This window comes from Affinundibacterium amnicola (assembly GCF_014284275.1).
In the GTDB taxonomy this organism is placed as follows: Bacteria; Pseudomonadota; Gammaproteobacteria; order Burkholderiales; family Burkholderiaceae_D; genus Undibacterium; species Undibacterium amnicola.
This window is the reverse complement of the sequence record NZ_JACOFU010000005.1, coordinates 345,754-403,424: the sequence shown is the minus strand read 5'-3', so window position 1 is coordinate 403,424 and position 57,671 is coordinate 345,754. Positions and strand designations below refer to the sequence as shown.

Here is a 57,671-nt window from a genome sequence, read left to right as displayed (position 1 = left end):
TTCTCTGTCAGCCCAACTTATGCAAACATTTTGCTGGCGATCAAACAAAAGCTCAATCTATTGCCACCAGCCGCCGCAATGGCAGGTGTTTACACCATGGTCGACAACAATCGTGGCGTTTGGAAAGCACCAGCGAATGTGAGTTTGGCATCGGTCATTTCACCAGCCGTGAATATCACCCACGATGAGCAAGAAGATTTGAATGTGACGACCGCAGGTAAATCAATCAATGCGATTCGCAGCTTCATCGGTGAAGGCACTTTGGTTTGGGGTGCTCGTACTCTGGACGGCAATAGTCTGGATTGGCGTTACATCAACGTGCGTCGCACCATGATCATGTTGGAAGAATCTTTGCGTCTGGCAACAAAGGCGTATGTGTTTGAGCCAAATGTCAGCGGAACTTGGGTCACCATCAAGAGCATGGCAAGTAACTTCCTGACTGGTATCTGGAAACGTGGTGGTTTAGCGGGCGCCAGCCCTGAAGATGCGTTCAGCGTGCATGTCGGCTTGGGCGAGACCATGACTTCCGAAGATATTTTAGAGGGCATCTTACGTGTGACGATTTTGGTTGCACTCAGCCGCCCTGCTGAGTTCATTGAGATTACCTTCCAGCAGCAAATGCAAAAATCGTAAAGGCAACTAGTCACGCCTTCCTTGCAACGACGCTGACCTGCGTCGAATACAGCGAAGGTGGTTCAACTTTTTAAACTAATTTATTGAAGAGGTTTGTTATGGCAGATGATGGATCAAAACAATCAGCAAACGTGTGGCCTTTACCAAAATTCTATTTCCGCGTGAAATGGGATTCAAACGAGATGTCGTTTCAAGAGGTATCTGGCTTAGATATCCAATCCGAAGAGATCAAATACCGCCATGGCAATAGCCCGGTTTTCTCTGTGATCAAAATGCCGGGCATGAAAAAATACGGCAATATCACCATGAAAAAAGGGGTATTTAAAGGTGATAACAAGTTCTGGGATTGGCTCAATCAAATCAAGCTCAACACCATCAAACGTGTGCCAGTAACGATCAGTTTGTTGGATGAAGAAGGCAACGATACGATGGTATGGACATTGACGAATGCATGGCCAACCAAAATTTCCAGTACCGATCTGAAATCCGAAGGCAATGAAGTGGCGATTGAATCGATTGAAATCGTGCACGAAGGCTTAACGATCGCCAATAAGTAATCATTCTCATGACAGGTGAATATTTTGAGGGAGGCTACCCTCCTCCAGCGTTTTATTTCACAGTCACCTTTGGCAATGGTTCACAGGTGCCAGATGCTTCGTTCAGCGAAGTATCTGGCATTGCATTAGAAATGGAAACCGAAGCAGTCGTCGAAGGTGGTGAGAATCGTTTCATTCACCAGTTACCAAAAAGTATTAAGCATCCAAATTTAGAACTCAAGCGCGGCATTACCATGCTCAATTCGCCCTTGGTTAAGTGGTGCAAAGATACTTTAGAAGGTGATTTCATTAAATTGATCGTACCGCAAACCATCGTGGTCAAACTCAATGGTTCGGAAGGTGAAGTATTACGCGCTTGGGCTTTCATTAATGCGTATCCGATTAAATGGGATATCGAAGGCTTCAATGCGACCAAGAATGAAGTGGCAATCGAGAAAATGACGTTTGCCTATACCTATTCTAAACGCAGCAAATAAGTGAAACAGACCATGGCTATCGAGATTAAAGAACTGATTATCAAAACGACGATAGTGAATCGTCCTGTCGATAAGGATGACGATAGCTATCTGGACAAAAAAGTCATCAAAGAAGAAATTTTGGCAGAGTGTCGCCAACTGATGCAAAACATTCTTCGTGAACGCCGGGAGCGCTAGTCGTGTCCGGGCAAAAAACACTATTAAAGATCTCAGGCTGTAGTGTTGCCAAAAATGGCAGCATCAGTGTTGATAGCGCGCGTCCGGTGTTTCAAGCATTGATTAACCCTTCTGGCTATGGCCACGATTACAGCATTAAATATTCGAAAGCGCAGACCTTGGGGCAAGCCGGTAGCGAAGCCAAGTTTCATGCAAGTCAGCCAGAAAAACTCAGCTTAAAAGAACTGGTTCTGGATGGCACGGGTGTCGTCCCTGGCACCACCAAAACTGTCAAGCAACAAGTTGAGTCCTTACGTGATGCGGTCTACACCTATGTCGGTGACAATCACGAAGCGCCGATCGTGCAAGTGCTGTGGGGTAGTTTAATTTTTTATGGTCGGGCCGAAGGTCTCAAGTTTGACTACACCTTGTTCAAACCGAATGGCGAACCGCTACGCGCCAAGATTTCCCTGACCTTTGTTGAATACATCAGCCCGCAACAGATCGTTAAAGAAGAAGGCGACAACTCGCCAGATCTGACCCACTTGGTCGTTGTTCAGGCCGGTGACACCTTGCCTCTATTGTGTGAACGTATCTATCGCGATAGTGCCTATTACATGGAGGTAGCAAGATTTAATGGACTTAGTTCTTTTCGACATCTACAACCCGGCACCAATTTACGCTTTCCGCCCTTAGCGTAAGTTGGTTTGTGATGACGATTTTAATCACGTATTTTAGAAAAGAGCACACATGGCAATCTCTCCATTAACCGATAGTTCTGGCGTTTTGACATTAAACATCACTTGTGATGGCGCTGTCATTCCAGACATCATTCAGGTGGTGTCAGTGGAAATTAACCACAGTACAAATCGGATTCCGTCGGCGATCATTACTTTGCTTGATGGCGATATGCCGAATGCAGAATTTCCGATTGCCGATGCCGGCAATTTTAAGCCCGGCACTCTAGTGGTCATCAACGCGGGCTACGATGGCACCACCAAAATGATTTTTACCGGCATCGTCATTACACATTCGGTCAAAATTAACGGCGACAACTATGCACGCCTGATTATCGAATGCCGCGACAAAGCTTTAGCAATGACCGTCGGCAGAAAAAACGCTAACTATGTCAATAAGACCGACAATCAAATTATTTCAAGCCTGATCAGCAATTACAGCGGCTTAACGCCAACTGTCGATGCCACCTCGGTCACCTACAAAGAGCTGGTGCAATACTATGCCACCGACTGGGACTATATGATGGCGCGCGCAGAAGTCAATGGCTTTCTGGTGACTGTCGATGCCGGTAAAGTGACAGTAAAAGCGCCAGATAGTAGTGGTAGCGCGGTACTCAAAGTGACCTACGGTATGGATCTCATGGAATTTCAGGCTGAACTCGATTCACGCTCTCAGTTAAATTCCGTCACTAGTACGAGTTGGGATTTATCACAACTGGCAATCGTGCAACAAAGCGCGCAAGCCATCACACTCACTGGCCAAGGTGATATCGATGCAAAAAAACTCGCGAGTGTCTTGGGCGTCGAGGACTTCGGCTTACAAACTGCAGCGCCTTTGGAAAGTGCGGCCCTGACGGCTTGGAGTAAAGCACAGCAAACCAAAGCGGCACTTTCACGCATCAGTGGACATATGCAATTTCAAGGTAGTGCTTTAGCAAAACCTGGTGTCTTAATTGAGTTGGCGGCGGTTGGTAAACACTTCAATGGCAATGTAATCGCTAGTAACGTGATACATCGCATCAGCGATGGTAATTGGATTACGGAAGTAGAATTTGGTATGCCGAACTATTGGTTCACCGAACAGCATCAAGTACAAGCACCGGAAGCAGCGGGCTGGACCGCTGGCATCTGCGGCTTACATGTTGGTATCGTCTTAAAACTCGATGCAGATCCTGAAGGCCAATACAAAATTCAAGTATCGATGCCGTTAATGAATGCAAGCACCGTCGGTGTATGGGCACGCTTTGCCAGCTTTTATGGCTCATCTGGATTTGGTGGATTTATTATTCCTGAAATTGGTGACGAGGTCGTGCTCGGCTTTTTCAACAATGATCCATCCTGCCCGGTTATTTTAGGTAGTCTATACAGCAGTAAGCATGTGCCTCCTTACGAGCTTACCGCCGAAAATAATTTTAAAGCGCTGGTCACGCGTAGTAAATTAAAAATGGAATTTGATGACGGCAAGAAAATCATCACTTTTATCACACCGGCAAACAATAAGATTGTCATTAGCGATGATGGACAGTCGATCTTATTACAAGACCAAACCAATAATAAAGTCGAATTGAGTACCAGTGGTATCTTGCTCGATAGCCCCAAAGACATCACCATCAAGGCGCTTGGTAAAGTATCCATTTCCGCTGTACAAAATGTCGAAATTGCCGCACAGATGGATGTCACCACGACCGGGTTAAATATTAGCAGCACCGCCAATGTCAGTCTGACAGCCAAAGGTACGGCCAGCGCCGAATTATCTGCCGCTGGTCAAACCACGGTTAAAGGCGCCATGGTCATGATCAACTAATCCCAAAAAAACAAAAAAGGAAAACTATCATGCCCCCCGCTTCGAGAATTACAGATATGCACGTTTGCCCGATGGTGACACCTGGTTTACCACCGATTCCGCATGTCGGTGGTCCTATCAGTGGTCCTTGCGTACCGAACGTATTGATCGGTAGCTTACCTGCGGCAGTGTTGGGTGACATGTGCGTCTGCGTTGGGCCACCCGATACGATCGTCAAAGGCAGTGCAACGGTATTCATTAGTGGACGCCCGGCTGCTCGTATTGGCGATACGACCGCACACGGTGGCAATATCGTGCTCGGCTTTCCGACAGTCATGATTGGTGGCTAAGGAGATACCTATGAGCCAAGACAATTCTTTTCTAGGTACTGGCTGGAGTTTCCCACCTGAGTTTTCCAGACGTGGCAAGGTCAGTATGGTCAGCGCAGAAGAAGACATTAAACAAAGCTTGTTAATCTTGTTATCGACCAGTCCAGGCGAACGAGTCATGCAGCCCACATTTGGCTGCGGCTTAAAACACCATATTTACGAAAACATCGATGAAAGCACCATCACAATCTTAAAAGACCTGATTACCCGCGCGATTTTATTTTTTGAACCGCGCGTTAAATTGGAAATGATACTAAGCGATGCATCTGCCGCCTATGAAGGCAGACTAGATTTCACCATTATGTATCGGATCATTAGTACCAATACCCGACACAACATCGTCTACCCTTTCTATCTACGAGAAGGCAGCGATGTGCAACTGTAGACAATGTTGGGGGCCAGCATGAAGCCTCAATTAATGATCAGCGACGGTCGCAGTCAGGCACAGCGCCAACTCGACGCTTTACGTGGAGACTACTTTCAACTGCACGAAATGCAGTTTGAACAATTACTGAGCTTAGCCAGTGAATATGCACGGCTAGTGAAATTTCATCATTTAGATTTACGTGTTGATGGCAATTGGAATACGTTTTTTGCAGCCGATGAATGTATTTTAATGGCCAACATTTTGGCGATTGATAGCGCCAAATTATCGCAACAATTTGAAGCGAGATTGCAACGTCAACCTCAGTACCGCGATTGGTTTCGCGACGATATCGTCAAAAAAATTGACGTTTCTTATCGTGATCAACTCGATTCGCCTTTGCTGTTAGTACGATTGCTCAACCAACTATTGTTGTCGCTTAGCGTATTACAAACAAATGCCGCACTCGAAACCAGAAGGCTACTCGAAGGAATTTTGCGTGGCTTAAAATGGGAAGTTCACACGCTATGCGATAGCACTCCCAGAGTCTTAGCACCGTACAGCGCGGCTTTATGTAGTCAACAATTCAAAGATCTGGTGGAATGGCCTGCACTGCAGGTTAGTGATCGTGTCTACACCGACGAGAAGACCGTCAAAGGAAGCAAAGCGAGCGCATCTTTCAGTGACCGTCAACTTAGTCTAAGCGAGATTCAGCACAATTTTCACACTTTTAATCAAGCATTACGAATGCTACAAAGTGGTGTGCAAGAATTACTGCCTGCATCCATGCGCAGTGCAGATCACGATCCTGCACAAAGTCTGTTGATTACATTTATTCGTTTATACGAGCAGTTACAAAAACGACTAAATCGATTTGGCGACAAGCACATTGATTTCTATTATCAGCAAGTGCTTGGTATGCGCCCCAAAACGCAAGTGCCCGATAACGCACATTTGGTGTTGCAAGCGAGTCCCGGGGCGCGACAAATGTTGATCGAACAGGGTACTGAATTTATTGCCGGAATCGATGCAGATCAAAATGAAATCATCTATCGTGCTAAAACTTCGTCACAGTTAAATGATGCCAAAGTGGTAGCGCTGCATAGCATTTATTTCGACAAGCATTATGCCGAAAATCGTTTGCTTGTGACGCAATCGAGTTATCACCAAACAATTCCAGTTCCACCACAGGATTGTGATCCGCTTGATCTTGAAAAGCTGCCACCACTACCACTATTGGGTGCGCCCAAACCAGGCGAACATTTATCTGGAGGGAACCCAACGCGTTTTGGATTTGCTATCGCCAGCAAAAGCTTACAAATGCAAGAAGGCGAACGCTCGGTGCGTGTGCTATTTCATTTCCGTGACAATGCTCGCTATACAATAGAATCGAGCATGAAACAGATCGCCGAGCAAGCGCAAGAAAAGAGAAAAAGCAGGCAACAAGCGACCTCTGCAATCCGTTTAAGCGATGTGTTTATCAAGCTATTACGCAGTATGTTTCGCATCTCCTTAACCAGCCCAGAAGGTTGGTTGCAGGTGACAGAATATCGCCCCGAATATCATGAACTCAATTCAGATTTACCGCCCAATTGTTTGGCCTTAGATTTTCTACTGCCTGCCAGTGCGCCGGCGGTAAGTGCATATCAAATGGCGGTTCATGGCGAGTCATTTCAAACTAGCCTGCCAGTCATACGTTGCGAGATGACGCAGAACGAATACGCTTATCCCTACGACATTTTGACCAATTGGTTGATCGAAGATATCGAAATCGAAACCCACGTCAAAGGCTGTCGTCAATTGATCTTACATAATCAAATTGGACAGCTCAGCGCACTCGCACCATTCTTACCATTTGGTCCATTGCCGGATCTTAGTGCGTATTTGGTCGTTGGCTGCGAAGAGATCATGGAAAAGCAGTTAAAAGATATTTCACTGGATGTGGAATGGGCTGGCTTGCCCAGTAACTTAGGCGGTTTTCCCGCTCACTATCGGGCTTATCAAGTACCACTGAAAGCGGATGCTATTCGCGCGAAAATAGCCGTATTGGTTGACGGAAAATGGAATAAATCGACACAAAGCATGCCTTTATTTTCTTATGAAAAACGTGGTGATGGTAGCTTAAGCAATCAGGTCAGCCAAGAGAGTCAATGGAGCTTGCAGCAAGTTGTGCCATTTTTCAAACCCAGCCTTCCGGCAACAAGCGCAACAGGAGCACCACTCACATATACATCAGCAACCATGAACGGTATGTTCAAGATTTGTCTGGACAGCCCTGATGGTGCTTTCGGACATCAAGAATATCCGCAGCTATTAACACAGGTGTTAACGCAGAACGCGCGTCATAAAAAAATCGGCTTAATGCAGGCGATGCCCAATCCACCATATACACCGCAAATTAGCCGAATTGTGCTGAACTATAGTGCCAGTACAAAAATTAGTTTTGAACAAGGCCAGGCGATCAACGATAGTGGTCGCAACGAGCAATTTTTACATCTGCACCCGCTTGGTTGGGAAGCAATGGGAAGTACCGATATCAAACGCATTCCCTTAGTTCCGCGTTATCCAGCCGCCGGCAATCTATTCATTGGATTGAGCGCTAGCCAGCTCCGTTCTGCGCTCAGTTTGTATTTTTATTTGCGTGAAGATTCCTTGCCAATGACCCGACTTGCGCACCCCGGATTGACATGGTGGTATTTGTCATCCAATCGTTGGCGCAAAATGCAGCAAGCAAATATTCTCGATGATTCAAGCTATGGATTCATGACCAGTGGCATCGTGCAATTTCAAATCCCTGACGATATTGATCAAAACAACACCATCATGCCGACTGGATTGTATTGGCTGGCGGTTTCGGCTGAACTTGGTTTGGAAAGATTCTGCAGCTTGTATGGCGTGTTTGCACAAGCGATCAAAGTGATCTGGTCACCAGAGGATGGTAAAAAACCTGCGCCCACTTTGCCGGCATTTAGTATCCACCGAAGCCGTAGTCAAATAGCCGGTCTTGCACGCGTGCTACAAATCCGCCGCAGCTTTAGCGGACGTGCTGAAGAAACGCAACAACAGTTTCGCGTCCGTGCAAGTGAACGACTCAAGCATAAAAATCGTGCATTGACTACTGCAGATTACGAACAACTCATCTTAGAGAAATTCCCGCAGGTATTTAAGGTCAAATGCTTTCCCCATTTGTGTGTGGATCAACATCCGCAACGACGTCTTCGTCCCGGCCACATTTTAATTGTTCCGATTCCACATTTAAGTAGCGGTGGTCATGCGAATCAAAAACCTAGTTTAAGCGGACATCTGATACAGGAAATTCAAGCCTATATTCAACAATATGCGCCTGATGATGTTCGCATTAGCGTAGAAAATCCCGTCTATGAAGAGATACAGGTTCGCTGCACGGTGAAACTAAAGACAGCGTATTCCAATAGTCGCTTTGCTGGGAGTTATATCGAAGAAATCAATCAGGCAATTTGTCATTATCTGTCACCTTGGGTGCAGCAAGGTCAACTGCAACATTTTGGTTGGTCAATACAGCAGCACAACATCGTCGCGTTTTTACATGATCTGCAATATGTAGACGAAGTCACCTCGGTCTCTTTGCTACAAATTGCACCGATTGGTGATAGCAAAGATCTGCGCTATGACTTGCGCGATAACGCGAAAGCGGTACGCGGAGAAAAAGACTTGCTGCCGAATTATCCGTGGAGTATTGCGGTACCAATGAATGAACATTGGATCGTCATTAGTAATCAATTTGAACAAAAACCCGCCAAGGCGATAGGGATCAACGAACTCAAAGTCGGTTCGACTTTCATTATTCCGGCAAGGAGAGAAACATGACACGACGTACCAGACAAATGTTGCAAGAGCAGTTCCAACACGGAAAAATGCCGACGGAAGAAGACTTTGGCGATCTGATTGAATCGATGCTCAATATGCTCGACGAAGGATTTGATAAGACTCCAGAAGCAGGTTTCAAAGTCGCTCAATTGCGCGATGGGAAACTGATGAGTTTTTATAAGGACATCAATATTGGTAATCCTTTATGGTCACTTGGGCTAGAGAAGTCAAATAATAATCTCAGCATACAAGATAGTCGGAATCAAGCGCTGCTCACACTCTCTAGCAGCACGGGCCTCGATGGGATTCATCGTAATGCGATTGGCATCCGGCAAAATAATCCACAGTATGAACTTGACGTTGCCGGTTGGGTTGCGAACAACGGCCGGATTGGCCGGGCTGGCGAACTGGCCGTTCCAGCGGACGGGAACTGGTATGACATTACGGAAGCGATGACAGGTTGTCAGGCGTGGGAGGTGATGGCCGGTGTGGGCGCCAAAGACAGCGATGGTCGCTATGCGCTAACGCATGCTTTTGCACTCAACGCGTTCAATGCAAACGGTAGCATCAATTATCATCAAACGCACTTTGGCAATAAATGCAGCCGTATCGAGTTGCGTTGGATCAGTGAAGATATCAGCAAGCCTTTTGAATTCAAACTACAAATGCGTGTCGGTTGTTCATTCGGCGACGAGGTTTGGATTAAATACCATATGACCCAATTATGGCTAGACACTTTAATGCTGGAAAGTGATCAAAAGCCCTTGCGTCAGCCATCCCCGCAATACGACGCAAAAGGCAAGGTGAAGAAATAATATGACACGTCAAAACATCTCCCTTTCACTCAGTCTGGCGCAAGGCAATCTCATTTTAGAAGCACTGGCAGAACGCCCGTTCAAGCAGGTATTTGAACTTATCGGTGAATTGAATCAACAAGCGCAAATGAACTTTAGTGTTAGCGCATTGGAGCATGACTTGGGTCAATTCGTCTTGCACCCGAATCAGCTCCGCCTGATTCTCGAGGTTTTAGGTGAAATGCCGTTTAACCGCGTGCATCGTTTATTGCACAGCATGCATCAACAAATGCAGGAGGCAAAAGCCGGTGAGTAGTCAGCATTCCATTCCACGCTTACAGCCAGATCCAGACGAGCTTGACTTCGACGGCTTGCGTCGTCGCGGCATAGCCTTGTTGCAGGATTTGTCTGGACACCAGTGGACGGATTATAACTACCACGACCCCGGTGTCACGCTACTGGAATTGCTATGTTATGGCTTAGCCGATTTGGTGTATCGCACCGATTTTGATGTCGCTGATTTTTTAAGTAATGAAGATGGGGTAATCGATTATCAGGCACAAGCGCTTTATCTACCTCAACAGATTTTCCCCAATCAAGCGGTCACCGATCTGGATCTTTGTAAGTTAATCTATGATGCACTGCCCGATGTAGAAGATGTGTGGATTCGCTCGCACAAAGATCAAGAGTCAATTGCTGGTCTGTTCACCGTATTCATTAAACCGCACCAATCCCTGCTCAGTCGCAGCAAAATGGCGGTGACTGAATTGCAGCAGACTTTAAGGCAGCAAGTCATACAACTGCTGTCGGCACAACGTAACTTGGCCAGAGATCTGGACGAAATTCACATCATCAACCCAAGCATGTTCACGCTGGCTGGCGAAATCGAAATTGACGACAGCAGGCCTCGTGCAGAAATCTATGCAGATATCTATTTTCGTTGTGCCAAACTGATCTCGTCCGGCAGCCAGATTCTACGTTTTGAAGAGGCTTTGCGCACAGGAATGCGCTGGGAACAACTGTTCACTGGCCCATTAACAAATCGCGGCTATATCGACGAATCAAGTTTTTTAGATGAGAGTTATGATATTGACGTCGTCAAATTGATTACGCTGGTACGTCATATTGCCGGGGTTAAAAATGTACGCTCACTGGTATTAATCGATGAAGACGGCCAAGTTCATGAACACTTACAATTTGACCACAGTGATGCAAATTGTCCGGTGCTGCAATTCCCCAAAGATCCGCAACAAATTCATGCGCTGCATTTAGTCCATGGTAGAAGTCAGCATGCAACGCTCAATACCGACCCATTACTAGCAATCAAATCATTAAGCCATGATTCACAGCGTGAAGTACTGGCGTTTAATGAACAAGTCAGTTTATATCTGAAAAAATATGAATTTGAATACGATGCATTTCGTCGTAACCGCAGTGATTTCAACAAAATCGTGCAGCTACCAGAAGCACAGCATCGTGATTTTTCAGGCTATTGGTCGATCGGCGAAGATACGCCAGCGATCTATGGGATCAACCACTTTGGCGTTCCCAAATCAGAACCGCCAGAAGTCCATGCAAGAGCCAGACAACTAAAAGCCTATCTTTATCCATTTGAACAGCTGATGGCAAACTATTTGGCGTCGCTTCAGCACCTGCGTCAATTGTATTCCGTTGATGCGCAACTAGACCGTAGTTACTTCTCACAATATTTAAGTGAGGCGCAGGTACCGAATCTGGAAGTGCTATATAACGCAAACGCCAATCCGTATGAAGTTGCCAAAATTCTGCGTGAACAAGATCAATTCGAAGATCGTCGCAATCGTGTGCTTGATACCTTGCTCGCGATCTATGGCGAGCAATTTCCAAGTGAAGAGTTGAAACGATTTGATTACTATCATCAAGATTGTTTTGAGCATCATCTGATTCAATCAAAAATCCGTTTACTCAAACAATTATGCGAATTAAGCAGTCAACGTGGTAATGCCAGCAATCTGCAAGAAAAGTGGGATGGCAACAATCTGGCGACGCTACAGAAACGTATTCGCATCCTCAGCGGTGGCGCAATCGAACCCTTGTCACATTCCTTGATTCAACATTTACAAAGCGAACATAAGCTGATCAGCGATCTACGTTATGCCGCACTATTGCAAAAACAAATTGGCATACCACAACAGATAGATCCCGCGCAGTTGATTTCGATCGCAAAAAATCCTACGCCAGATCAACAACTGGCGTTTAAATTACCGCACGGAGCGATTTGCGAAGCTTTACTCAAATTTGGCATCTGCTGGGAAAATTATCAGGCACTTGCCAGCAGCGAACATCATGTCTGGCTATGTCTGCGAGTTGCAGGCGATCAGTATTGGCCATTGTGCTTATTACCTAAAAATGAACTGAGCGATTTTCTCGTGCAGTTGATCGCCTATCTAGCGTCGATCAGCTTACAAACTGAGGGCTTTCATTTAGTCGAGCATGTGTTGTTGCGACCACGTTCCAGCACCCATCAACGAGAGATTGAATTTGATTTTTACGCACACAGAGTCAGTATCATCCTACCCGGATTTACCGCACGCTTCACCGATATAAAGTGTCGACTCTGGATAGAAAATCTGATCGCTCAACATCTGCCCGCACACATCATGCCGGAATTTATCTGGCTAGATTTCGCCTTTCTCGCACAGTTTGAACTGCGTTATCAGCAATGGATGGATCAATTGCAAACCTATGCCAATCATGGTTATCAAGGCGACGTGACGGCATTGGATCGAAGTGCAGATCAGATCATCGCATTCTTGAAAAAGAATCGACACCCGCAAGCTAACCGATATTGGATCTAAGCATCATGCGCAGCGCCAACCGTATCCATGATTTAGTATTTGACCTGTCGTTTACCGACATACAGGCCGATGCGAGCGCGTGGGCGGACTGGATCAAAGCCACACTATTACCTGTGATTGATGAGGTGATCGAACAGCAATGCCGTGAACTCAATATCCAGGGGCATCAGATACATCGCTTAGAATCAATAGAGCTCGATCTTGGCACGGTGCTTCAGGCAGAATCAGAACGTGAACTCAGTCGTCGCTTACACGAACAGTTAAGTAATAGTTTGCGCTTGCAACTGGCAAAAGTTGCTGGACAAAGCCAGCAGCAAGAACAAGCGGAGAACGCGCATACTGAGTTTTTGCATTTTCTGAAAACCGGGCAATTAAAATGGGAACGATTAAGTGAAGCAAAATATGCACACAAACGTCTATTGCAAGAGATCGTCAAATCAAAAACAGCGCCTTTACCTCTACAAGATATCACCCGTGATAGCCGTCAGTTAGGTCGTCTATTAAAACAGTTTGATGCCAGCGATTTGTTCCAAATTACGCGCATGGCTTTGAAAGCCTGGTCGCGCGAAGAACAAGACCTCATGCTAGATTGGCTAGGCTTAGAATTTTTAAATTTACAGACCAAACATTCCGAACAAGCTGCGATAGAAAAGCTGTGGCGCTTCATTTTGCCATCAATACAAAATCGTATTAATGCCTTCTCTGAGATTGCCCAAGCATGGATGGAATCACAAGGAGCGAGCATAGCGACACTCAAACCAGAATACCAACAATTAATCGAAACGCATACCGCCATTTCAGCGCAAACTCGCCACGCCTTAATGCAAGTGATTGAACAGCTCAGCGCGAAACTCAATAGCACACAAATATTGCCATCGATAGCGCCAACATTCGACATCGCAGCACCCGCCAGCTTAATAGCAGACCACGCTTACGCACGAAGCAGAAACGACGAGATACAAAACGAAGAAATACGGAACTTGAGCCAACAATTTCGCGATGAAATCGCTGAAGCCAGAATTCCTTTTCACAGCAACGCAAATGCTGAATTTGATGCAACTTCGAAAACCAACTTTGAATTTTCCGCATTTCATCAAAGCGCATTCGAGCAAGGCGACTATGCCGCATTAGCATCAGAATGGTCAGCTCTGATGCTATTTTGTGGACCGGAAATTCGACAATTGCAAGCGAGTTGCTGGCAAGCTTGGTTAGAAAAATTCCCAGTCCAGATGAAGCTCGATCTGATTACTTTGCTGCACCCCGATACTGCCTGGTATGTAAATCGCTATATATCAAGCGCAGACCCAAGCTCAGCCCCTAGTTCAGATCCAAGTTCAGACTCAACCAGCGCCATTCGTTTGTTCTCACTCGACAAAGCGACACTCGATGTCGTGATCGTTACGGCGCTGTCTTCTCAAACAGGCACGCTCAATGCTGCTGGCATTCAAGAAATCATTCATTTATTACACAAAGCGCAATCGACAGGTACTGCGGAAGGTCTTGTAACGGCACACCACAACAAACAAATTAATCAAAGCAATCAAGACCACGAACTAATAGATACCGATGCATTATTGACGCAGGCTCTGCGCAGCGAGGACGATGTTTTACTCAGCAATGCGGTTAATCTGGCAATTGACGAACAGTTCAGCCAGTTCAACCAATTGCGCGCGCAATACTGGCGCCATTGGTGGCAGCATCTCACTAGCACATCACAAGAACACATTTTGTCGCGCTTACATCCGCAGTTGGCTAGCAGTATTCCAGCAATGAAGCGGCTTCTGCAAAAGCAGTTATCCGCTAGCGCAAAAAGTGCACAGTCAGGCCTGCTTACGACTAGCGATGCAGCGACGATAGAAGTTGAAAAACCCTTATTTGCCTATCTCTGGTCGTTCGCGCCAGGGCAGCTATCGGTCTCTCATTTCCAACAATTTTTTGTGAAATTTGGCAGTCAAAACCAATTACATCATATCGACAAAAAAAACGATGCCGCTCTGCATGTAACACAAGACAGCGGCATCATTGAACAATTAGAACATTTGGCAAACTGCGGTGAAGTACAGCAAGTCGATGCACTATGGCGACAATTGAGCACTCAACATACAACACAAGTTCGCGCGCTTTTTCCTAAACTCAAGCGTGCGCAACAGATGTTGATATTCGCCAAACTGGACCAAGAGCAAGCTTTAGCATTGGCACAAATATTACAAGCACCACTCGCCAAACTCTTAGCCGAATACTTTCACAATACGGCCGCAGTCAGAATTGCCTTAGTTGCATCTGCCACCACTACTGCAGCAACAACTATCACTGAAACAGATATCCAAATACAAGAGCATCTACGTCAGCTACTGCAAGACATTATTCTGACAGACACACAAATCAGTCCTGCCAAATTTTGGCGCATGATTAATCTGGCTCACACACTGCCTCAGCAAACGCAGGCGGACTTAGTCCTCGCAGCACACGCGAGTACAGCAAATACCATCATAGAAAATTTACCGTATTTCAAGGCATTGCAACAATTCGTAAGCATCCCACATTCAAATGTTGCGGCTGCTGAAATTACTACAGCCGCAGCAATCGCGCCGACCGCAAGTACGGCATTTTCTGCAAGGACAGAAACGCAAAACCAACAGCGTCCGCATTCGCATCTTGGAGCCAGATCACATCCCGAGGCTAGACCGCACCCACTACTTGCTAGCTTTCGCGCTTGGCAAGATGGACGACTGCGCTTGGCCGATTTAGGTTTGCAACAACACGAACTTTATCAATACCTGCATTGGTGGATTTTGCACCAAGATCAGCAAGCTGCCTCGGATTACAGCTTTATGCTAGATAGTCTGCGCACCGCAAGTCAAGCCAGTGCGGCGCCAGAAGATCTGCTGGTCTGCGCATTAGAAGCATTACGTCACGGCGAAAGTATTGATGTTGAGGTATTACAAAAACAAGCCTTGCAATTACAGTTAGAACGCTCGCTTGCCGAATCCTTCACGCCTTCGGAAGCAGAGCTCAGAAAATCACTCGCTGATTTTTATTCAGCTGACCAAGACAATGTGACAGCAGTAAATGCAGCAATATCAACTTCACCTGACAAACAAGCGGATAGGATGCACAGTGAAATTGAAGAGCAAGAATTCGTCACAGCATTTTATGCCGCACTCAATAATACGCAAGCGATGCAAGATTTTCGCCGGCAAGTCATGCAGTCTGGGATCTGGCAAGAACAGCTACCTAGTTGGATACCAACACCCCAGTTGCACACGTTCTTGATACATTATTTGGATAGCATCCACTATGCGAGTCAAACAGAAAAGGCAAGCTTTCTCGATAAATTAGAACGCCACGCGTTTCAAGTCCAGGGTTTGAATGAGTACTTTGCTGATGCCATCTACAGTTTGTTCTCAAGAGAACACCAAGAACTTGGAGCGCTTGCGCAGACATGTATTGAGCGTGCAAATGTAGCAACCCGCAACCAAGAAAACACACCAACTGCAATCATCAAACCGGTAGTTGAAACGAAACTTGCCAGCAACTTGCCTCCAGACTTGGCGCGCAAATTGTCAGCGGCTGCCCTGCACCGCTGGATTCATCAGAGTTTACAGCAGTGGATACAAGATCGGATAAAACGAGGGATCGATAACAGCTTAACGCTCAACACGGTGCCAGCCGATGCGATTTCGCGCACCCAGCACGAGCATCTTCATTCGCAATTTTTTGCACAACTGGAAAACCGTCAAGCAGAACAGATGGCTACTCTGCTAATCGCCTTGCAGACAAATTTGCCGGAAGATAAGCTACAAGAATTGAAACATATTTGCGCGAATCAATTTGAACTACAAGCAAGTGATTGGATAACACTAGCTTCTTGGGCTCAGAATGATAAGCACTTCACGCAAACGATGCAGCAATGGCAGCTAGCACTAGCGAATATCGACTGGACTGCGCAAACAGAGCTGAGAAATACATCGGCTACATCAAGTCCATCAAGCGCTAAAGTGCTTTTTTCCGACTCAGGTATCGACGCTGATAGCGAGGATGCTAACGACTTGGGTCTCGACTTAAGTGAAAATTTCGTAGACGTGGATGCTGCACCAAAGACACCATCAGAAGCCGGACTGCGCACAGGGAACAGCTCGAAGTCCACCGCTGAACTCCATAATGAACGCCACACTGCAGTCACGCCAAGCTTATCAACTTATCGGCAGCAGATACTCCCGGCGCAACTCGCAGAAGCGATGCTACAAGCGAATCTCGGCGGTTTGAGTTCAATTTGGCCACAACTGGTTACGCATCATCAAGACATACTGGTGCAGGCACAACAACGTTATTTGGCAAGACGCGAATTAAGACAACTATGCATCGCAAAAAATTCAATCCCCGTTTTGCATGATTTACTTGCTAGCCTAGCCCCCGAACTATCGCAACTATTGCCTGAAATATGGCAACAATGGGAGCGGTTCGATACGACATTAAAACAGCAGAACACACTGGCGGAATTTCAGCGACATAGTTTTCGCATCGCCTACAACGCCGTGTTTGAACAATCATTACAACAAAAAAATCCACTCACTCAAGTAACAGTATTGGTGCAAGGAATCTATTCCGTGCACGATGCAAATACATTGAACGATATCTTCAGCAGCCTATGCTATCAACTCGATCCACATCAGGCACCGAATTGGCATCGTATCCTAACAAAATTGCTTGCGTTAAATCAGTTCACGGCTTATGCCAAGCAATCAATCGAAAATCCAGCGTCTATACGGAAAAGCTCTGTAGCGACAACCTCGTTGCTGATGCCAGCGCAAGTCAGATCACGACTATTTTCAATGCTCATCACTGATTCTGAAATCGCTGCATCGCTTGTGTCGATACAAGATCTTCCACAACTCAAGCACAGCAACCACGATCATCCAGATGCATCTAGTCAGACGCTAGATTGGTCATTGCTAACCGCGACGGAGAAGAAGGCCCTCCTTCAGACATGTCTGCAACAACTCACGAAAAAGCAGCAATCGGGATTCTGGGATGCGCTGGAAAATCAATCCCCCTTGAATGCCCTAGCTTTGAACGCTGCGACTAAACTAGAGACTAGCTTAGCAACTGAACTTACAACTAAGCGGACGATTGAAAGTATCAACAGCGTACAAGCACCACGTCCAGACTCTGATCCAAATCGCGATATCGCATTGGCTGAAGCAATCAAGCTCTTTGAGGCAATTACGTCATCGGGGACGAATTTCGTACGTGGCGATATCGATTTGGTAGTCCCCACGCGTCAGGAACAAGCCCTTAGCCTGGCCGAACAAGAAACTTTGTGCACTATCATGTTACGAAGCCAGACAAGTTTCAGCACTGCTGAGCGGACATTTTTTCAGCACAGCTTACATCAACTACTGTCTGCCTCAAATTATGCATTCACAACAATTCCGCATGTGCTACAAGAAGCAAGAGGAATTGCACGCTTGTGTGAACTCGCAACAACGATACAACTAGAAGCACTGTTTAAACGTCTGCACACAACAATCCATGCGCAATTACCAGGATTGCTGTACAGATTGGGAAAAGCACTACTGATCAATCCGCGTTCGTCACCGTCTTCGCCGTCCAAACATCACCTTGTTGGTTTACATCATGCTTGTTGGCACGCCATTTATGCTGCAAGTGCCTCGATCAAGCCACCAATCCATGTGTTGCAATTCACTACCTATCTACTAGAGCAACTTCTTGGACAAGCACTAGATCAGCTAAAGCCAAAACTTGAACACAATAATCGTGCAGAAAACGTTCGACAATGTCTCGACAAACTTGCTCATTTCGATCAACAACTATCCTTACAACTCACACACAAAAATTCGCCAGAAGCAATGCCAACAGTCAATCAACAAGAGCAAGTGAATGAAAAAATTTTGCAGAGAAAAGAAAATCAGGACAACGCAGAAAATGCAACATCTAACAAATACGACAGTCACTTGCACAATGCAGGATTGGTGATCGTTGCCCCCTATTTGCAAAGATTATTTGCACTTCTAGAGCTCACTAAGGATGGGGCATTTATCGACAAGCAAGCAGCGGAACGTGCCGTACATCTGACGCAATACATCGTCACTGGAGAAGAAAATACTCCAGAATTTTCACTGGCGCTGAACAAACTTTTATGTGGAATCCCAGCAGTGGTTCCGATTCCGTCAGGTATACAAATGACAGAGCACGAGAAAGACGTGATACAGCAAATGCTGACAGGAATCATCGCGCACTGGAGCGCGATCGGTAAGACCTCAATACAAGGTCTGCGTGAAACTTTTTTAGCCCGCGAAGGCTACTTGAAATTTGCAGACGATTGTTGGCACCTAAAAATTCCGCAAGCTACTTTCGATATGTTGCTAGATCGTCTGCCATGGAGTTTTGCGATGATTAAGTTTCCATGGATGCCAGATCCCTTGCATGTGAATTGGCGCTAACCGACTACAGAAAAAGACAAAATGATGCTCAACACAGAATGTTTAGAACAAGAAATCGCGTGGTTTAGTCGGGTCTGCGACGCGCGTTTTGACGCCTATTTCAAAGATAATGAGAACAATAAAAATCTACAAGAAATCGTTCCTGCACCGGACCTTACGAATGTCGATACCGCCTATGCGAAAATTATTCGAGAGTTCAATTTTGCTTACATGGAACGCGTGGTGTTGGTATTGGCCTTAGTGCCGCATTTGCGGCCACAAACACTCGACTTTTTCTCTTTACAAAATGCCGCATTATCGCGCCCGTTTAGTGAAATCGGCGGCTGGCGTGGCAAGGCGCACTTGGGTTTCCTACCAACTTGTGAAACGGCCGCTTTCATTTTGGCAGGAAGTGATTTGGAAAAGCGCCTACAAGTTGCAATGTTATTTAAAGACGAGCATCCATTGATCAAGCAAGGAATTTTGCGTTTGGAATCACAGGCAAGCGACGAACCTTCGTTTAGTGCAAAACTACAAGTCAGTCATGACTACCTGCAACGGCTAGTCGAGGGCGAAAGCCACAAACCAGATTTTAGTACGAATTTTCCAGCAAAATTAATGCAAACCCAACTGACTTGGCAAGACTTGGTCTTAAATCAGGAAGTGATGGAGGAAGTGGATCACATCGTTGCCTGGCTTGCGCATTCCAAACGAATTCTGAATGACTGGGGATTACAAAAATCTTTAAAGCCCGGCTATCGCACTTTATTCTACGGCCCACCTGGCACGGGTAAAACACTAACCGCCAGTTTGATAGGGAAAGCCGTCGAAGCCGATGTGTATCGTATCGACTTATCGATGGTGGTATCGAAATACATAGGTGAAACCGAAAAGAATCTGGCCACTGTCTTCGATCAGGCGCAAAACAAAAATTGGATATTGTTTTTCGATGAAGCAGATTCTCTGTTTGGCAAACGGACTCAAACCAGCAATTCCAATGATCGTCATGCGAATCAAGAAATTTCTTATCTCTTACAACGCGTTGAAGATTTTCCTGGTGTCGTCATCTTGGCAACCAATTTGAAAGCAAATATTGATGCCGCGTTCTCGCGTCGTTTTCAAAGTGAAGTGTACTTTGCGATGCCAGATGCGATGCAACGTGAACGGCTGTGGAATAACTTATTCACGAATAAAGAGCGACTAAACACCGATGTGAACTTCCGTCAGCTAGCAGAACGTTATGAATTGGCTGGCGGTGCTTTACTCAATGTTGCGCGCTATGCGGCGATTCGGGCAGTTAAAAACAGTCATCAAACAATTACGCAAGACGATCTGCTGCGTGGCATCAGCAGAGAATTAATGAAGGATGGGAAAACATTGTGAAACACTTACACAACGCTCCACTATTAAGTAGCCTCTGGCACTTTTTCCAAATTCGCGATTCTCATCGCCTCTTCCAACAGCGCTGTGCGCGCGGCCTGTTGCTCAGCTTGCTTTGTTGTAGTCAAATCAGTCTGGCACAGATTGAAATCACCAGCGTATCAACGCAGGCGAATAATGACGCAAGCAAGACGAGTCCGAGTAATGCGTCCTTGAATAAGACGCCCAGTTCCGGTAGCAAAACCGTCAATATTGTTGGCTATAACAAAAATATCCGACAAGAACATTTTAAAGGTCTCAGTAAACCAGTTGTCTTGCAAATGCAAAAGCAGTTAGAAGCAATCTATCAAGATCTGCCTGATTGGAAACATGACTATGCGCTCAGAGGAAAACCTTTAGATGATGGTATCGTCGGACCGATTACGCTGTCCTGGCTTCAACGTTTCGGCTTCAGCTTCAAAGTCAGTGCGACTGGCGATTATGCTGACAGCCTGGCGAAGAACGTCGATAGAATCGCCCGCTTTGGTGAAAAGAATCGCGCTGAACTCGGGATTTTGCTTAGCCCCGAGTTCGAGGCTTGGGATTTTATGCAGGCTGAGAAAATTAAGAACCAAGATTTCCACATACGTCGTCAAGGTTCGGATAAAGATTTGATCGATCTGGTCAATCGTTTCCGCGGTATGCGTAAAGCTGCGCCGAAAGCGATTCCAAGTTATGTCGATACCAGTGCGTATTTTACCTACAACCTAAACCAAGCGGATTTGGATGTACTCGGCGGCAAAGATCAAATCGTACAAATCCTCACGACACTCAAAGACAAGGAATTCAATTCATCTGAAGCACTGCGCGCAGCCACAGCACAGGCGATGGGCGGAAGAGATTATTTGCTCAATCAAATCTGGCCTTTGATTGAGAGAAGTGCGGCAGACTTTGACGGTTTTTTGATCAATGAAGACGCACTGAAAAAGTTAAAAGACATCAGTGATTTTCCCATCGCGGTAATTGATGAGTTACGCGTGCAAGGCACAGTTTATTTTAAAACAAAAGATCTATTTGATAGCTTTCTTGAAGAAAAATTGAATACTGATGCGCTGTTTTTAACAGAAGACGAAAAGCAAGCGTTCACCGAAGCAACACGCGTTTTCGATAACGTGCATTTAACCGAACTATCATTGGCAACAATTAAAAATGAGCTAAAGGGAAACATACAAAATACCGGTGTACCTGCAATGATCGTCAAGCTATTGGAACAGATCAAAGATGTTGATTATGCCGAAGTGAGTATCTTCCGCAGTGCCGCTGTGTCAAAAATTGTGATGGGTATCGGCGCATGCAGATTGAATTCTCCAACCAACAATAGCTTTGTTGGTAGCCTGCGTATGAGTGACGATGATTTCGCTTTACTACAAAAAGAATTAGAAGGATTAAAAGCACAAGCGACCGATGGCCGCACCCGACTGACGCAAAGTCTGGATAGTATTTTTACAGAACTAAGCAAACTACGTTTGCAGGTAGGCCTTTGTGATCCCGCGACCGTGAGTCTGGCGCAAAATTTGATTCAACAACTCTATCATTCCTATTTAGCGATTGCGATTGAAAATGTTGCGAAGAAACGCATCCCCGACAAAATTTCAAACATCAATTTGAAAGGTGGCGACTGTGGTTGTGCTTTGGATGAATTTAATGGCATTGTGTATGGTTTCTATCCTTATTGGAAAAATCAACAGAAGACACAAACTGTCAACTTTAGCGTTCTCAACCGCGTCGCCTACTATGGTTTAACAGTAGACAATGTAGGCGAGCTTCGACTGGGTGCACAGACATTTGATATCAACAATGGCAGTGCGAAAGACAATGAGTTTATTCGTGTCGCTCGTCAATATAATTCGAAAGTGGATTGGTTAATTCAGAAAAATGATTGGAGCGGAGACTGGCGCAAGTTTTCTCGCGAGAATAAGCAAGCGGTGTTAAAAAAACTCATTCATAACATTACCGGCCTATTACGCGCCCCACTCGGCGATCTCGCGTCGCGCGTCAAACCTTACGCCAGTTTTGGTATTGCATCTAGACCGACCCGTGGGGATGGCGTCACGATTTACTTTCCAAACTATCCATTAGACGCAGATTCTGCACTGCTGTTTAATGAGTTTTATATGTCCCTACGCAAAGCATTAGAAGACGACGATGTGCTGGTGAATATTTTGGTATCACAAGATGTGTTCACCCATCATTTACAAAACAAAACTGGTGCGTTCAGCATCGGCAACTTGGCTAAATTACGTAAAAAAACTGAACGGCAAGGCTCCAATAACAAAATAGACAAATCAGCCATACGCGAATTAATACTGGTATTGCTCAATGAACCAAGTACCGATTCCAAAAAACAGCTACGCAACGATATCGAAAATGAGTCTAGTCTGCATGGAGCTGATCGTAGTGACTTCCTACGCCACTTGCTACCTGTGCTGCACTTCGATAACCATAACTGGCAACAGTTAGAAGACGACATTTTGTATTCGGGCGATAATTTTGGTGGTGTCGGCTTGTGGTCTCCTAACTTCGAAAATCTGGCGAAACCAGTTATCGATCTGGAGCAATCCTGCCTGCAGAGCCAACAAATCGCAGTTTGCCTACTGAAGAATTATCGCGAACAAGAAATAGCCGTAGATAATTCATCAGAAATTGAAAAATTCGTTTGTGTGAATCGTTGGTATTTACAGTTAGTGTTGACTTTCTTCGTGCTGCTCGCAATTAGCCTGGCGTATCTTTTCAAACGCTACTGTGAGATACAAAATTTAATTAAGAAATATTTCTTATGGGTTTTATGCCTGATCATCATTCCTCCATTGGCGATCTTCACGCTCTTATTACTATTTGATCCCTATCTTGCTAGTCTGTCAGAAGGCAATTTGCCATTTATTATTTCGATAGGAATCATCGTTACGGGTTTACTTGGCGGTTACCTTTACCTGAGATCTAGACGCGAGGTGCCGTTACGACAACGCGCTCTGCCACAACGGCAGGGTTTAGGATTTCCACTTATCTCGTGGAGTAAAGAAATTGATGAAGCGGGCTTCCGTATGGTAATACGCAATCGCGGCACAGGATTTGCCATCATCAAGAAGATTGAAATCTATCTGGACGGTCAAGCAGTTGCTGATGCGAAAACCGCTTTAGAAGCGGTGTTCGGTCCAGATAAGAATTTATTGTGGCGAGCAGCGCCGTTAATCGGTCAAAAGATTATGCCTGGCGAATCACTTATGGCAATCTCCATTAGTGACGCAAACTCGGCGATATCGTTTAACAAAAAGCTCGCAGAACATGAATTGAAAGTGCTGATCACCTATTACTCAGCGAATCATGAATACTGGGTCAGCGATGGTAAAGAAGTTTCTAGTATTTCTGGTGGTGCCAGTTAAGTCAAATTGATTAAGGTAATGACTGCGATTGGATCGTATCCAATCGCAGTCATTTATACTGCAGATGCAACCAACTTGCCCTGACGAAAATCATCAATCGCTTTAAAGATTTCTTCTTGCGAGTTCATCACAAACGGCCCGTATTGCGCGATTGTTTCACCGAGTGGTTTGCCTGCGATGAGGATAAATTTGGCGGCTTCATCCGCTTGGATCTTGACGCCATCCGCGCTAGGCCATTTTTTAAGAATCGCCATTCTTTGCAGCGGTACTTGTTGTTCGCCGATGCGGACATTGCCGCGATACACGTAGATAAATGCATTGAAATCCGCAGGAATTTGTTGATTAAAACTTGTTCCAGCTGGCATCTGTACATCAAGGTAAATTGGCTCGGTCGTTGCTCTTTGCATCGCACCTTGCACACCATGACTATGTCCTGCAATAACACGTACAGTGACCGCATCGGGCGTAGTAAATTCGGGAATATCCGCGCTCTTAAAATCGCGATACCAAGCTGGCGTCATTTTGTCTTTACTTGCCAAGTTAAGCCAAAGCTGAAAGCCTTCCATGCGACCATTTTCTTGCTCTGGCAATTCTGAATGGATCACACCGCGACCAGCAGTCATCCACTGCACCCCGCCGTTCTCGAGTAAACCTTCATTGCCAGCGCTATCACGATGGCGCATGCGCCCTTCTAGCATATAGGTGATGGTTTCAAAACCACGGTGTGGATGATTAGGGAAACCCGCGATGTACTCATCGGGATTGTCGCTACCAAAGGCATCCAGCATCAGAAAAGGATCTAGACGGTACTGATAAGGCTGCGTCAATACCCGCGTCAGTTTAACACCGGCACCATCAGAGGTTGCCTGGCCGACCACTAATTGCTCGATCGCGCGAGACAAGCTGACGGTTTCTAATTGGAGTTCGGTGTTCATCTGCTATTTCCTTTTCTGATTTAATTCAACGGCGACTGCAATCAGCTTAGTTTATGCCAATGCAGCTTCGATTTGGGCTTGCGCATCGCTGATTGCACGTTGTTCACCTTCAGGTCCCATCGCCAAACCTTCTGCATAAATAAATTCCACATCCGTCATGCCCAGGAAGGCAAAGAAGTTTTTCAAATATGGCATTTGCGTATCATTTGGCGTATTGCGATACAGTCCACCACGTGTCAACACAACATAGACTTTCTTATCTTTTAGCAAGCCTTCTGGGCCATTTGCAGTGTAACGGAAAGTCACTTGTGCACGGGAAATTGCATCAATCCAATTTTTCAATTGAGATGAGATACCGAAGTTATACATAGGCGCGCCAATCACCAAAATATCTGCTGCTTGCGCTTCGGCGATTAAAGCGTCATCCAAAGCAACACGCGCCGCTTGCTCTGGCGTGCGCTGATCGGCAGGTGTGAAGAGCGCTTGCAATGCCGCTTCATCCAAACTTGGTTGTGGCGTAACTGCGAGATCACGCAATACAAAGTCAGCACCTGCATGCTGATCACGTAAGCGTGCGCTTACTTGATTCGCCAGATTAGTGGAATGAGAACCTGCTACACGGGCGCTAGAATTGATTTGCAAAATGTTCATGGTATTGCTCCTTAAGATGGTAACACTGGGTTTGAACTGCACACTTGAGTGAATGTGCCGTCACTTTATATGTTCCATATTCAATGTAGAAGAGCTTAAAATGGATATGATTGTTCCACTCGTAGAACAATCCAACATTTCAGGAGAAACCATGTATCTCGACCCTAATGATCTGCTGTTATTTGCGCGAGTAGTGGCAGAAACCAGCTTTAGTCGTGCTGCGGACAAGCTCAATATGCCCAAATCAACGCTATCACGTCGCATCACCGCACTTGAAGCCCAATTAGGCGAGCGCTTACTCTTGCGTACAACCAGAAAACTCGTGGTAACTGATTTTGGGAATGCGGTTCTGGCGCATGCCCAGCAAGTGAGTTCTGAAGTCGAAGCGACACTGGCTTTAACGCAACAAAGACAGGTTCAACCAAGTGGCAGATTACGAGTTTCCATGCCGGCCGATTTTGCCAATGAAACCATGACTGCCTTAATCAGCCGTTTTCTGCGCGACTATCCTGCCATTACGTTGGAACTCGATCTATCACCACGACGAGTCGATTTGATCGGTGAAAACTTTGACTTGGCGATACGCATGGGCAGTCTGCCCGATGACGCTTCATTGGCGGCAAGACGACTGGCAAAGTTTTCTGCAGCGATTTACGCTGCCCCAAGCTATCTAGAAAAACATGGCGAGCCGCAAGAGCCTGAGGCCTTGATGGAACATCAAACCCTGCGCCTACTGGCACGCAATGGTGAACCGGCGATGTGGCGGCTAAAAAATGGACCTCAAAGTTGGGAAGGTGTGCCACCAGGAATCGCTACCGCCAACTCGCCTGAAATGCTCAAACGGCTTGCTTTAGCTGGCTTAGGCATTACTTTAATTTCTGAGCATTTCGCCCAATGCCATTTGCATGATGGCAGTCTGATTCGTGTCTTACCAGAGTGGCACTCACCAGAGTTCGATGCGTGGGCAGTGTTCCCCGGCAGGCGCTTAATGCCAGCGCGAACCCGTGTGTTTATCGACGCGATGATCAAAGAATTTCAAGACGATGGAGATTTTCGATAGTAAAATAATTATTTATTAAACAAACCATGTCAAACAATAGGAGCGCGTATGCAATCGCAAAGTCTATTTCGTCTAGTCGCGCTTTTCTGTTTGTGCAGCTTGCTGTTGGCCTGCAATCAGAGAAATAACAACCAAGATAACAAATCAAGTCAACAAACAACGCTTAGCCGAGAAACAGGAATCGATTTCCGTTTTCCAATCGAGTTTGAAATCACACTGATTACTAAAAACCTACCCAAGGTAGCCGATCTATGCAAAGTCCCAAGTTTAAAAGCCTATCAATGCTCAGTGAGTGTATCAGGAAAGGATAGTCGAATCGAACAAGGCACCATAAGCACCAAAACCAAGGGATTATTCTCGAAACAGGAACTTGATACGCTCATCTCCACAATTAAAGAACGATATCAATCCGAGGGTCAGTTGAGTTATTCGATCTCGCAAAAGAAGGACTTTGACTTTACCTCAAATTGAAGTATGAAGACAGAAATTTGCCAATACACGCAAATGTGATTCAGATCAAAGGCCTACACATATGAAATTACGAACTCAGCTTCCATACGTCTGTTTATTTGGCTTACTCAGCGTACTTTCGGCCTGCAATCAAAGAAGTGACATCGTCGACGACGGACTGATTGCAGCGATGGATTTCAAGCGTCCTGTGGAGCTTGAATTTCGACTCAAGACGAGTGATCTAGATAAAGGTGCACAGTTATGCAAAGTCGATAGCCCGCATCATTTCGACTGCACGATCAGCATTTCCAAGAACATTCTTTTTTGGAACAGCAGTGAAGTTCGTGCGAAAGCAAAGGCGGTATTCACCAAGAAAGAATTGATTGACTTAGTTACATCAACAAAACAGAAGTACGAAAAATTCGGTACATTCAGTTATACCATTGGCGGCACACTTTCGTAAGCTCAGTAAACATACAATACAAATACACAAACAAAAACGCACCGATGAGAAATTCAACGGTGCGTTTACTTTTCCTTTATCCAATATAACCGACATCTGTACAATCTTCGATCACGCTGTAAGTTGTACAGAGGTCTCTATCAAAGAATGATTTTCAAAGGCTTGGTTGTCTTCCAATCACCACGCGTGAAATCTGGGAATACTTGAGAGCTGCCATCTTCTTCCACCGACTTTTCACTCAATGGACCAACCGCTGACCAGAAGCAGCCTTCATAGACGTTTTGATCCATCGGCTCACCCAGACGCAAGCATTCAATAATGCGGAACAGCATTAAGAAATCCATACCGCCATGTCCACCCATTTTTTTCGCTAATTCACCCATACGCAGATATAAAGGATGCTCATATTTTGCGGCAATCGACTCCCATTCTTTGCCCTCTGCCCACTTGTGATAATTGCTGGTGATGCCCTCGACCGAGATTCGATTTGGGAAGCCAGCTAACACGCCATTCACACCCCAAATCGTGTTGTGGCGAGAATATGGGCGCGGCGTGGTTTCATCCCACTGCACCATAATTGTTCTGCCCAACGCAGTCTTGATAATCGACGTATTGAGATCGCCGCCTTTGAAATCGAGTTCTTTAAATTTTGGCGTAGTCAACTTTGTTGATTTCTGCGCGTACGCTGCCCGACCTTTTGCAGGTGATGAGAACGAAGTGATGCGCCCAAAATTATCTTCACCGCGCGCCAAGTTCATATATTGTGCGACCGGACCTAAACCATGCGTAGGATAGAGATTGCCGTTGCGTTTAGCGTATTCAAAGGTGCGCCATGAACCAGTCGAATCGCCATTTTCCATTTGGAAGCGCAAGGCGTGAATATACGATGCTTCTCCATGGAGCAGATCGCCCAGCACGCCTTGCCTTACCATATTCAGATACAGCAATTCTTCTCGTCCATAATTGACGTTTTCCATCATCATGCAGTGGCGGCCTGTCGCTTCAGATGCATCAACGATATCCCACATTTCTTGTAAGGTCGTGGCGATCGGCACTTCAACAAAAGCATGTGCCCCCGCATGCATGGATGCGATTGCCATCGGTGCATGTGAACTCCAAGGCGTATTGATGAAAACGGCATCTGGTTTCGTTTCGGCGAGCATCGTACGCCAGCCGTTTTCATCACCAAAATAAACTTTCGGCGTATGGCCAGATTTACCCACTACTGCCGCAGATTTTTTGGCACGTGCTTCGACCAAATCGCAAATACCAACGAACTGCACACCCTCAATCGCTGCCAATTGTGCAGCATGACCTGAACCGCGCGCACCAACACCAATAATCGCGACCTTCACTTTACTCAATTTCGGGGCGACAAAATCGCCCATATACTTTGCACCAACTGGACGTTTTGCAGTGTTGGTGCTTGCTTGTGCACCCGTTTGTGCTGCGGCTTGTAAGCTAGTTAAACTGGCGAGACCTGCAGTCAAACCACTGAAGGCTTGCAAAAAACCGCGGCGGGCAGGCTTGAGAGAAGATGTCATAGTCCAAATCCTATTTCTATGTGCAGCTGTAAATGTCAATTACATGCAGAGGTCAACAAAAGATATAAAGCAAAATAAATCGTACGCAGCAAATTCTACCGAAACCTGTGCCACATAACAGCGATTAATATTCAAGGCTACCTTTAGTTAAATTTAAGGAGCGGCACGTCCTCGGGCTTTAGCGATTGTGCTAGGCTATACCCTATCTTCAGCCCTCTTACAATTGACCATGCCACAACTCAACGTTCAACAGCTACAAGATTTTCTGCGCACAGATTTCCCACAAAGTAGCGTGGTGGTTGAATCAATTTCAGAACGAGGAGCATGTGTACGACAAACCATTAATACCAGTCATTTGCGCCCTGGTGGCACGGTTTCTGGCCCCGTATTAATGGCCGTGGCAGATATCGCGATGTATGTCGCCCTGCTGGCAGAAATTGGCATTGTGCCGCTAGCGGTGACCACCAATCTAAGCATCCATTTCTTACGCAAACCTAGCGCAGATAAAGACATTCTCGCGCATTGTCAGTTGTTGAAAATCGGTAAAAATCTGGCCGTGGGCGAAGTCACTTTGTATTCGGATGGGTACGAAGATGCAGTCGCTCATGTGGTAGCGACGTATGCAATACCGCCGCGCGCTTGAACTTACTAGCAATTGAATCGTGTGGTCTGCGCCACACAGTAACAAAGCAACTGAATGAAATATTATTCAGTTTCTAAAAATAGTCACATAATATTTTCATTGATGCTAATCATTTATATCAAGCACACAGATTGCTTTTGACAAGCTTGTGACAAGTTCGTATGCTTCGCTAGCCACGAAATTACGCATGGTGAATTTATAAATTTCTTATGACCACAGAATGACACTCCGCCGCATTACCTCCACTTGTTTGTTCAGTTTTTTAAGTATCGCAAACATCGCGATGGCCGCGGAACCACTGAAGCTTTTATACGAAATTCGCGATCCAATTTCTTACCGAGATTCGCGCGGAAAAATAACCGGCTTAGTCATCACGCCTACCGCACAAGCAATGCAAAATGCCGGCATTTCTTACGTGTGGGTAGAGACACCGTTTAAGCGACAATTAAATGTAGTCGAAGCAAATGATGAAGCTGTCTGTGCAGTCGGTATGTTTAAAAACAAAGATCGACAAAAATATGCCAAGTTTAGTCATGCAATTTTTCATGACACGGATCGCCCATCGGTCATCCTTGCGCACAAAGATTTTCAACCCGAAAAATCAATCGATCTGCTACGGACACTTAGCCTGCCGGGTATCAAGATGCTGAAGAAAGATGCAGCCTCGTACGGAACTGTGATTGATGATGCGATAGAACGCTCTCGCGTTGCCGTCGTCAGCACCACCGCAGAATCATTGAACATGGCAAAAATGCTGGTCGCCAGACGTGCAGATTTTATCTTCGTACCTGAAGATGAAGCGCTCAATATGATAAAAACCATACCCGGTGGCGAACAACTACATATTTTCAAACCACTCGGCATGCCGCAAGGTCCTGAACGCTTTTTGATGTGTAGCCAGCAGGTTCCCGATGAACTGATTCAACGATTTAATAAAGCACTCATCAAATAAACAGAAAAGGCAGGCGCAGCATGATCAGACAACGCATTAGCTCAGGTTCTAGCTTTGAAGAAAAAATCGCCTATTCGCGTGCCGTTGTTCATGGTGACTGGGTGTTCGTCGCTGGCACCACTGGTTTTGATTACAGCAGCATGACGATTGCTGATGATATTTGTACACAAACCGATCAATGCTTAAAGAATATTTGCGCAGCACTTGCACAAGCTGGCGCCAGCTTAGCCGATGTCGTGCGGGTGAATTACGTGGTGCCAGACGCAGGTGAATTTGAATTGTGCTGGCCTGTGCTACGTCAGTATTTTGGTGAGATTCGTCCAGCTGCCATGATGATTTCAGCCGGCTTAGCAGATCCCCGTATGAGAATCGAAATTGAAGTGACCGCGATTAAGCAATCAGCGAAACAGGTCGCCAACCCAGTTTCATGACATAAAAAAGTGCAGCCCGATAGTACCGGCTGCACTTCATTATTATGCGTGATCGACTAAGTGCATGATCACTTAATACTCACCTAATACAATCACTAAGCGTCCAACTCGCTCTGTTGCACGATAATCCGAGAGACTAAACCATAGTCTTGCGCCTCTACCGCACTCATCCAATAATCGCGCTCGATATCATTGGTAACGCGCTCTAAGGTCTGGCCAGATTCTTTGGCGATCAAAGCAGCGATACGTTCACGAATCTTCACGATTTCACGCGCTTGAATCGCGATATCGCTTGCTTGCCCACCAGCGCCGCCGCTAGGTTGGTGAATTAAGAAACGGGTATTTGGCAAACAGACGCGATGTTGTTTCGGCACGGCCAAAAACACATTCACCGCAGCACTACCTACCCATCCAGTACCAACTACACGCACTGGTGCATTGATAAAACGGATCATATCGTGAATTACATCACCCGATTCAACGTGGCCACCTGGCGAAGATACCAGTAAAGTAATTGGCGCATTCGATTCCGCAGACAGTGCGATCAAGCGTTTACTGACTTCGGCGGCCAACTTATCGTTAATCGTGCCAAACACCAACACGGTGCGGGATTTGAAGGCCTTTTCTTCCAAAAACGGACTTGCGGCTTCAGCTTGCTTCTCTTTTTCTTCGGACATAATTGCTTTCTTATTCAACAAATTAAACAAATTTTAGGCATTCAACAAAACTCAGGTCGCTACAGGCGTTTAGCACGCGACGGCAAGATTTGCGTAAAACCGACATGCTACTCGATTTCTTCACATTTGCGCTGCACTAAGAGGCGTAAAGCAACGCCGGCTTGAGCGACAACCACGCTCGTTCAGTTTGCCATTGCTCAGCCCACGCCATAAATTGATCGGCAGGCATAGGTCGCGCAATACCATAACCTTGTGCGAGATGACATCCCAAGGCCATCAAGGCGGCACCGTGCTCTAAAGTTTCTACCCCTTCTGCAATCACTTCTCGATGAAACGCATTGGCAAGTCGAATCACCCCTTCGACGATCCCCAAATCTTCTGCGTCATGCAGCATATCGCGCACAAAGCTTTGATCGATCTTTAAAGTATCGATCGGCAATTTACGCAAATAAGTCAATGACGAATAACCAGTGCCAAAATCATCCAAAGAGAAATGCACCCCCAAACGGCGACAACTTTCTAGAATCTCAACCGCTTGTTCAATATCAACGATCGCTGCAGTCTCCAGAACCTCAAGCTCGAAACAATCGGGCGCGATATCTGGGTGCTGAGATAAGGCAAACGCCAAATGGGCACTGAAATCTTTTTGTATTAAATGATCAGCGCTAATATTCACACTGATACATAGCGGCAAACCTTGTTGATGCCAAATCTCGCCTTGCGCTAAAGCTTCTTGTATCACCCATTCGCCCAACTTCTGGTCAAGCGGACTACCATGAATGTAGGATAAAAATTCGGCTGGCGATAACAACCCACGTTCTGGATGCTTCCAACGAATTAATGCTTCAGCACCAACGATACGCCCATCACGCAGGTCAACCTTAGGCTGATAGTACAGAACGAATTCCCGGTTGATCAGGGCGATATTTAATAGCTCAAGAAAACTACGATGTAACTGTGCTTTCCTGTCACTTTCGGGATCAAATAAATGATAGCGATTTTTTCCTGCATTCTTCGCCACATACATCGCTTGATCGGCATGCCGCATTAAACTATCTGCATCAGCATTATCATCGGGGAACAAGCTCACGCCGATACTCACCGACACTTGTAACACGATCTCATCAACGCGAACTGAATGGCTCGCTGCCAGTAAAATCCTATCTAAAACTTGCATACATTCCAGCGAGTTTTTGATATCCGAAAGCAGAATCACGAATTCATCACCACCCATGCGCGCCAAGGTATCGTTCGCGCGCAATACATTACGTAAATGTCCGGTCACACCAATCAATAATTGATCGCCAATATGATGGCCATACTGATCATTGACCGACTTAAATCCATCTAAATCCAAAAAGCAAACCGCCAACAAACTCTGCTCTCGCTGAGCGCGAATCAAGGCTTGTCCCAGACGATCGTTCAGCAAACGACGATTAGGCAAACCCGTTAAGGTGTCGTAATGCGCAATCTTATCTAACTCATCCTCATGCGCTTTCAATTGCGTGATGTCGGAAAAAACACCAATGTAATGCAGCACCGTTCCAAATTCATCGCGCACCGCAGAAATCGATAAGAGCTCAATAAATTCTTCACCAGACTTGCGTCGATTCCAAATTTCACCACGCCAAAAATCATTTTTAATTAAATCGCGCCACAGGTGTCGATAAAATTCTTCAGCATGCCGCCCTGACGACAATAACTTAGGGCTTTGGCCGACCACTTCATCTTCACGATAGCCAGTAATACGGGTGAAAGCAGGATTAACTTTGCTGATAGCACCATGCGTATCCACCATCATGATGCCTTCATAGCTACTAGAGAAAACGGTCGCGGCGTCGCGCTGTGCTTGTTCCAATACTTTCCGCTCTGCGATATCGGTATGTGTACCCGACATCCGCATTGGTGTGCCGTCAGCATCCCATTCAACCACGCGCCCCCGAGTCAAAATCCAGCGCCATTCACCCGATTTAGTCATGCAACGAAGCTCTAATTCGTGCAAAGGACTCTGCCCTGCCAAATGTCTTTGTATAGACGCTTGTGCCTTCGCATAATCGAGTGGATGAATAAACCGCTCCCATTTATCAGGCGAGACTGTCATTTCACCAGGCGCATAACCAAGCATAGTTTCCCAACGGGCGCTGACTTCAAATTCATTGGTTTTCAAATTCCAATCCCAATAACCCTGATCAGTTCCTTCCAGCACCCGCGCTAATTGTTTTTCACGTTCCAACAAAGCATTCTGTGCCAGATGTACTTCGCTTAAATCGCGGCCAAACGCCATATAACGACCATCAGGCAAACGTTTGGTAATCATTTCTACCTGCACCAGACTACCGTCTTGACGCAACAAAGGCCAATCACGACGGATGAATTTTTCTACCGCTAGCTGTTGCAGATGTGCGTCTAGTTTTAATTTAGTTTCGTCATCTAACAAATCAGGAATCTTCATCGCTTGCAATTGCGCCAGACTATGTCCGGTCAATTTACATGCCGATGGATTGGCAAAGATGAATTTACCCTCTGCGTTAGTAATCCAAATTGCGTCACCAGCCTCTTGCAAAACCAAATGCAAATCCTCTTCAATTCTTCTACTTTCGGAAATTTCGTGCGATATGCCAAAGACACCACACACTTCACCATGCTCATCCAGCAAAGGACCTTTGGTGGCCAGAAACACCAATTTTTTTCCTGTTGATGTCGTTAAATAGGCTTCATGTTTTTGCTGATGGCCATCTGTCAAAATTCTCTGATCATTACCGATGACGAATTGCGCTGAGGTCTGCTCAAATAACTCGCTATCATGCGCCCCCAGTATTTCTTCTATCGGTTTTTCTAAATAATTAGCTGTGGCTTGATTCACCATGACATAGCGGCCTTGCAAATCCTTAACATAAACAGCGTCTGAAGTTCCCGAGACAATCGCATCCAGCAAGCGCCGGTGTTTTTCATCTTTCGCAATGGCATGTTGTAATAGTTCGCTCAAGATACTGACAGCGCAACCATTAACGATGAAGATCAGTAGTCGAAATAATTCAGTCGAGTTACGAATCCGAAAACCATCTATCTGCTCTAATGCGTAAAAATAAACCCCCGCAGCAGCAAGAGTGGTCGATAGCAAACCTGGCCACAATCCACCTAACATTGAGCTCAAGACAATAGGGAAGATAAATAAGATGAGCATAGGTTCACCATGCATGCCGATCGCGACCGTCTGATGAAGGACAAACATGCCAAAAGTGAGGACTAAGGTCAAACCGTAGATTAACCAAGGTGAGCGGCGTCTGGAATGACTGCTGTCTGCCAAAATATTGAGCAAACCTGTCGTACGCTGATCATGCTGTGCGGGCACCGCATGCATCGCGACATAAAATAAAGTAGTCGTTGCCGCCACAAAAAAGGCGCCCTTAACTGTCGACAGCCAGACCATAGAACTAAGATCAGTAAACAACGCGAGCAATTGATCGGACAGAAATATCCATGCCAATGCGAACACCGCATAAATACAAGTAGCAAGTAAAATATAGCGTTGACGTGTTAAGCCAAACATAGCCTTTTATCCCGTAGAAGCCATAGCGGCATTGATGCTGCTGAAATGATGCTGAATGCTTCTAAGATTGCCTGAATTTAGACAAGTGGTCTATGATTAAATGCAAAAACTGGATAGAGAACAACTACCCTGCGCTGACAACTTATTTTGCGCTCCATCTGAACGTCTGTTTTGCCGCATAATCACCTTATTCTGACAATAAAGATCAACATGTTAATACGTCCAGCCTGCTTAGAAGATGCCGATGTTCTCAGTGCCTTGGTGCATAGCGTGGTAAGTTATCTGACTATCCATGACGATGGCCGAAACGCCGAAGCTTTTTTTGCCAGCATCACGCCCGCTGCAATGGCAGAACGTCTGCAATCACCACAGTTTCGTTACTGGATTGCCATTGACGATCATCAAGACGTTGTGGGCGCCGTGAGCATTCGAGATAATGCACATCTTTACCATTTGTTTGTCGACCCTAAGCACCATCAACAAGGCTACGGCAGCCAACTCTGGTCGCATGTTAAAGCTTACGCTTTAGCCAATGGTAATCCTGGTGTATTCACCGTCAATTCATCTCTGTTTGCCGAAAAAATGTATCGTAAGTTTGGTTTTGTCGCGACTGCCGAGAAACAAGAAATGCATGGCTTAGCCTATATTCCCATGACACTCACCTTGGCGGCTGAATGAATTCAGAATTTTTGCAATCATGGCGCAACATGTATGGATTCACTCAGATAAAAGCAGGCAAATTGTTGACATCACTTCTGCTGACTATGTTGTTTCTGCTATGCATCACCTTCGGGCCAGCCCATGCGCAAGTACTAACACAAACGACCAAAGAGCTAGGACATGGCTATCGATTTCAAGAATCGAAACAAATCAATGTATCGGGTCGCTGGCATAGTAATCAGAGTTTTAAATTTCTATACTTTGAAAAACGTTATCTTTGCCAATGCACGGAATTTAGTATTTCACCATCGGGGAAATATGCGATTTATCAGGTCAACGGTTCCACGACAATCGCCAGTTTTAATCGCCACAAGGCACAAGTCACCAGCCACAATAAACTCACTAAAGGTAAGTTGATGCAGGTCGTCTGGGGTAAGAATGAGAAACAAGTTGAGTTGCATATCTTGCCGGAAAAACCAGCCGGAGCAAACGCTGATTCGATCACAACAACAATAAAGAAACGCTTAACGCTGAAATAAATTTCTGTGCAGGTTCAAGACAGGCAACATCTAGTTTATCTGCAACTTCAGAATCATAAGGACAGGAAATGAAAACACTGGGTTTAATCGGCGGCATGAGTTGGGAATCAACCATCCCTTATTATCGTCAAATCAATGAAACTGTAAAACAGTCGCTAGGTGGTTTGCATTCAGCAAAGCTGATTCTCTTTAGCGTTGATTTTCATGAAATCGAACTATTGCAAAGACAAGCGGATTGGGATGCTGCAGGAAAAATCCTCGCGCAAGCGGCCATGTCACTGGAACTTGCAGGCGCGGACACGGTGATTTTGTGTACAAACACCATGCATAAAGTCGCCGCCACAATCGAAGCTGCGGTGAAAATCCCTTTACTCCACATCGCCGATCCCACTGCGGTTGACATCAAGAGCCAAGGCCTACAGACAATCGGTTTGCTCGGTACCCGTTTCACCATGGAGCAAGCGTTTTACAAAGACCGTCTGCGTCAACAGCATGGATTACAAGTCATCGTGCCTTCAGATGAAGATCGTGAGATCATCCATCGCATTATCTACGACGAGCTATGTCTTGGCATCATCCGCGAAGATTCGCGTCAAGAATATCTTCGCATCATGTTAAAGCTGATCGAACAAGGAGTAGAGGGTATCATTCTTGGATGTACCGAAATTTCGCTATTGGTGCGCAATGGTGATTTATCCGTGCCGCTGTTCGATACCACCAGTTTGCACGCGCGTGCTGCAGCAAACTGGGCTTTAAGTAATCACTAACTATTTCGTCAGGAGTACCCATGCATACGTCAATTCAACCAGCCATTTTCCTCGGCCACGGCAGTCCGATGAATGCAATTGAAGAGAATCAATTCACTGCAGCATGGGAGGAACTAGGCAGAAAATTTCCCAAACCAAAAGCAATCTTGGCAATATCCGCGCACTGGATGACGGCGAATGTGGCAGTCACAGCCATGTCAGAGCCCCGCACGATTCACGATTTTGGCGGTTTCCCTCCCGCCTTATTCGCCACCAATTATCCTGCACCCGGCAGTCCAGAACTCGCACAGCGCATCGTGCAATTATTAGGGCCGCTGCACGTGCATCAAGATTACACATGGGGTTTAGACCACGGCACTTGGTCGGTTTTAATCAAGATGTATCCTGAGGCTGATATCCCGATTGTTCAGCTCAGTTTGAACTTGCATGCAAATACAGAATTCCATTTTCACTTAGGCAAACAATTAGCCAGCCTCCGCGATGAGGGCGTCATGATCCTTGCCAGCGGCAATATCGTACACAATTTGCGTCGCCTAGAGTTGCACAACCAAGGCTTCGATTGGGCACAACGCTTCGATACACATATTCATGATGCGATCTTGCGCGAAGACTTCGCAGAGGTGACGAACTACGCGCAATTCGGTCAAGATGCACAATTATCTGTGCCGACCATTGAACACTACTTACCGCTGCTGTATGTCTTAGGTGCAAAACGCGAAGGTGATCAGATTTCCATCATCAATAAAGAATTAGTGATGGGTTCTATTAGCATGACTTCGGTGGTGATAGATCATCAAACATAAGTTCAATTGGGGAGAATGCTTAATCCGCCAGATGTTGATGTGCTAAGAAATAGGCGATCGCCTGATCAGCAGGCAGGGCTTTAGAAAAATAGAATCCCTGGCATAAATCGCAGCCAGCATCTCTGAGCACCATCAGTTCGTCTTGGGTTTCTACACCTTCAGCAACCACAGTTAAATTCATCGCTGAGGCAAGAGCCACGATACTATTAATGATGGGATTATCTTGCTTACTACCGCGACTCCCCTTCACAAAAGTACGATCAATTTTGATCACATCTAAGGTGAGTTGATGCAAATAATTAAGCGAGGAATAGCCGGTTCCAAAATCATCTAGTAAGACTCGCACATGATTCTTTTGCAGAACCTGGATATTATTTTGTGCAATCGCAAACTTCTCAATCACCGCGCGTTCTGTAATTTCTATGCCCAAAGTATTGGGTTCAATTTTGAATTCATGGAGCAAGGCCAACACCGTGTTAATGAAATCTGGACTGGCAAAATGGCGGCCAGAAATATTCACGCTGACCTTCGGTGAAACGCCGGTTTGCTCACGCCAAGTATTCATCTGTTGCAAAGCCTGGCGCAACACATAGCGGTCGATCTTTTCGATCAAACGATGTTTCTCGGCGTAGTCAATAAATTCGTTCGGTGGAATCCAAGATTTCAAGGGATGCAACCATCGCAATAAGGCCTCAAAACCGACCGCCAGACCGGTCGCGACATTCATCACCGGTTGATAATGCAGAACAAACTGTTGCTCGTTCAATGCGGTATGAATCTCTTCACCCAGCACCAAATCACGCACGTTCGCACGATCGAGCAAAGGGTCATACAATTGGAAATGTCCGCGACCTGCGGCTTTGGCCTGATACATGGCCGCATCGGCACGTCGGATAATTTCGCTGGCAGAGAGCGAAGTATCATGTGCAAATGCGATCCCAATACTGGTAGAACAAATGATCAAAGCCTCATTCGCCGCTATCGGTTGCTGCAATGCCTGAATAATCCGCTCGGCTAATTGAACGGCCGTCTCTTGCGTATCAATATCTTCTAGGAACAGGGCAAATTCATCGCCACCGAGTCGCGCCACCGTGTCTAACTGACGGGTTTGTTGCGTCAGTAAATGGGCAAACTTTGTTAAGAGTGCATCGCCAACCGCATGACCGTAACGATCATTAATCGTCTTAAATAAATCAACATCCATATACAAGACCGCGCATAGTCTCTGCCCCTGCCGGTCTTGTTTTTTCAAGGCATGCGAAACTCGGTCAAGAAACAAAGTACGGTTCGCTAAACCAGTCAAAGCGTCATGCAGCGCCAAATGCTGCAACTTCTTCTCGGTGACTTTGCGCTTCAATAAATTCGACACATGACGCGAGACGAAACTCAGTAGTTCCCTATCTTTTTCCAGATACTGCACCAAAGGCGAATACGTCTGTACCACCAAAGCACCTTTCAGATCATCACCAGCATGAATTGGCACCCCTAACCACGATTCCGCAATCGTTCCTAATAATTCAAAATCACCGCGCTGTATGCGTTCGGCGATCTCTTCACGATTGAGTAAAAGTGAGGTGTTATTGAAAATCACCCAAGCGGACATACCGCGCATTTCAGTGTCAATCGGACCAATATCGGCTGGAAGATCAGGATGCCTTTCATCGACAAAATACGGGAATTCGATGCGCCGGGTTTCTTCGTTATACACAGCAACGAAAAAAGATTTTGCGTAAAGTAATTCTGCGATCAGATGATGGATTCGTTCATAGACCGTAAAGAAATTCTCATCTTCATAGGTCAGCGCTGCGATATTGAATAAGACACTTTGCAACTTCTTCGCATATTCCAATTCACTAATAGATGACTCTAATTGATCAATCAGATTGGTTTGCGCTAGTTTTGCTGCGACCATGGAAGTGACTGCGGTAAGAATTTTAATCCGCTCGGCTGTATAAAAATCTCGCTCTAAATTTTCACTATCAATCACACCGATCAGTTGGTCAGAATAAATGATAGGAATCGCCAACTCAGAACCAGATTCTTGCATGTCAACGACGTATCCTGCATCCGCACTCAAATTATTGACGACGATCACTTCTCTACGCAAAGCGGCGCGCCCAACAATGCCTTCTCCCAAACGTAATTCAAGCGCATTACTCACCACACCTGGCTCAGCCATCTTATGTCCAAATGCCGATTGCTGAACTAGTAATTGCTGATGACTATCCCACAAATAAATCACACAATCTTCAAAACCCATCTGACCAACTACTTCGTTGGCGGTGTACCAAAGCACCTCTTCGCGAGTACGTAGACGCAACAAGGCAATCGCAAACTCACTCAAAATATTGAGCGAAGAATTGCGTTCACGCAGTAAGGCAATTTCTTGTTCCGTTTCAGTATGAATAGGCGGATTTGTCGGCATCGCAGTGAAGTGCTCTCTCACAAAGTCGGCGTTATTGATTTAGAAAGATCAATAATGATTCATAGAGTTTCTATGAAGTTCGTTTTTACGAGAGCAATTATGCAGGAATTTCTTTCATATTCTGAAGGAAATTAGATATCTAAGAATACAAAACAACAAAGTGCTGGTCGCGCTTTGTTTTTCTCATTCTAAGTAAGCGCTAAATAGATCAAGGCTATTGGAGAAAATGAAAAAAAGCAAAACTGAAAGTTGCCAGTTTTGCTTTTTCTATCATTCAAAAAACCTGCGATTGCAGTTATTGCGAAAATTCTTTTTCATGCAACCATGCCGCATGATGAACGGTGCGCTTACTTGCTGTCCAGTCCGCCAACATCTGTGGTGCCAATTGGTTCAAGCGCTGCAACATCTCCGGAGTTGATGTATTCGCTGCTAGTTCGATGCGATGCCCATTCGGATCATTAAAATAAATTGATTGAAACAATTCATGATTAGTTGGTCCTACTACATCTAATCCCAAACTTTCTAAATGTGCCTTTGCCTTAATCAAACTATCCATATTCTCGACTTTAAACGCCAGATGTTGCACCCAGGCCGGCGTATTTAAATCACGCCCCATAGGCGGGGAATTCGGTATCTCAAAAAATGCCAGCACATTGCCATTGCCAGCATCCAAAAATACATGCATGTAAGGATCTTCTTCTTTGGTCGATGGAACGCGATCTTCAGAAATTGCCAACATAAAATTCATACCTAAAGCGTTCTGATAAAACTCCACGGTTTCCTTGGTATCGCGACAACGATATGCGACGTGATGTACGCCCTGCAATGCCGATGCAAATGTCATGATCATGCTCCTTAAATAACGCCACGGCGTTCTTGGTCTTTCTCAATCGAACGGAATAAGGCACCGAAATTACCTTCGCCAAAACTCAGATTATTTTCGCGTTGGATGATCTCGATAAAGATAGGACCGATGATGTTTTTTGTGAATATTTGCAATAGATAGCCGTCATCATCACCATCTACCAAGACCTGATGCTGCGCAATTCGCGTGTGATCTTGACGCACATTGGGCACACGCTGGAATACATCTTGATAGTATTCATCATCAATATCCAAAGTCTCAATCTCACTGCCTTGCAATTGATCGAGAGATTGCAGAATATCTTTCGTCAAGAAGGCTAAATGTTGAACGCCTGGACCGTTGTAGTCACGCAGATATTCAGCGATTTGATCTTGTTCATTCTTCGGTTGATTGATAGGAATACAGAAACTGCCATCTGGCGAACGCAGCGCATAACTAGTTAAGCCTGTTTTAGCTCCCTGAATATCAAAGTAACGGACTTCGGTAAAGCCAAAAATATTTTTATAGAAATTGGCCCATTTTTCTTGTTCACCAAACGGTACGTTATTGGTCAGATGATCGACGCATAAAAACCCTTTGTCTGCTTGCACTAGTGGCGATGCCAACGCAACAAAATCGCGTTCGTAAATCGACAAGCCACTGACAGCTGGTTCGATGAAATAAATCAAACTATCACCAATCCCATACACCGCTGGGTAAGCGTGGTCTGTATCAGTATCAGCAGCTACGCGCGCGCCACGCTTGACCGCTTCTTGCAAAGCAAACTGCGCATTATCAACCCGCCATCCCATAGAACAAATTGATGGGCCGTGTTTCTTCGCAAATTCGGCTGAATTACCTTGGCGCTCACTGTTAATCAAGAAATGAATATCATTTTGGCGAAAGTAACTGATCGCTTTGGACGCGTGCTGACGTAATTTTGAAAAGCCGAACGCCCAAAATAGTTTTTCCAAATACTCAGCAGATGGCCCACAAAATTCAGTGAATGCTATACCGCGTAGCTGAAGTGGATTTGCTTGTGTCATGATCGGTCTCCGTTAAAATTTTCATCACCAACACCGCGTTGGTGAATTTTCTAGTCACTGTAATCAACACACTCAAACAAAAAAAGCGTAATATTTTGCATATCTCCATCAAATAAATCGATCATGTTTAGTCGATATGCTGTGCACTTATGAGTCTGGATCTGAATTTTTTACTTGCACTCGATACTGTGGTGCGCGAAGGGAGTGTCGCGAAAGCCGCACTACGCTTGCATAGAGCACAGTCGGCGATCAGCTATCAGATCAAACAACTTGAACAGCAATTAGGTTTGACACTGCTTGATCGCGATGGCTATCGCGTCAAACTGACTTCTGCTGGCGAAGTGATCTTATCGGAAGGACGTCGCTTGCTGATACAAGCGAATCAATTGGAAGTGTTGGCGCAGGAACTCAATCAAGAATGGGAAGCCAAGCTCTTGGTGATTATCGATGGAATTTTGCCACTACAATCGATCTTAAAAGCATTAAAAAATTTAGCCGATGAAGGCGCGCCGACGCGCGTGCAAGTGAAGGTGGAATTTTTACAAGGCGTGCAGCATCGCTTCGAAACAGATAAAGCTGATTTGATGATCGTCAAAGATTACATCCCTCATCCACATCTACATGCGGAAAATCTGTCAGAAATTGAATGCGTACTCTGTGTCAGTATCACCCATCCCTTGGCAGGTATGCGCAACATCAGTCTCGCACAATTGCAAGAGCACACCGAGTTATCGGTGCAAGACTCTAGCCAAAGCAGTAATGACCAACACATCTTTGGAAGTGAACGGGTATTTTACTTAGATGGCTTTTTCGCTAAAAAAGAAGCACTAATGATGGGCTTAGGCTATGGTTGGATGCCAAGCTTTTTAATTCGTGCAGAACTCAAAAAGAAGCAATTAGTCGAAGTGAAGTTTATCGAAGATTCACGCTATCGCTTCATTCCAAAAATGGTACATCATCGCGACCAAAATTTAGGTCGCGCCGGACGGCGATTGGCAGAATTATTGCGTGCAGAAACCTCGGCATAAATGGATAAAAAAACGGCAGCACGCTGGCTGCCGCAAACACATGAGCTGACTAAAACTTGAACCCAGATACTTCATATTTCATACTGATAGGACTTAATGCTTCTTTAGTGCTTATTTAGTGCTTAATCACTTTCACAGACTTATTCACTTTAGATGCATCAATATAGGCAATCGCCCCTGGCGTGCTGGCAACAAACTTCAAAATATCTTCATCGCTTGCCATTTCTTTTGGTGGCTTCGCACCACCGGTAAAAATTTGCCGCGCCCACTGAGCCTTCAACTGTGCAGGATTTTTCTTGAGTAGCTTATTACCAAATTCCTCGCGCACAGCACCTTCTTTTTGATCAATCGGTGTAGCTTCACTTCCATTGGAAAAGGTTTTGGTTTGTCCTAGAAAAATTTTCGCAATCTGCTCTTCATCAATCGCAGCCGAATTCGCAGGATTGACGATAACCACCACATCCGCCACAGCAATAGCGCTGCAACTCATCGCAGACACGATACCGACATAGCCTAATAATTTAGGAAAGGAAAAATGCATGATATTTCTCCTCTAGAAAGTGAAGTCATAAGAAACGGTTGCCAACTTGCGCGTATTGTCGGTACCGTTTAAGAAATCCCAACGACTACGATCAAGCTGGAACTTGAGGAAGCTACTATCCGACAATTGATAACGTAAAGTCACTCCGATGTTTCTATCGACCTCGATGGCTTTGCCTACACCATCAAACGAGTTAAAACGACTAATTGTTACCATCGGTAAAAAATTTCCAAGTCGATATCCTGCACCCATCAAATAGCCCGTGTAACTGCCACGTTGCGAAGACTGGTCAATTTTTGAAAACTCTGTTCTGACGACCAGATCATCTTTATCGACATTCATCGATAAAGAACTGTAAGTCTGTGGTGAATATTTTCCATAACTGATGTCTGGCGAAAACTGTACCAGACCCGTTGGCCCCATGCGCAGTCGTCTTTGCTTGGATTTATTTACCGATGCACGCACAGTGAACCAATCGCGATTCAATTCAAGATCGACACCATACATATTGTCCCACTGCACATCGACGCGCGACGGGTCGCCTAATTTAGCAATCACGACTTCTTTGGCATTTTCTTTTCCAAAATAGGCACTCGATTTCACTGCCCAGCCACCAATATCATCACGGAAAGTCAGATTCACACCGTTGTAATTCACCACCGGCCAGCCATAAACATCGGGAGGAACGCGAGTCCAATTGTAAGCGTATGCCACGTCTTGAAAATCTGAATAAAAGAAGAGTGGCAAACGTTTGCGTCCGGCCTGCACCGTCCATTTTGGACTGAGGTTGTAACTCAAGAAAGCCAGCTCTATGCCAAGCTCAGCATCACCCGCAGCGTGACGCGCCATCAGTTGGCCAGTGAAAGACAGATTGTCGGTAAAGGTCGCGGTTCCTTGCAATCCAAATCGCGATTCAGGTTTTAGTGACCAACGTGATTCGTACACGCTGCCGTGAGAATAATCTGCGATATAACAAGGACACTTCCATTTATTATTATCAGGAAAGCCGACTTCCAAACCAGAGGCACTAAATACCTTACCAGCGGTAATATTTCCAAATCCAGAGTACGTGAAATCGACAGCTTGACTGGTTCCCGCAACACCAACCAAACTCAGAGCGAGCATTGCCCTGTAAATATTGACTGCTTTCAATCTACCCATTTTCCATCCTCCTCATGTGAGAACTGCAAAATCTTGATACCTTGATCGCTGAATTGAGTGCGCTCCAAGCAAAATAAGATGGATATCGCATGGTTCTAAGTATAGGCGGACTGTTGGCAAGTGATATGCCACATAGCAAGTTTTTCTAACGCAACACACAGAAAAGCAACGCTTCGCTGGCCTTTACCTGCTGAGTTTGCCGCGCGATTTCTGTCTTATTAAGATAAAAATATAATATTATCGCGAGCACGTACAATTCTTTATGATTTAACGAAACCTGAGTTCAAGCGCAATTTGGAGAGAAGCAAACATGGTCTTTTATGAGGTAAGCGTAACAATACGCGCAGACTTAGCCGAAACCTTCATGGCATATATGCGTAAAAAACATATTCCAGAAATCTACGCGACACAATGTTTTCAACAGATTCATTTCGATCATGCAACTGAAAACACTTACAGAACCTGTTATCAAGCAGCCTCTCAAGAGGACTATAACCGCTATATAGAGCAGTATGCACATCAGATGCGTGCAGATTTTATGCAACATTTCCCTGACGGTTGTGAAGTTAGTCGTAAGGTATGGATGGGCATTCAAACATGGGGCAACTAGTTCGACCAAAGGCAAGCACACTACGCTTCAGTATGTGTGTAGGTATCTGCGTGGTTGCATTGATGAGCAATCCAAGTTTGGCGCAAAACCAAGACACATTATGGTTAAAAGTCGTCACGAAGATGAAAGCCAATCAGCAGATGGTGCCAAGAGATGTGGAGTTGACCATGTATGTGACCAAGGATGAACAGCAAAGTCAGATAAATATTCAAAAGAGAATCACGAGCTGGAATCAACATGGCGCGGTCTACACCAATTTAAAAACTACCGTGGTGCCAGCGTCTCCAGAGCCGAAAAAAGAAATGAAGGCATTCGATATGAAGAGTGTGATGAACGGTATCAGTGGCGAAATCTTCAAACCCGATGCAAACGTCAAACGAACTGACGATGTGATACTGGGTGGAAAAAAGTGGTCCTTATTTGAACTTAAAGAAGGTGGTCTAAAAAAAACCTCGATGAAAATCTGGGTGCATCCAGAAACAACCCAAATCTATCAACAAGAAATAGAAGCCTACATTCCTATGGGCTTTGATGGCAAGATGCAGACATTCTACGACTTAGAAGACGAAGGAAATAACCTTCCAGTCATGAGTAAAAGTTCAGGAGTAGTGCTGATTCCATTTAGAAAGATGACACTTTCTATCACGGAATCCTACAAGAACTGGATCAGTCGCCCGGCTAACTAATTACTTAAGCTTGCCACGATCTAGGGCGTGTTGACCTAATATTTTGGCATGCGCCCTAGGGCAACCTAGATCTGCCAAGAAAATTTGGTAAACAATTCACTTTGCTTACGCTTAGCAACGAAGCCCGGCGTGTCGGATTTTGTCACCGTCCAACCGAGGTAGATTGCACTACCGACACCGGCACGATGGGTGTACACAAATGAACTGACACTACGACTGCTTTGCGGTGCAACCGTCTGCTGATAAGCTTTAGGGTCACGCTTGGTGCTGGCATCTTGCAATATCATCCTGATCGTATCTTTAGCGCTCAAGTGCAATATGCTATTAATTTGCAAAGCAGTTTCTTTGTAGGTGCGTTCACTCGTTTGCCCACCTTGTAGGTGATCACGATCAATCCAATTCGTTGCAAAACTCGGTTCTAACTCAAGACGGTCGATTGGTCGAAGTTTCGCACTCATCGAATACGAACCGCCGCGTCCTAAACGATTTGCCATGATGTCGATTACATCACCGATGGTAAAGTCGGTGGAGATTCTGGCGATGCGTTTCCCTGGACTTGCCGCCAAGCCACCTGCGATACGACCGATGGAAAATAATTCGCCGTCTTGATTTACTCGACTACGTACCGTCGGACTCAAATTTAAATACGCAGAACTATCAAATGGTCCGGCAATCCGAACTCCTGGCGTCAAAATTTTTGACAGTACATTGCCTTCACTATCCACTTTGTATTCGGCGCTAATATAGGTATTGAATTCATTCAACACGCCAGTACGACCGAATTTCTTGGTGACTTCGGAGTTGATACTGCGAAATCCAACTTGCGAAAAAAACCCATTGTCCGCCCGAAAATCTTTACTGAAATCACGCACGTTCACTGACATGCCCCAAGCGTCATTACCACGAGACCAATCAAAATAGGCGGCATGGCCAATGGTGGTATTCGCACGCGCCAGATTACCCTGTGCATTCATCTGTGCATTCGTCGTGCTCATCAACACTTGCGCACGCATTAATTGATTGCGGTCGATCTGCCAAACGAAATCTGGACCGGCGACGCGATTGTAGCCAACGCCTTGCGCATATTGCCTGTCCGTCAAAACCGCACCCAGTGAAAGTGAACCTAGACGAAAATTCGCACGGGCATCCGTCGCTGTTGACGCAACCTGACTAGTCGCATAGCCGGTGAAATAAGTTTGTGGCACCAACACCAAGGCACCTGCTGTATCTCGACTACTCAACACACTAAAGTCTTTGTCAGCATCACGTTGGGTGTAACGCAAACCGACATCCGGATTCGCGATAGTGCGCGTACTGATTGCATTTAAAGGCGTGCGGAAAATGTCAGCGCCTTCCAAAAAGAACGGTCGCTTTTCCTGCACAAAAATACCGAAACGGGTATTCCCCGATAACTGCGGTGAATCTAATTCGATTTGTGAAAAATCCGGATTCAACGTCGCATCGATCGTGATTGCCGATGTTGGTCGTAATTTAAAATCTAAACTGACATCTTTTGATGAACTAACCACCCTAGCTTTACCATCGATCTGATCTTGCGCACGGCGCGCCACTAATTGCGGCGTGACGTTCCAACTCATACCAGATGGCAAATGTTTCATTCCCTCGATGGTGTTTGAAAAACACAAATTACAATTGGTCGCACGTGTCACAGCACCGCTATACATGCGATAACGCTGGTCGCGTGTCATATTACGTAAGACTAATAAACTCCACGGTGTCGTTGAATGCTTATCATAAGCAATCGAGGAAAAAGGGATTTTGAATTCTGCACTCCAACCGCCATCAATACGCGCCGGGCTCGCGGAATATTCATAATCTGGTGCAGTATCATCACCCGAGGTGTCGCTATAAATACCATCCATCAAAGCACCGCGTGCATTGACATAGAATACTTGCGCCGCCTTATGTCCACTGCTTGGGTCGATATAAAGTGCAAAAAAATCCTGATCGATACTGATCTTGTCTCGGCGTGCAAAAGAGTCGCGGATCTGACTTGGATCATTGTCAAAACCTGTCACGCCCACGTACAAGAAACGATCGTCATACATCACTCGCACTTCCGTACGCAAATGTGCCGCAACATTATCAAATGGTTGCGTCTGGAAGAAATTGGTATGCGGTGTCACTGATTTCCATACAGCCTCATCGAGTTTGCCATCCAATTTCACAACTTCATTTTTCTGTAACTGATGCGCTTGAAAACCAGCGTGTGCCACGGTTGAAAACATCATGGCACTGAAACACAATACGGAGAAAAATTTCATAGTTGATCTGATTAAGGCACTAAAGGCTAAATGAAAGGCAGGAAAAGTAAGGCGCTGCTTAGAAGGAAGGATTATCAAATAGTTCAAAAAAAAAGACTGCCGAAGCAGTCTTTTTTTCAGACTAAATCCAGAGGATTAGAATGAGTGCAATACACCAACTGTTGTACGCGTTGCTGTCTTGTTACCTGCGCCGATGAACAAGCCCAATTCTTGGTCTTTAGCTGCTTTAGAGTCAGCTTTAGCATAAGAGAAAGAACCGTAGAAGGCTGTGCGCTTGCTCAAAGCGTATTTAGCAACACCAACGAATTGATCTGCTTCGCCTTTTACATCGCCAGAGCGACGGTTAGCGTAGTAAGCAGCTGTCAATGTTGTTTGTGGAGAAACCATATAATCAAAACCTGCACCAAACACACTGATAGTACGACCAGTTGTGTTCAATTCGTTTTCAGCATAAGTTACTTTTACTGTGAAGTCTGAACTCACAACAAACTTCGCACCACCAGTGTATGAACGAATTGTTGAGCTGTTAGTTGCGTCTTTCAACTGAGCGTAAGAGAACACAGCTGTCAAACCATTTTGGCTGAAACCAGCAGATGCACCAGCGTAGCTGCTTGCAGATGCGTCACCAGCTTTTTCACCGAAGCCATACATTGCGCCGAAATTGATGCCGCCCAATACGGATGGGAATGCATATTTCACAGAATTGTTTTGACGTGTTGGGGAAGATGCACCAACGCTAGTACCGTGTGTACCGAACAAACCAACATTGTTCAAAGAACCCAAAGCGATATTTGGGTTAGTGCCAACGTGTGCAACGTTCAATGGATCAACTTGAATCAAAGTGTCGTATGCCAAGTTTGTTTGACGACCAACATTGACTGTACCGAAGCTGCCAGACAAGCCAACAGATGCGTTACGGTCGAACAAGTTACCTGCTGTACCAGTATCAACGTTCAAAGAGCTTTCCAAGTTGAAATTTGCTTTCAAACCGTTGCCCAAATCTTCAGTGCCTTTCAGGCCCCAACGTGAAGAAGACAAATTGCTCGCGTCCAAAGAAAACTTCTTGCCACCAGCGACTGTCTGGTTAGACATGTGGGATGTAGATGCATCGATTACACCGTACAACACAACAGAAGATTGTGCAGAAGCAGCAGATGCAAATGCACCCAATACTGCGAAAGCGATAAGTGATTTTTTCATTGAAAAACTCTCCAAAGGTTAATAAATTTTTTCGGGTCAACAATCATTACTAAGTATCGACCAAAAATTGGGTCTCTTATAAGCACCGTATTATAAAAATAGGGCGATTTTTGCCTCGTATGCTAAGTGGCATTGGAACAAATTGCACTGTTTTGGGCAAAGAGAATTGCGCTATTATAGAACATATTCAAATTTTATGTGGCATTGCAACAACAAAGCACCAAAAACGCTCAGAAAACCTGTCACGAGTATAATTTTTCTGTTAACGCACTGCCTTGTCTTAACGCAAGTTTTTGCGCTTAATTTTGCGGTGGTTTACGGCAATCCAATTACAATCCGATTTTCTAGTCTTCCTCATTGAGCCTCATGTTCACCAAAACTACCGATCACTTATTGATTAATTTTGACCGTGCCTTACGTGTGGTATCTGGACAAGCGCGCGCATCGCGTCGCAACCCTGGAGATATTTGTGCAGAGCGTGAGTTATCGGATATCCAAAAAAAACATAGCGCTGGTTTAATGCGGGTAAATCATGTTGGTGAAATCTGCGCGCAGGCTTTGTATGATTCACAAGCGGTGTTCTCTAAGTCTGAAGAGGTGAAACGACAATTTGCCCGCTCAAGTATTGAAGAAGAAGATCACTTGGCCTGGACCGCTGAGCGCTTAAAGCAGCTCAATTCCCATACCAGTGTGCTCAACCCCCTCTGGTATGTCGGCGCCTATGCCTGTGGGCTGATTGCGGGCCGCTGTGGCGATGCCATTAGTCTTGGCTTTGTGGTGGAAACTGAAAAACAGGTGGAAGCCCATCTCGCTAGTCATCTAAATGAACTGCCGGCGCAAGATGAAAAATCGCGGGCGATTGTTGAGCAAATGCGCGTCGATGAAATTGCCCATGGTGCAGCCGCTGGAGAACTCGGTGCGACAGATTTACCGGCGCCCGTCAAAGTATTGATGCAAGCAATGGCAAAAGTGATGACAACCACAGCTTATCGTATCTAATGTCATTGATGAAATCTGCAAACCGTGGCAGATTTCATGACATAAGACTTAAGATTAAAGAATCGAGACCTCTGTACAACTGTAGCGAGCGGTCGAAGTTTGGATCGAGAAGCGTACCTGTGCTAGAGCATAGCAACGTATTGGCAAAATCCCAGATTCAAAGTTCGGCCGCGCAGTAGCTTGTGCAGAAGTCTCGAATCAACATTTCTCTAACTTCGCAATACTCAAGTCGAGTAATTTCATTCCGAATTTACCAAAGTTAATGTGTGCACGTGCGTTGCTGCCGCTACCTTCGATATTCACGATCACACCTTCACCAAACTTCGCATGGGCGACGTTTTCGCCGATACGCCAAGCATTTGTGACCTGATGCCTCGTTATATTTTGCGCGATTGCATTGGCGCCTGATTCGGGTGCATCGTCCCATGCAGATTTCGGACGTGCAAACCAACTCGGCTGTATCTTCGGAGATAACCACTTGAGCGACTCTTCTGGCATTTCATCAAAGAAGCGTGAGCGCATGTTGTAACGTGTTTGTCCGTGCAACATACGCGTTTGCGAGAAGGTCATGTACAAACGTTGACGGGCACGTGTGATCGCCACATACATCAAGCGCCGTTCTTCTTCCACACCCGATTCTTCCTGACTACTATTTTCATGCGGGAATAAGCCCTCCTCCAAACCACCGATGAAAACCGCATCAAACTCCAAGCCTTTGGCCGCATGCACGGTCATCAATTGCAAAGCATCTTGTCCCACTTGCGCTTGATTGTCACCAGCTTCTAGTGATGCATGTGAGAGGAAAGCGGACAGCGGTGACATCACTGTTGGCAAGGCCGCATCGGCATCGATAATCTCTATGCCTTGATCGTTCGCAATTAAGTTACTGGCGGGTCTGGAAGCTGGTCCAGCCAACGCTGGCGCATCATGTCCGAAGCCTTCTTCAGATACAAACAGCGTTGCCGCATTCACCAATTGTTCCAAGTTTTCTATGCGATCTGCACCTTCTTTTTCGGTCTGATAATGGGTCAGCAAAGTGCTCAGATCGAGCACTACTTGCACCATTTCCGGCAGCGGTAAATTCTGCGTTTCAAAGCGTGCGCCTTCGATTAGTTTTACAAAGCCACCCAACGAAGAACCCGCTTTACCCGACACATAAGGCACCGCTGCATACAAAGAAATATTGTATTGTTTTGCCGCATCTTGTAATTGCTCTATCGAGCGCGCACCGATACCTCGCGTCGGGAAATTCACCACACGCATAAATGCCGAATCGTTGTGTGGATTGTCCATCAACTGCAAATACGCAATCGCATGTTTGACTTCGGCACGATCGAAGTAACGCTGACCACCATACACGCGATATGGCACATTTGCCGAAAATAGCGCATGTTCAATCACCCGTGATTGCGCATTCGAACGATACAAAATCGCAATTTGGCTGCGTTCGAAACCGTCGCGGATCAGGTTTTTTGCTTCTTCGGTGATCCACTGCGCTTCTTGTATATCGCTACTGGCTTCAAAGATTCTGACCAACTCACCATGTCCGGCATCGGTACGTAAATTTTTGCCCAAGCGTTTGCTATTGTGTTCGATCAGCGCATTCGCGGTATCCAGAATATGTCCATGGGAACGATAATTTTGTTCCAGCTTGATCAGATTCTCGACGCGAAATTCTTTTTCAAACGCTGCCATATTGCCGACATTTGCGCCGCGAAACGCATAAATACTTTGGTCATCATCCCCCACGGCAAACACTGCGCCATGCGTGCCCGCCATCAGTTTTAACCACTTGTATTGCAAGTCATTGGTGTCTTGAAACTCATCGACCAAGATATGTTTAAAGCGTGACTGATAATGTTCACGCAAAGGTTGATTACGGCTCAGTAATTCGTAGGTGCGTAATAAGAGTTCCGCAAAATCCAGCACACCTTCGCGCTGACATTGCAGATCGTAGAGGTCGTACAAAGCCACCATCTTACGATTGAAATCATCATAGGCATCGACTGCGGCTGCGCGCAAACCCTGATCTTTCGCGCTATTGATGAAATACATCAAAGTCTTAGGCGGATACTTTTCATCATCGATATTATTCGCCTTTAACAAACGCTTAATAAAAGAAAGCTGATCGCCGGAATCTAAAATTTGAAAGGTTTGTGGCAGACCTGCATCGCGATGATGCGCGCGTAATAAACGATTACAGAGACCGTGAAAAGTCCCTATCCACATGCCGCGTGTATTGATCGGCAGCATTGCTGACAAACGCGTCAACATTTCTTTGGCAGACTTATTGGTAAATGTCACCGCTAACACGCCATTTGGCGAGATTTGTCCGGTTTGAATCAACCAGGCAATGCGGGTTGTTAATACACGGGTTTTACCGGAGCCAGCACCTGCCAAAATTAAGGCAGATTGCGCAGGTAAGGTGACGGCAGCGAGCTGCTCAGGATTGAGGTTATGTAAGAGATTTTGCATCCCGATATTATACGGGAGTGCCTAGGTGGAAAATCGCGATCCAACAAAAAAGACTGATTTTTTATACAGTCTGTCCATTCTGCATTTTTTTTGCTTCGTCGTAAGTTCTGAGCCAAGTCAGTTGCAAAACCCTTGCGTCACTGCTGGCCCGATGTCTGGCAACACGTAGTTCTTTGACGACTTGTTCCTTGGTAGCATTCCAATTCGGCAATTGATCATCGTCGATAATTTCATACAAATCGACAAGCTTAAACTTAGGAGCAATCTGCGCAGATTCAAATAAACAGGCCAACCACACATAGTCTTGACCCCAGCCATCGGTATACACCGTGCGACCACCGAGAAAAAAGTTCAGTTGTTCAGCCACAAATTGCGCGGTATTGCCACGCTCAATCAGCACTTCACGTGGAATACCATGTACACGCGCGGCATCCAGATCCCAGTGTATCCATTCAGATTCTGGACGAATCAATGAACACCAACCTTCGCCATGACGCCCTGAAAACCCAATTTCAATAGGATAACTGCCCTGTCCGAAACCAGAGGCTTCAATATCTAGAATGATGGGCACAGTCATCATCGCCAACTCCTGTATTGGGGATCGCACACGAAGTCAATTCGATGCAATAGAGAAATTCCATTGTGCCTTAAAATTTCGGACAAACAAGAATTTACCGTCGAGTTTCAAGCAGATGACGCGGCTGACGTGGTTTTTAGTTCACGTCTGATTGTGTTATTAGCAGTGTAAATCCGCCCTTATGGAAGAAAACGCGCACCGTGCTCACGTTGACGTCGTAAGGTCTTAGTCGCAACAAAAATCTCACGTAAGAAATAGATAAAACTACCAATCAATGCTAATACGCCGCTGACGAACAAAGTCGCGACAATTTTATCCAAATGTAAATCGAGTGCATCGCCCAAAAATAATGCCGCGATGACCAAACAAATCAATAAAGCGCAAGTTGAACTGAGGGTAATCGCGCGATTAATCAAATGCGAACGCTGATACAACTCATCTAATTCGATACGCATATTCGGGCTTAAGCCTTCTGCGCCTTGCGTACTCACGATATCTTCTAACACTCTGGAGCGATCAATAATCCGCGCCAGGCGATTTGTCAGCACTGTGAGATTGGTGCCAACGCCCGTCAGCAAAAATACGGGGGCAATCGCCAGTTGAATAATTTGTCCGATATTTCCAAGATGTAAATTGATCACAGTACGTCTCTGTTTATGTGCTGGTAAAGGTAGTTTCTATTCTAGCAGGCATATGCAAAGACGACAGCAAAAGCCTCGTCAAACTTGGCGACTTTGGGATGCAAGTCACGGCAGAAAAATAGCGCCCCGTCGCAAAGCGATGGAAACAAACAAGGTCGTCAAGGCAAAGTAGCTACATTCAGTAGCGAAATCCATTCGCCAAATAAATCAAAATAACTGGGGGAAATAACAATCATGGCGCAACTCTTCACACATACCCCAACTTGGGTCTGGCTCTTATTGGCAGGTCTTTGCTTCATAGGCTATTTACAAACGAAAACGCGGCAAGTTTCGCCAATGCGTTTAATGTTATTGCCACTCGCCATGATGATCTGGTCGCTGTTCACAACGTATCAACAACTAGGTTATCAACTAAACACACTCTTGGTGTGGGGCTTAAGCTCAGCGTTCAGTTGCTACGTCTTTGGCAAATCATTTTCAACAAAACAGAGCAGTTACGACCCACAAAGTGGTCAATTCATGGTGATAGGAAGTTGGATGCCTTTGATACTCATCCTCGGCATCTTCTTTACAAAGTATTTGATGAGCGTGAGCTTAGTGATGCGCCCGCAATTACAAGAAAACCTTGGCTTCACATTAAGTTTAAGTGCATTACTTGGTGCGTTCAGCGGTGCTTTGTTAGCCCGTGCGGTAGGCATATTGCGCTTACGCCAGCGACCATCCGCTGCGCCAATCAGTGCTCATATTGCCTTGGCAGATTAACGTTTTGGTTTAGCGAATTCTGGGAATTCTTCCAACATAAAAGCTTCCAGCTCCGCGCTATCTTCTACTCTTGCCGACAAATTCACTACACGACCAAGGCGATTTGATTCCCATCGAAAATCGCCTTTGTAATGCGTGCGAATAATTTCTATCATTTTGCGAACCATCGCGAGGTCAAGATTACCGCCAACGCCCGCATCAACTTCGATGGTCTGCTTCCAACCATTGCTGTTGACCTTCCAACCACGGAAAGTAAAAGTTCCTATCCTGACGCTCTTGCTGACAATCTGAAATACCCCGTTAGTACCATCTTGTCCGCTCGCCTGTTGCATACTGCGTCGAACATTTGCCTCTGCAATTTGTTGTGCACTTAAACCGCGCTGACCTTGTTCTGCCTCACGATTCTCGGCTGCCGCGGTTGCCTCAGCTTTTTGCCGACGTTCACGTGCCGCATTTAGCATGGCTGCCATGTCTGGCACAACATCTTCATATTTTTTCGGGGGATCGATCGGTAAATTCGGATCAATAATGGCATCTGGGTTTGGCGGACTAATGATGGTCTTTTTAGCCGCACTAGTTTTCACCGCTGGTGATTTCGAGGCAGCTTTTTTGGGCTCGGCTTCGCCCTTTTTCACCTGTTTCATTTTTTCCATGATGAACACCATAGGGCCGGCGACAGGCTTGCCACTTTGAATGTCCGAACGAATTTTTAGCAACAGATAGAAAAATAGTCCGTGTAGCAATAGCACAATCACAATCGCGATCAGACGGCGTGGTCTGATCCGCAATTCGATATGAATAACACCTTGTTCTTCTAGCTCGCGCTCTCTTGATTCTGTGTACAACTTCATGCGGTCTGATTCAAATTGCTTTGCTAATTCGTGGAAGTTGGCAAGGATACCTTAATCTTGGACGAATGCTTGTATCAAAGCATTGCAAGTTGATTTATTTTTGAGCAAACACCCTAACAAGATGGCATGTCATCTTCACACCAAATGGAAGCTGTAATTGTATTTTTGCGCAAGAGATGTAACAGAAACTCGCCATCATGATCAAAATACCAGTGTCGGTGCGCTAGGAAATGCCTAAGAAATACGCAGCATCACAACTCACATTTGCTTACAAAGCCACTCTTGCCGAGTCAAGCCACGCTCACTACGCTGGGATCTCCTTTCCAGTTTCTACTTTTTCTTTTCCAGTGAGGCGCGACATGCTAATTGATGCACACACCAACAGCGAAGCTGAGGCCGAGACAATGCCTCTTGCCCCCTCTTCGCCCAAGTCAACAAGCGCTGATAGCAAATTCATCACAGGTCTGCTGGCTACCGCCACTACGACGATGGCGGTCTCCGCTTGCGGGGGTGACGGCAAAGTGGGTTCAAACGATAATGCCAGCAGCCCTGCAGCCAACGCTGGCAGCACAAGCACTTCGAATACACCCACCTCAATTGCAATTAGCAATGCAGCGGCAGCGCGCTTTTTAATGCAAGCGGGAATGGGCGCGACGCGCGCAGAGATCGCACAAGTTCAGGCCTTGGGATACAGCGGCTGGATTGATCAACAAATGGCGATGCCAGCGAGCCAAAGTCGTTGGGACTGGCTGCGATCAAAAGGTATGGATGCCAGTGAATTTCGCAACTCCCAAGCTGGTTTTGATTCTTGCGCCTGGAAGAAATTGATCAATTCCCCAGATAGCCTGCGTCAACGCATCTGTTTTGCCTTGTCCGAAATTCTAGTGGTTAGTATCGAGGGCTTGGTGAATGGCGGTGGCTGGAAAGCCTTTGCTGCAGCGAACTATCTTGATTTATTGGAAGCCAATTGCTTCGGCAATTATCGCGATCTCTTACAAAAAATTTCTACCAATACCGCGATGAGTTTATATCTGACCTATCGTGGCAATACCAAATACAATCCTGCCACAGGTGCGCTGCCAGATGAGAACTATGCGCGTGAATTAATGCAGTTGTTCAGTATTGGATTGGTGAATCTGAATCAAGACGGCAGTGTGATGACACAAAATGGCGCGCCAATCGAGAGCTATGGTTTAGATGATATTACGGGTCTTGCGCGGGTGTTTACTGGATGGGATTTTGATCTCTCGACGAGCAATACATCGACGCCAGATTATCACCGTCGTCCATTACGCCAATATCCGAATAAACATGAAAGCGGCGCGGCCAGCTTTTTAGGACAAAATATCCCTGCCGGAATCAGTGGCGAGGAAGCACTCAAGCGCAGTTTGGATATCATTTTCGCGCACCCTAACCTCGCTCCATTCATCTCCAAACAGTTGATCCAGAAGCTAGTCACGAGTAACCCAAGTGCCGCCTATGTTGCCCGTGTTTCTGCTGTCTTTAACCATAACGGCCAAGCCAGCGGGCTCAATGCCAAAGGGGATATGAAGGCGGTTATCAAAGCAATTTTGCTTGACGACGAAGCGCGCAATTTGAAC

General features: G+C 45.7%; 47 protein-coding genes (2 of these 47 only partly in view). 31 read left to right on the top strand and 16 right to left on the bottom strand.

The features are described from left to right. The 15 genes from H8K33_RS14130 to H8K33_RS14060 form a co-directional block, all read left to right on the top strand. Nucleotides 1–633 carry the 3' end of a phage tail sheath family protein gene (locus H8K33_RS14130; RefSeq protein ID WP_186891674.1) on the top strand. 891 nt of this gene lie to the left of the window's left edge, so 633 of the gene's 1,524 nt are visible here — the last part of the coding sequence; the start codon falls outside the window, past its left edge; the stop codon is at nt 631–633. Between the two features lie 98 nt (nt 634–731). Further along, the gene (locus tag H8K33_RS14125) at nt 732–1,190 is read left to right on the top strand and encodes a phage tail protein (RefSeq protein WP_186891673.1); all 459 of its coding nucleotides are present in this window, start codon (nt 732–734) and stop codon (nt 1,188–1,190) included. Nucleotides 1,191–1,198: 8 nt separating this feature from the next. Next, complete coding sequence (locus tag H8K33_RS14120; protein WP_186891672.1) at nt 1,199–1,666, top strand: phage tail protein; 468 nt, start codon at nt 1,199–1,201, stop codon at nt 1,664–1,666. A 12-nt stretch (nt 1,667–1,678) separates the two neighbouring features. Continuing rightward, nucleotides 1,679–1,843, top strand: coding sequence for a DUF5908 family protein (locus H8K33_RS14115; RefSeq protein ID WP_186891671.1), 165 nt, complete (start codon nt 1,679–1,681; stop codon nt 1,841–1,843). A gap of 2 nt (nt 1,844–1,845) precedes the next feature. Next, nucleotides 1,846–2,523, top strand: a complete 678-nt coding sequence (locus H8K33_RS14110) for a CIS tube protein (RefSeq protein ID WP_186891670.1) — start codon at nt 1,846–1,848, stop codon at nt 2,521–2,523. A 49-nt stretch (nt 2,524–2,572) separates the two neighbouring features. Then, nucleotides 2,573–4,363: a type VI secretion system tip protein VgrG gene (gene vgrG / locus H8K33_RS14105; RefSeq protein WP_186891669.1), complete on the top strand. Its 1,791-nt coding sequence runs from the start codon at nt 2,573–2,575 to the stop codon at nt 4,361–4,363. Between the two features lie 29 nt (nt 4,364–4,392). Then, entirely contained in the window at nt 4,393–4,692 is a 300-nt protein-coding gene (locus tag H8K33_RS14100) for a PAAR domain-containing protein (protein ID WP_186891668.1), read from the top strand. 10 nt (nt 4,693–4,702) lie between these two features. Beyond that, complete coding sequence (locus H8K33_RS14095; protein WP_186891667.1) at nt 4,703–5,116, top strand: GPW/gp25 family protein; 414 nt, start codon at nt 4,703–4,705, stop codon at nt 5,114–5,116. Nucleotides 5,117–5,134: 18 nt separating this feature from the next. Beyond that, nucleotides 5,135–8,941 (top strand): baseplate J/gp47 family protein, encoded by a 3,807-nt coding sequence (locus H8K33_RS14090; RefSeq protein ID WP_186891666.1) that lies wholly within the window; start codon nt 5,135–5,137, stop codon nt 8,939–8,941. After that, complete coding sequence (locus tag H8K33_RS14085) at nt 8,938–9,756, top strand: hypothetical protein (protein WP_186891665.1); 819 nt, start codon at nt 8,938–8,940, stop codon at nt 9,754–9,756. The genes H8K33_RS14090 and H8K33_RS14085 overlap by 4 nt, the downstream gene beginning before the upstream one ends. Nucleotide 9,757: 1 nt before the next feature. Beyond that, nucleotides 9,758–10,051: a hypothetical protein gene (locus H8K33_RS14080; protein ID WP_186891664.1), complete on the top strand. Its 294-nt coding sequence runs from the start codon at nt 9,758–9,760 to the stop codon at nt 10,049–10,051. Further along, a complete protein-coding gene (locus H8K33_RS14075; protein ID WP_186891663.1) occupies nt 10,044–12,572 on the top strand; it encodes a hypothetical protein in 2,529 nt (842 codons plus the stop codon). Before H8K33_RS14080 ends, H8K33_RS14075 begins: the two co-directional genes overlap by 8 nt. 5 nt (nt 12,573–12,577) lie before the next feature. Further along, the gene (locus tag H8K33_RS14070) at nt 12,578–19,036 is read left to right on the top strand and encodes a contractile injection system tape measure protein (RefSeq protein WP_186891662.1); all 6,459 of its coding nucleotides are present in this window, start codon (nt 12,578–12,580) and stop codon (nt 19,034–19,036) included. A 21-nt stretch (nt 19,037–19,057) separates the two neighbouring features. Further along, entirely contained in the window at nt 19,058–20,398 is a 1,341-nt protein-coding gene (locus tag H8K33_RS14065; protein ID WP_186891661.1) for an ATP-binding protein, read from the top strand. Beyond that, nucleotides 20,395–23,814: a hypothetical protein gene (locus tag H8K33_RS14060; protein ID WP_186891660.1), complete on the top strand. Its 3,420-nt coding sequence runs from the start codon at nt 20,395–20,397 to the stop codon at nt 23,812–23,814. Before H8K33_RS14065 ends, H8K33_RS14060 begins: the two co-directional genes overlap by 4 nt. Before the next feature lie 53 nt (nt 23,815–23,867). Here the strand turns inward: H8K33_RS14060 and H8K33_RS14055 are convergent, their stop codons facing one another. Together H8K33_RS14055 and H8K33_RS14050 are read right to left on the bottom strand one after the other, a co-directional pair. Beyond that, the gene (locus H8K33_RS14055; protein WP_186891659.1) at nt 23,868–24,749 is read right to left on the bottom strand and encodes a pirin family protein; all 882 of its coding nucleotides are present in this window, start codon (nt 24,747–24,749) and stop codon (nt 23,868–23,870) included. A gap of 51 nt (nt 24,750–24,800) precedes the next feature. Then, nucleotides 24,801–25,400 (bottom strand): FMN-dependent NADH-azoreductase, encoded by a 600-nt coding sequence (locus H8K33_RS14050; protein WP_186891658.1) that lies wholly within the window; start codon nt 25,398–25,400, stop codon nt 24,801–24,803. Between the two features lie 100 nt (nt 25,401–25,500). On the opposite strand from H8K33_RS14050, the gene H8K33_RS14045 reads away from it, so the two are divergent. The 3 genes from H8K33_RS14045 (at nt 25,501) to H8K33_RS14035 (ending at nt 27,373) form a co-directional block, all read left to right on the top strand. Continuing rightward, complete coding sequence (locus tag H8K33_RS14045; RefSeq protein ID WP_246443608.1) at nt 25,501–26,460, top strand: LysR family transcriptional regulator; 960 nt, start codon at nt 25,501–25,503, stop codon at nt 26,458–26,460. A gap of 48 nt (nt 26,461–26,508) precedes the next feature. After that, the gene (locus H8K33_RS14040; protein WP_186891657.1) at nt 26,509–26,931 is read left to right on the top strand and encodes a hypothetical protein; all 423 of its coding nucleotides are present in this window, start codon (nt 26,509–26,511) and stop codon (nt 26,929–26,931) included. Between the two features lie 61 nt (nt 26,932–26,992). After that, entirely contained in the window at nt 26,993–27,373 is a 381-nt protein-coding gene (locus tag H8K33_RS14035) for a hypothetical protein (protein WP_186891656.1), read from the top strand. A 140-nt stretch (nt 27,374–27,513) separates the two neighbouring features. Here the strand turns inward: H8K33_RS14035 and H8K33_RS14030 are convergent, their stop codons facing one another. Beyond that, the gene (locus H8K33_RS14030; RefSeq protein WP_186891655.1) at nt 27,514–28,917 is read right to left on the bottom strand and encodes a Gfo/Idh/MocA family protein; all 1,404 of its coding nucleotides are present in this window, start codon (nt 28,915–28,917) and stop codon (nt 27,514–27,516) included. A gap of 229 nt (nt 28,918–29,146) precedes the next feature. Between H8K33_RS14030 and H8K33_RS14025 the strand changes: the two genes are divergently transcribed. The 3 genes from H8K33_RS14025 (at nt 29,147) to H8K33_RS14015 (ending at nt 30,943) form a co-directional block, all read left to right on the top strand. After that, on the top strand, nt 29,147–29,560 hold the full coding sequence (locus H8K33_RS14025; protein WP_186891654.1) for a PaaI family thioesterase: 414 nt from the start codon (nt 29,147–29,149) through the stop codon (nt 29,558–29,560). Nucleotides 29,561–29,780: 220 nt separating this feature from the next. Further along, complete coding sequence (locus H8K33_RS14020) at nt 29,781–30,512, top strand: substrate-binding periplasmic protein (protein WP_186891653.1); 732 nt, start codon at nt 29,781–29,783, stop codon at nt 30,510–30,512. Nucleotides 30,513–30,532: 20 nt separating this feature from the next. Next, nucleotides 30,533–30,943: a RidA family protein gene (locus H8K33_RS14015; RefSeq protein WP_186891652.1), complete on the top strand. Its 411-nt coding sequence runs from the start codon at nt 30,533–30,535 to the stop codon at nt 30,941–30,943. 95 nt (nt 30,944–31,038) lie between these two features. Here the strand turns inward: H8K33_RS14015 and H8K33_RS14010 are convergent, their stop codons facing one another. Together H8K33_RS14010 and H8K33_RS14005 are read right to left on the bottom strand one after the other, a co-directional pair. Continuing rightward, complete coding sequence (locus tag H8K33_RS14010; protein WP_186891651.1) at nt 31,039–31,620, bottom strand: ATP-dependent Clp protease proteolytic subunit; 582 nt, start codon at nt 31,618–31,620, stop codon at nt 31,039–31,041. Between the two features lie 136 nt (nt 31,621–31,756). Then, on the bottom strand, nt 31,757–35,170 hold the full coding sequence (locus tag H8K33_RS14005) for an EAL domain-containing protein (RefSeq protein ID WP_186891650.1): 3,414 nt from the start codon (nt 35,168–35,170) through the stop codon (nt 31,757–31,759). A 210-nt stretch (nt 35,171–35,380) separates the two neighbouring features. Between H8K33_RS14005 and H8K33_RS14000 the strand changes: the two genes are divergently transcribed. The 4 genes from H8K33_RS14000 (at nt 35,381) to ygiD (ending at nt 37,939) form a co-directional block, all read left to right on the top strand. Next, nucleotides 35,381–35,848, top strand: coding sequence for a GNAT family N-acetyltransferase (locus tag H8K33_RS14000; protein ID WP_186891649.1), 468 nt, complete (start codon nt 35,381–35,383; stop codon nt 35,846–35,848). Further along, complete coding sequence (locus H8K33_RS13995) at nt 35,845–36,369, top strand: hypothetical protein (protein ID WP_186891648.1); 525 nt, start codon at nt 35,845–35,847, stop codon at nt 36,367–36,369. Before H8K33_RS14000 ends, H8K33_RS13995 begins: the two co-directional genes overlap by 4 nt. A gap of 68 nt (nt 36,370–36,437) precedes the next feature. Beyond that, entirely contained in the window at nt 36,438–37,136 is a 699-nt protein-coding gene (locus H8K33_RS13990; RefSeq protein ID WP_186891647.1) for an aspartate/glutamate racemase family protein, read from the top strand. Between the two features lie 20 nt (nt 37,137–37,156). Continuing rightward, nucleotides 37,157–37,939: a 4,5-DOPA-extradiol-dioxygenase gene (gene ygiD / locus H8K33_RS13985; RefSeq protein ID WP_186891646.1), complete on the top strand. Its 783-nt coding sequence runs from the start codon at nt 37,157–37,159 to the stop codon at nt 37,937–37,939. Between the two features lie 19 nt (nt 37,940–37,958). On the opposite strand, the gene H8K33_RS13980 is transcribed toward ygiD, so the two are convergent. The 3 genes from H8K33_RS13980 to hppD form a co-directional block, all read right to left on the bottom strand. Beyond that, nucleotides 37,959–40,364 (bottom strand): EAL domain-containing protein, encoded by a 2,406-nt coding sequence (locus tag H8K33_RS13980; RefSeq protein ID WP_186891645.1) that lies wholly within the window; start codon nt 40,362–40,364, stop codon nt 37,959–37,961. Between the two features lie 295 nt (nt 40,365–40,659). Next, a complete protein-coding gene (locus H8K33_RS13975; RefSeq protein WP_186891644.1) occupies nt 40,660–41,208 on the bottom strand; it encodes a VOC family protein in 549 nt (182 codons plus the stop codon). An 11-nt stretch (nt 41,209–41,219) separates the two neighbouring features. Continuing rightward, nucleotides 41,220–42,254 carry a 4-hydroxyphenylpyruvate dioxygenase gene (hppD, locus tag H8K33_RS13970; RefSeq protein ID WP_186891643.1) on the bottom strand — a complete coding sequence of 345 codons (1,035 nt, stop codon included), beginning with the start codon at nt 42,252–42,254 and terminating at the stop codon, nt 41,220–41,222. Between the two features lie 149 nt (nt 42,255–42,403). Here hppD and H8K33_RS13965 point away from each other — a divergent pair, with 149 nt between their 5' ends. Beyond that, nucleotides 42,404–43,282, top strand: coding sequence for a LysR family transcriptional regulator (locus H8K33_RS13965; RefSeq protein ID WP_186891642.1), 879 nt, complete (start codon nt 42,404–42,406; stop codon nt 43,280–43,282). A 115-nt stretch (nt 43,283–43,397) separates the two neighbouring features. Here H8K33_RS13965 and H8K33_RS13960 read toward each other — a convergent pair whose 3' ends face one another. Then, nucleotides 43,398–43,823: a type 2 periplasmic-binding domain-containing protein gene (locus tag H8K33_RS13960; RefSeq protein WP_222613423.1), complete on the bottom strand. Its 426-nt coding sequence runs from the start codon at nt 43,821–43,823 to the stop codon at nt 43,398–43,400. Nucleotides 43,824–43,835: 12 nt separating this feature from the next. Beyond that, nucleotides 43,836–44,984: a hypothetical protein gene (locus H8K33_RS13955; protein ID WP_186891641.1), complete on the bottom strand. Its 1,149-nt coding sequence runs from the start codon at nt 44,982–44,984 to the stop codon at nt 43,836–43,838. Between the two features lie 310 nt (nt 44,985–45,294). Between H8K33_RS13955 and H8K33_RS13950 the strand changes: the two genes are divergently transcribed. Together H8K33_RS13950 and H8K33_RS13945 are read left to right on the top strand one after the other, a co-directional pair. Continuing rightward, a complete protein-coding gene (locus tag H8K33_RS13950; protein ID WP_186891640.1) occupies nt 45,295–45,594 on the top strand; it encodes a DUF4286 family protein in 300 nt (99 codons plus the stop codon). Further along, nucleotides 45,582–46,280 (top strand): hypothetical protein, encoded by a 699-nt coding sequence (locus H8K33_RS13945; RefSeq protein WP_186891639.1) that lies wholly within the window; start codon nt 45,582–45,584, stop codon nt 46,278–46,280. Before H8K33_RS13950 ends, H8K33_RS13945 begins: the two co-directional genes overlap by 13 nt. 65 nt (nt 46,281–46,345) lie before the next feature. Here H8K33_RS13945 and H8K33_RS13940 read toward each other — a convergent pair whose 3' ends face one another. Together H8K33_RS13940 and H8K33_RS13935 are read right to left on the bottom strand one after the other, a co-directional pair. Then, nucleotides 46,346–48,565 (bottom strand): carbohydrate binding family 9 domain-containing protein, encoded by a 2,220-nt coding sequence (locus H8K33_RS13940; protein WP_186891638.1) that lies wholly within the window; start codon nt 48,563–48,565, stop codon nt 46,346–46,348. A gap of 135 nt (nt 48,566–48,700) precedes the next feature. Beyond that, a complete protein-coding gene (locus tag H8K33_RS13935; protein ID WP_186891637.1) occupies nt 48,701–49,765 on the bottom strand; it encodes a porin in 1,065 nt (354 codons plus the stop codon). Nucleotides 49,766–50,131: 366 nt separating this feature from the next. On the opposite strand from H8K33_RS13935, the gene coq7 reads away from it, so the two are divergent. Continuing rightward, complete coding sequence (gene coq7, locus H8K33_RS13930) at nt 50,132–50,764, top strand: 2-polyprenyl-3-methyl-6-methoxy-1,4-benzoquinone monooxygenase (RefSeq protein ID WP_186891636.1); 633 nt, start codon at nt 50,132–50,134, stop codon at nt 50,762–50,764. Between the two features lie 198 nt (nt 50,765–50,962). Here the strand turns inward: coq7 and H8K33_RS13925 are convergent, their stop codons facing one another. The 3 genes from H8K33_RS13925 to H8K33_RS13915 form a co-directional block, all read right to left on the bottom strand. Next, nucleotides 50,963–53,239, bottom strand: coding sequence for a UvrD-helicase domain-containing protein (locus H8K33_RS13925; RefSeq protein ID WP_186891635.1), 2,277 nt, complete (start codon nt 53,237–53,239; stop codon nt 50,963–50,965). 61 nt (nt 53,240–53,300) lie between these two features. Beyond that, complete coding sequence (locus H8K33_RS13920) at nt 53,301–53,819, bottom strand: 3'-5' exonuclease (RefSeq protein ID WP_246443606.1); 519 nt, start codon at nt 53,817–53,819, stop codon at nt 53,301–53,303. Between the two features lie 176 nt (nt 53,820–53,995). Further along, entirely contained in the window at nt 53,996–54,454 is a 459-nt protein-coding gene (locus H8K33_RS13915; RefSeq protein ID WP_186891701.1) for a DUF2721 domain-containing protein, read from the bottom strand. Between the two features lie 237 nt (nt 54,455–54,691). On the opposite strand from H8K33_RS13915, the gene H8K33_RS13910 reads away from it, so the two are divergent. Beyond that, nucleotides 54,692–55,219, top strand: a complete 528-nt coding sequence (locus tag H8K33_RS13910) for a DUF6622 family protein (protein ID WP_186891634.1) — start codon at nt 54,692–54,694, stop codon at nt 55,217–55,219. Here H8K33_RS13910 and H8K33_RS19965 read toward each other — a convergent pair. After that, on the bottom strand, nt 55,216–56,070 hold the full coding sequence (locus H8K33_RS19965; protein ID WP_186891633.1) for a hypothetical protein: 855 nt from the start codon (nt 56,068–56,070) through the stop codon (nt 55,216–55,218). The two genes, H8K33_RS13910 and H8K33_RS19965, sit on opposite strands and share 4 nt — an antisense overlap. A gap of 359 nt (nt 56,071–56,429) precedes the next feature. Between H8K33_RS19965 and H8K33_RS13900 the strand changes: the two genes are divergently transcribed. Then, nucleotides 56,430–57,671, top strand: the 5' portion of a protein-coding gene (locus tag H8K33_RS13900; RefSeq protein ID WP_246443603.1) for a DUF1800 domain-containing protein. 558 nt of this gene lie beyond the right edge of the window; 1,242 of the gene's 1,800 nt are visible here — the first part of the coding sequence; its start codon is at nt 56,430–56,432; the stop codon falls past the right edge of the window.

Coding starts and splice junctions, on each gene's coding strand:
- H8K33_RS14125 (WP_186891673.1), top strand. CDS start 732: ATGGCAGATGATGGATCAAAACAATCAGCAAACGTGTGGCCTTTACCA.
- H8K33_RS14120 (WP_186891672.1), top strand. CDS start 1,199: ATGACAGGTGAATATTTTGAGGGAGGCTACCCTCCTCCAGCGTTTTAT.
- H8K33_RS14115 (WP_186891671.1), top strand. CDS start 1,679: ATGGCTATCGAGATTAAAGAACTGATTATCAAAACGACGATAGTGAAT.
- vgrG (WP_186891669.1), top strand. CDS start 2,573: ATGGCAATCTCTCCATTAACCGATAGTTCTGGCGTTTTGACATTAAAC.
- H8K33_RS14100 (WP_186891668.1), top strand. CDS start 4,393: ATGCCCCCCGCTTCGAGAATTACAGATATGCACGTTTGCCCGATGGTG.
- H8K33_RS14095 (WP_186891667.1), top strand. CDS start 4,703: ATGAGCCAAGACAATTCTTTTCTAGGTACTGGCTGGAGTTTCCCACCT.
- H8K33_RS14090 (WP_186891666.1), top strand. CDS start 5,135: ATGAAGCCTCAATTAATGATCAGCGACGGTCGCAGTCAGGCACAGCGC.
- H8K33_RS14085 (WP_186891665.1), top strand. CDS start 8,938: ATGACACGACGTACCAGACAAATGTTGCAAGAGCAGTTCCAACACGGA.
- H8K33_RS14080 (WP_186891664.1), top strand. CDS start 9,758: ATGACACGTCAAAACATCTCCCTTTCACTCAGTCTGGCGCAAGGCAAT.
- H8K33_RS14070 (WP_186891662.1), top strand. CDS start 12,578: ATGCGCAGCGCCAACCGTATCCATGATTTAGTATTTGACCTGTCGTTT.
- H8K33_RS14065 (WP_186891661.1), top strand. CDS start 19,058: ATGATGCTCAACACAGAATGTTTAGAACAAGAAATCGCGTGGTTTAGT.
- H8K33_RS14055 (WP_186891659.1), bottom strand. CDS start 24,749: ATGAACACCGAACTCCAATTAGAAACCGTCAGCTTGTCTCGCGCGATC.
- H8K33_RS14050 (WP_186891658.1), bottom strand. CDS start 25,400: ATGAACATTTTGCAAATCAATTCTAGCGCCCGTGTAGCAGGTTCTCAT.
- H8K33_RS14045 (WP_246443608.1), top strand. CDS start 25,501: ATGGATATGATTGTTCCACTCGTAGAACAATCCAACATTTCAGGAGAA.
- H8K33_RS14040 (WP_186891657.1), top strand. CDS start 26,509: ATGCAATCGCAAAGTCTATTTCGTCTAGTCGCGCTTTTCTGTTTGTGC.
- H8K33_RS14035 (WP_186891656.1), top strand. CDS start 26,993: ATGAAATTACGAACTCAGCTTCCATACGTCTGTTTATTTGGCTTACTC.
- H8K33_RS14030 (WP_186891655.1), bottom strand. CDS start 28,917: ATGACATCTTCTCTCAAGCCTGCCCGCCGCGGTTTTTTGCAAGCCTTC.
- H8K33_RS14025 (WP_186891654.1), top strand. CDS start 29,147: ATGCCACAACTCAACGTTCAACAGCTACAAGATTTTCTGCGCACAGAT.
- H8K33_RS14020 (WP_186891653.1), top strand. CDS start 29,781: ATGACACTCCGCCGCATTACCTCCACTTGTTTGTTCAGTTTTTTAAGT.
- H8K33_RS14015 (WP_186891652.1), top strand. CDS start 30,533: ATGATCAGACAACGCATTAGCTCAGGTTCTAGCTTTGAAGAAAAAATC.
- H8K33_RS14010 (WP_186891651.1), bottom strand. CDS start 31,620: ATGTCCGAAGAAAAAGAGAAGCAAGCTGAAGCCGCAAGTCCGTTTTTG.
- H8K33_RS14005 (WP_186891650.1), bottom strand. CDS start 35,170: ATGTTTGGCTTAACACGTCAACGCTATATTTTACTTGCTACTTGTATT.
- H8K33_RS14000 (WP_186891649.1), top strand. CDS start 35,381: ATGTTAATACGTCCAGCCTGCTTAGAAGATGCCGATGTTCTCAGTGCC.
- H8K33_RS13995 (WP_186891648.1), top strand. CDS start 35,845: ATGAATTCAGAATTTTTGCAATCATGGCGCAACATGTATGGATTCACT.
- H8K33_RS13990 (WP_186891647.1), top strand. CDS start 36,438: ATGAAAACACTGGGTTTAATCGGCGGCATGAGTTGGGAATCAACCATC.
- ygiD (WP_186891646.1), top strand. CDS start 37,157: ATGCATACGTCAATTCAACCAGCCATTTTCCTCGGCCACGGCAGTCCG.
- H8K33_RS13980 (WP_186891645.1), bottom strand. CDS start 40,364: ATGCCGACAAATCCGCCTATTCATACTGAAACGGAACAAGAAATTGCC.
- H8K33_RS13975 (WP_186891644.1), bottom strand. CDS start 41,208: ATGACATTTGCATCGGCATTGCAGGGCGTACATCACGTCGCATATCGT.
- hppD (WP_186891643.1), bottom strand. CDS start 42,254: ATGACACAAGCAAATCCACTTCAGCTACGCGGTATAGCATTCACTGAA.
- H8K33_RS13965 (WP_186891642.1), top strand. CDS start 42,404: ATGAGTCTGGATCTGAATTTTTTACTTGCACTCGATACTGTGGTGCGC.
- H8K33_RS13960 (WP_222613423.1), bottom strand. CDS start 43,823: ATGCATTTTTCCTTTCCTAAATTATTAGGCTATGTCGGTATCGTGTCT.
- H8K33_RS13955 (WP_186891641.1), bottom strand. CDS start 44,984: ATGGGTAGATTGAAAGCAGTCAATATTTACAGGGCAATGCTCGCTCTG.
- H8K33_RS13950 (WP_186891640.1), top strand. CDS start 45,295: ATGGTCTTTTATGAGGTAAGCGTAACAATACGCGCAGACTTAGCCGAA.
- H8K33_RS13945 (WP_186891639.1), top strand. CDS start 45,582: ATGGGGCAACTAGTTCGACCAAAGGCAAGCACACTACGCTTCAGTATG.
- H8K33_RS13940 (WP_186891638.1), bottom strand. CDS start 48,565: ATGAAATTTTTCTCCGTATTGTGTTTCAGTGCCATGATGTTTTCAACC.
- H8K33_RS13935 (WP_186891637.1), bottom strand. CDS start 49,765: ATGAAAAAATCACTTATCGCTTTCGCAGTATTGGGTGCATTTGCATCT.
- coq7 (WP_186891636.1), top strand. CDS start 50,132: ATGTTCACCAAAACTACCGATCACTTATTGATTAATTTTGACCGTGCC.
- H8K33_RS13925 (WP_186891635.1), bottom strand. CDS start 53,239: ATGCAAAATCTCTTACATAACCTCAATCCTGAGCAGCTCGCTGCCGTC.
- H8K33_RS13920 (WP_246443606.1), bottom strand. CDS start 53,819: ATGATGACTGTGCCCATCATTCTAGATATTGAAGCCTCTGGTTTCGGA.
- H8K33_RS13910 (WP_186891634.1), top strand. CDS start 54,692: ATGGCGCAACTCTTCACACATACCCCAACTTGGGTCTGGCTCTTATTG.
- H8K33_RS19965 (WP_186891633.1), bottom strand. CDS start 56,070: ATGAAGTTGTACACAGAATCAAGAGAGCGCGAGCTAGAAGAACAAGGT.